The sequence below is a fragment of the Streptococcus sp. F2 genome, assembly GCF_056500955.1.
The window spans coordinates 1-55,451 of sequence record NZ_JBWKAI010000011.1; the positions used below are offsets into that span (position 1 = coordinate 1).

Here is a 55,451-nt window from a genome sequence, read left to right on the forward strand (position 1 = left end):
TTCTTGGTCTTCAAAGAGATTGAGTTGTGTTATAATGTGCATAGTGAGACCTCGTTAATAGAGATATTTGCACTAACTATTATAACGCTTTGACGTTTTTTGAGGCTCATAAAAGAGAAAAATCGCTACTTTATCGTGGCGATTTTTCTTTTTACTGTTCAGCAAACCCTTATCATAATTGGGATAAACAACAACGGGAATAGTTCAAGCCTACAAGTTTTCCTATTTCCAGAACTGAAAAGAATAGCAGGTCACCAACTCCACCACTTCAGTCCTAATCCGCCTAAAACAAATAGACAAAAAGCAGCCCACCTTCCAGGGGGACTGCCTTTTAACAAACTAAGAATCTATCCAAAAAAGTCTAATCTAACAGTTTTTGGAGTTCTTGTGCTAATAATTGTTGAGCGACTTGTGGGTTGGCTTGACCTTTGGTTGCCTTCATCAAGAAGCCTGTGAAGGCCTTGTCTGCGTTACGTTTACCTGATTTGAAATCAGCTACTGCAGCGTCATTATCAGCAAAGACTTGGTGAATAATTGGTACCAAAACAGCGGGATCAGAAATCTGAACAAGCCCTGCCTTTTCGACGTAGGCGCGAGCTGAGCCACCGTTTTTAGCCAAATGAACAAAGACCTTCTTAGCAATTTTAGAAGAGATTGTACCATCAGCAATAATAGCAATCATTTCCACTAAGTTGTCAGGCGTCAATCTAATTTCTTCAATGGTTTTGCCTTCTGCATTTAAGAATTGGGCAACTTCCCCTTGCAACCAGTTAGAGACTTGCTTGGCGTCGCCACCAAGACTTACTGCAGTTTCAAAGAAATCTGACAAGGCTTTGGTAGCTGTTAGTTGGCTAGCATCATAAGTTGAGAGGCCAAGTTCCTCTTCGTATTTAGTACGACGCTGAGCTGGGAATTGAGGTAATTGAGCACGCATCTCGTCAATCCAAGCATCATCAATCTCATATAATGGCAGGTCTGGTTCTGGGAAATAACGATAGTCCGCTGCCCCTTCTTTGACCCGCATCAAAATAGTCCCCTTATTCGCTTCGTCATAGCGGCGCGTTTCTTGGCGTATCACACCACCTGAACGCAAGAGTTTGGCTTGACGTTCCACCTCAAATTCAAGCCCTTTACGGACATTTGAGAAGGAGTTCAAGTTTTTCAATTCAGTCTTGGTTCCAAATTGTTCTTGCCCGTAAGGACGAAGAGAAATATTGGCATCCACACGCATGGAGCCTTCTTCCATCTTAACATCAGAAATACCCGTATACTGGATGATTTCTTTCAGAGCTGTCAAATAAGCATAGGCTTCTTCAGGAGAACGCATATCGGCTTCTGACACAATCTCAATCAAAGGAACTCCTTGGCGGTTAAGGTCCACATAAGAATAACCATCTGTGCCATGAGTGTTTTTACCAGCATCTTCTTCCAAGTGTGCGCGTTCAATACGAATTTTCTTGGTTGAGCCGTCTTCCAATTTAATCTCAATCCATCCGTTGTAGCCAATCGGCTCGTCAAACTGTGAAATTTGGTAAGCTTTAGGATTATCTGGGTAGAAATAATTTTTGCGGTCGAAATGCATCTCTTTATGGATGTCCATATTGAGGGCAAGCGCAGCTTTTATGCCCGCATCAATAACGCCTTTGTTCATGACTGGTAAAACCCCTGGGAAAGACCAATCAATCACATTCGTGTTGGCATTTGGGTCCTCACCAAAGTGAGCTGACGAAGGTGAGAAAATTTTGGAATTGGTATTTAATTCCACATGGACTTCAAGCCCAATAATGGTTTCAAAATTCATTGCTTGTCACCTCCAAAAATAATCGGTTGTTGCTTGTGATAATCTGTCACCGCTTCAAAGGCTGCTGCTGCTTGATAGATGGTTTCTTCAGCGTATTTCGGACCAATTAATTGAAGCCCTACTGGCAAGCCATCGACGAATCCTGCTGGAATAGAAATACCTGGCAGACCAGCCAAGTTAACCGGAATGGTCAATAAGTCGGCCAAATACATGGCAACAGGATCGTGGTTGAGTGTGTCTAAGCCAAAAGCAACCGTCGGTGTTGTTGGGCCTAGAATAAGATCATAATCCGCAAAGACCTTGTCAAAATCTTGAATAATCAAAGTGCGCACTTGACCAGCCTTTTTGAAATAAGCGTCATAATAACCTGATGACAAACTAAAGGTCCCAAGCATGATACGACGTTTAACCTCATCACCAAAGCCTTGACTACGAGTGTTAACATAGATTTCATCCAAGTTTTTAGCATCGTCAGCACGGAAACCATAGCGAATGCCATCAAAACGTTGTAAGTTTGAAGACGCTTCTGACGAAGCGATAATATAATAAACAGCCACGCCGTACTTGCTATGTGGAAGGCTTACTTCCTCAACAGTAGCTCCTAAGGCTTCAAACTGTTTAGCTGCCGCAAGAACTGTTTCCTTGATCTCAGGATCAATCCCTTCGCCAAGATACTCTTTAGGAAGGGCAATCTTCATGCCTTTAATATCACGACCAATTTTAGATGTGTAGTCTGCAATGCGAACAGGTGCTGAAGTGGCATCCTTGACATCGCTACTTGCAATCACATTTAATAATTGGGCGTTTTCTTTGACTGTCGGAGCAAAAGGTCCAATCTGATCAAGTGAGCTTCCAAAAGCAATTAAACCATAGCGAGAAACAGTACCATAGGTCGGCTTCAAACCGACAACACCATTAAAGGCAGCTGGCTGCCGAATAGAACCTCCAGTGTCTGAACCAAGAGACAAACGGACTTGTCCTGAAGCGACTGCTGTTGCCGAACCACCTGATGAACCTCCAGGTACTTTTGTGTGGTCCCAAGCATTTTTCGTTTTCTTGAAATATGACGTTTCTGTTGAACCACCCATGGCAAATTCGTCCATGTTGGTTTTTCCAATAACAATCATGTCTTTAGCGTAGGCATTAGCTACTGATGTAGCATCAAAAATCGGCTCGTAGTTATACAACATTTTTGAAGCGGCTGTGGTTAGGATTCCCTTGGTTGAAATATTATCCTTAACAGCTAGTGGAATACCTGACATGAGGTTGTCAGCATCAATACCTTTGGCATCAATTGCCGCAGCTTGTTTAAGAGCAGCTTCTTCTGAAACAGTGATAAACGATCCGACAACCTCCTCACGAGACTTGATGTCTTCAAGTGTTGCTTGGGTCAATTCTGTTGCTGAAATCTCCTTAGCTACAAGGAGGTCATGCAACTCTTCAATGGTTTTATGATTAAAAGACATTAGGCATCTCCTCCGTCATCCAAAATAGCAGGTACCTTGATAAAGTGATTTTCTTTTTCAGGAACATTTTTAAAGAGCAAGGCACGGTCTGTTCCTTCTTCAGCGACATCTTGACGCATCACATTTTTCTTATCTGCCATGGTTGTTGTAATGGCAACACCTTCGGTGTCAACTTCGTTCAGCAATTCAACCATATCAACGATTTTGGATAAGGTCGTTGCAAAGGTTGTTGTCTCACTTTCTGAGAATGATAATTTTGATAGCTTCGCGACATGGCGAACTTCTTCTTCAGAAATTTTCATGATTTCTCCCATCCAAGATGATCAGAAGTATTCCAATTCCAAAGAACAGCCCTGCTATTCTCCAAAGGTAGCGGAAAAACTCCTCACATCATATTTACATAGTCTCAATTATTATATCACAATTGCGCCCATTTACCATAGGTGACCGATGCAATTCTAGAAAGCCATATAGCGAAAAACTTCCTGACCAAGACCAGAAAACCTTAGTCAGGAAGTATGACAAACTAAGTTCTATTTGTCTTGGATAAGACTGTGCCCTGAAGCTTTGATGGCAGCCTGAGCAGCCGCCAAGCGAGCAAGCGGCACTCTAAATGGCGAACAAGAAACGTAGGTCAGGCCTCGGCTGTGGCAAAAGGCAATGGAAGCAGGATCGCCACCATGTTCCCCACAAATACCAAGTTTCAACCCAGGCTTAACCGAACGGCCTAATGAAACGGCTGTACTAAAGAGACGGCCAATCCCTTTCTGATCAAAGGTCTGGAACGGATCCTTGTCAAAAATACCCCTGTCAACGTATTCCCCCAAGAATTTTCCAGCATCGTCTCGGGAAAAACCAAAGCCCATTTGTGTTAGGTCGTTTGTTCCGAAACTGAAGAAATCCGCATACTGAGCGATGTCATCAGCTGTCACACAAGCTCTTGGAATTTCAATCATCGTCCCAATGGTGTAAGCCAACTTTTGATCTGCAGCTGCCAGTTCTTCTTGCATGGTTTGCTCAATGAGGGGGCGTAAGGTAGCCAACTCTTTAGCGCTGCTAATCAGCGGCACCATGATTTCAGGTGTTACTCCATAGCCTTCTTGTAAGGCTTTGATTGCACCTTGAGCAATGGCTTTAACCTGCATTTGATAAATTTCGGGGTAAGTAATGGCTAAACGACAACCACGGTGCCCCAGCATAGGGTTAAATTCTTCCAAGTCAGCAATGCGTTTGTGAAGATAATCTAAGGGATAACCCATCTGCTCTGCCAAATCCTTAACCGCTTTTTCCTCATGCGGCAAGAATTCATGTAGCGGTGGGTCTAAGAGACGAATGGTACAGGCTCTGCCATTCAATACTTTAAAAATCTCATAAAAATCCTGACGTTGGAAAGGCAATAGTTTGTCCAGAGCTTTGAGACGGTCATCTAAACCATCTGCCAAAATCATTTCACGAACAGCTGGAATCCTGTCTTCCTCAAAGAACATGTGCTCGGTGCGGCACAAACCAATGCCTTCTGCCCCAAAGTCAATCGCTTTTTGGGCATCACGAGGGTTGTCAGCATTGGTTCTGACCAGCATATCACGCGCCTCATCAACCCAGCTCATAAAGGTGGTGTAGGTGTCATCAACTGTTACGGAGGTCATGGCTAGTTCTCCCAGATAAACTCTGCCGGTGCTGCCATCAATAGAAAGATAGTCTCCCTCGTGAATCTGTCTGCCATCCACATCAATGGTTTTTGCAGCTTCATTAACCCGTAATTGACTGCAACCGGCCACACAAGTTTTCCCCATGCCTCTTGCAACAACTGCTGCGTGAGAAGTCATGCCCCCACGAGCCGTTAAAATACCAGTTGCCTTGACCATCCCTTCAATATCTTCTGGAGATGTTTCTTGCCGTACTAAAAGGCAAGGTTCTCCTTGTTTAGCATGAGCAACCACATCCTCTGCATGGAAATAAACACGGCCCGAAGCAGCTCCTGGTGAGGCAGGTAGTCCTTTTGCTAGACAAAGAGCTTCTTGACAGGCTTTGGAGTCAAAAGTAGGATGGAGCAACTGGTCTAGTTGACTAGGCTCAATGCGTAAAATAGCCTCTTCTTTGCTAATCAGCCCTTCTTTCACCGAATCAACGGCAATCTTGATAGCGGCTTTGGCAGTGCGTTTCCCATTACGGGTCTGCAGCATATAAAGTTTGCCCTTCTCTATAGTGAATTCCACATCCTGCATATCACGATAGTGCTTTTCCAAAAGCTGAGTGATAGCAATAAATTCGTCATAAATAGCTGGCATCTCTTTTTCCAGAGTGGCAATGCTTTGAGGTGTCCGAATGCCTGCCACCACATCTTCTCCCTGGGCATTGATCAAATATTCTCCAAAAAGAACAGCCTCTCCTGTGGCAGGATTACGGGTAAAGGCAACTCCCGTACCACTATCTGCTCCCATATTGCCGAAAACCATGGACTGGATATTCACCGCTGTTCCCAATTGATCTGAAATATCATTGAGCTGACGATAAATACGAGCCCTTGGGTTATTCCAAGACCGAAAAACAGCTTTAATCGCCAATAACAGTTGTTCCCTAGGATCCTGAGGAAATGCTTTCCCCATTTCACTTTGGTAGATGGATTTGTATTCAGCAACAATAGCCATGAGATCATCAGTTGTCAAATCGGTATCACTCTGATAGCCCTTAGCTTCTTTAATCCGATCAAGCACCGCTTCAAATTTGTACTTAGGGATTTCCATAGCCACGTCCGAAAACATTTGAATAAAACGGCGGTAACTGTCATAAGCAAAACGTTCATTTTGAGTACTTGAAGCCAGCCCAAGCACACTTTTATCATTTAATCCGAGGTTTAAAATGGTATCCATCATGCCAGGCATGGAAAAAACAGCACCCGACCGAACAGAGACAAGAAGTGGATTGTCGTCACTGCCTAATACCTTCCCCTGAACCTTCTCCAATTCCAGCAAGGCCTGGTCAATTTGGTCTAACACCAGCGAGCTGACCTGACCGTCTTTTTCATAATAATCATTGCAAGCTTCTGTGGTAATGGTAAACCCTTGCGGCACAGGCAGGCCAATAGCTGTCATTTCAGCCAAATTTGCTCCCTTACCACCCAGTAAGTCACGCATGTCTTTGTGACCTTGATCAAACCGATAAACAAATGTCTTTTCCATGATAAGCCTCCTATTACCTGTCGTAATCCTTAACAACAGTTACACCATTTGACGTCAATAATTCTAAAATAATACTTGCAGTCTCCTCAATCGCCTTATGAGCGACATTGATCACCGGACAACTGAGAGATTTCATGACTGCATCTGCATAATCCAATTCTTCCAAAATGCGGTCCATTTTAGCATAATTAGCTGCGCCCGAGACACCAAGTGCCTTTAAGCGTTCGCTTCGAATATGATTGAGTTTTTCAGGCGAGTTGGTCAATCCGATAATCCGCTTAGGAGACACCTGACTCAATTCCTTAGGAATTGGAATTTCGGGCACCAAAGGGATATTAACCACCTTTAATTGCTTGTCGGCAAGGTACATGCTAAGAGGAGTTTTAGATGTCCTTGACACCCCCAGCAAAATCACATCTGCTTTCAAAATCCCTCTCGGATCCTTGCCGTCATCATATTTGACTGCAAATTCAATCGCATCCACACGTTTGAAGTAATGATTGTCCAAACGCCGCAGGATTCCTGGTTCTCCCAACGGCTTAGCACCCGAGATACTAGCCATAGCCTTAATAACGTTTGTTAACAAATCAACGTAGACGAATCCTTCTTCTTGGCATCGTTTTTCAGCATAACTTGCCAGTTTTTCATCCACCAAACTAAACATTAAAAAAGCTGTTGTTTGCCTAGCTTCTTCAAAAACCTTATCAAGCAAGTCGACTCTATTAATATAGGAAAAGCGGCGAAATTCCCAGTGGTCATGATTGGGAAATTGGTAAATACAGGCCTTAGCTAAGGCTCTAGCCGTTTCTCCTAAAGAGTCAGAAACAATAAAAATCGATAGTTGGTCTTCCATGAGAACCTCCTTCAATATCCCTACAATTCTAGAAAAAGACGACTAATAATGGTTTTAGATAACTTTCCTACCACGGTCATTTTATCAGGAAAATCAGGATCTAACCGAACCACGGGTAAGCTATCAACTTCTCGTTTAACCAGTAAATCCGCTGCTTGACTAACTGAGGCATCCTCCAAAACAGTGGTCACATTAGGAACACGAGTCATAACCATACCAATCGGTAGCTTGGTTAGGTCGCTACCTCCTATCGCCGCCTTGAGCAAGTCTTTTCGAGAAACCAAGCCACAAAGGTAATTGTCCTTATCCAAAACAAATACCCCTCCACTATCTTCCATAAAGAGGCTAACAATCACGTCATAAACCGAATCGTCTTGATGAGCTGTGAGCGGGATACCCATGACATCAGATACTTTGACATCTCTAATAGAGGTTTGAGCTGTCGCTAAGACGCCTTCCCCCTGATAAAAATAGCCAACTTTGGGTTTAGCATCTAAAATGCCCAACATGGTCAGAACAACCAAATCCGATCGTAAGGCTGCTCTAGTAACTTGAAGGAGGTCTGCAATATGCTCCCCAGTGATAGGCTCTTCTTTTTTGACAATCGCTATAATAGCTTGTTGCCGCTGAGTTAGTTGAATAAGATCACAACCTTTCTTATATGTGATATACTATTTATTATATATGATACATTATATCCGATATTAAAAACGTTTTCAAGCAAAAAAGTCATCACTTTTCTTTTTCAATCCCCTTTCTGGCCATTCCTTTTCCTTCTAGTCCCTAACAAGTCACAAAAAAAGACCTCTTTAGGTCTTTTTTTAACGATTTATATTACCTAACTTTCTAAAAGGTGAGAGCCTCATCCCAAGCTTGAGTTCCACCCTCTACTGACACAGCAGAGTAGCCTTTGCTTTCTAAAAAGGCAACCGCTTGAGCTGAACGTGCTCCTGACTGGCAAATCACGTGGTATTCTTTGCCGTTATCAAGTTCTTGATAATGGTGAACAAAGCTAGACAAAGGCATATTAAGAGCACCGGGAACATGACCTGAAGTATATTCATCAACTTCCCTAACGTCGATCAAGGCCACGTTATGTTTCTGACGTGCTGCTTTTAAAGCCGACATAGATTCTGTTCTAATCATGACTAATCCTTTCTGGGTAAATCGATTGGTATAGGGCATAAGCTCCATCCAGATTGACCACATCAAAACCATTTTGTTTCAAGATTCTCTCTGCTAAATAGGACCTTAGGCCACTATGACAGCTCACAATGTAGGAAACACTCTTATCCAGTTCTTCTAGACGACCACGCAGTTGATCTAAAGGAACATTAATACCATTACCGAAATGTCCTCCAGCGTATTCCGTTGCCGTTCTAACATCTAATAAACGTTTGCCTTTCGCCAACTCTTCTTCCAATTGGTACCATTGAACGGATTGGCTAAGGCCTTCCAGTACATTCAAGGCAGCGTACCCTAGCATGTTGACAGGGTCTTTTGCTGAACCAAATGGTGGAGCGTAGGTTAACTCTAGTTCCGGCAAATCAGCGATGCTTAATCCGGCTTTAATAACTGTCGCTAGAATATCAATCCGTTTGTCCACTCCTTTAGCCCCAACCGCTTGAGCCCCGTAAATACGCCCGTCAGTTTGACTAAAGATTAATTTAAGGGTCATTGAACTAGCTCCTGGATAATAGGAAGCATGATCATTTCCTGTCACATGCACAACAGCTACATCTTGAAAAGCATCCCTAGCCGCCTTTTCTCCTAGACCCGTTGTAGCCGCAGTTAGATCAAAGACACGCACAATAGCAGTTCCTAAACTGCCTTTGTTCTTTCGAGGAAGGCCAGCGATGACATCAGCTACCTGACGTCCTTGACGGTTAGCTGGACTAGCTAGAGCGATTAAGGCATCTTGACCTGTTAATTCTTGCTTCACTACAATGGCATCACCTACTGCATAAATACCAGGTTGACTGGTTTGATAAGAAGCATCAACTAAAATACCGCCACGTAATCCCAAAGCCAATCCAGCTTCTTTGGCTAAAAGTGACTCTGGTCGCACTCCCACGGACAAAATAGTCAGTGAGGTCTCTAAACGTGTTCCGTCTTCCAAAACAAGCTTTCTACCTGCTTCTTCCATGGCTGTTAGAGATTGTCCTGCGATAACTGTCACCCCTTGCTTCTGCAACTCTTTTTGAATAAAGCTCGCCATTTCTTCATCCAGAGGAGGTAAAACATGATCAGCTTTTTCAACAATAGTGACGTCGTAACCTTTTTTAACAAGGGCTTCTGCCATCTCAAGACCAATAAAACCAGCCCCTACTACAGTGGCTTTCCCAACTTGTTGCTGTTGAACAACTGCCATAATCTTATCTAAGTCCGGGATATTTCTTAAGGTAAAGACATTTTGAGCATCCGACAGACCATCAATATTGGGAATAAAGGGTTTGGCCCCTGGTGAGAGAATTAATTTATCATAACTTTCTTGGTAGCTCTTGCCATCATGTTCAAGGGTAACCATCTTATTGATTGGATCAATATGCAAAGCTTCTGTCTCAGGTCGAACGTCCAAATTAAATCGAGCTTTTAGACGTTCAGGCGTCTGCACCAATAATTGATGACGCTCAGCGATTTCACCAGATACATAGAAAGGTAAGCCACAGTTTGCAAACGAGACATAAGGCCCTTTATCAATCACAATAATTTCTGCATCTTCCCTTAATCGTCTTAAACGAGTAGCTGCTGACATGCCACCAGCAACACCACCGATAATAAGTACCTTCATTGTTTCTCCTTATTCTTTATTTCTTTTTCACTAACAAAGTGTCATCAGTCCAATGCGACATGCCACCTTTAACATCAACCATTTGATACCCCTGATTCGCAAGAAATCGGCAGGCCCTTTTACTTCGCATACCTGATTGACAAATCACATAGAGAGGTTCCTGTTTATCCCCTCGAAATTGTGCTAAATCAGACAGAGGAGTGTTGGTAGCTTGTCGAATGTGACCACTTTGATATTCTTTTCGTGTTCGAACATCCACGAGCTGTAGTTTGTCCTGTTTGAGCAGCTCAACTAACATTTCTACTGAAATACTAGGTATTCTTGAAAAAATGCGTGCTAATAGTTTAGAGATCATGAAAAAGACCTTTCTTTTTTATACCCCACGGGGTATAAAAAAGAATAACACGTAGACTTTTGAAAGTCAATCAAAAAGTTTGAAAATAGCGAATTCTGAAGTCTTCCAATCTCCTTCAAAAACAACACCAGAGTGAATAGCAAAAGCACTTCCTCATAGTTGACAAAGGGAACAAGGACCAGTATAATGAAAAATCAGAAATGAGGTAAGCCATGAAAAGAGAGAAAAAAGACATCCTTAATCGCCTTAAACGGACAGAGGGGCAATTACGTGGGGTTCAAAAAATGATTGAAGAAGAACAAGCCTGTTTTGATATTATCACACAGCTAACTGCTATTCGATCAAGTATCAATAGCACAATGGGATTGGTCATAGGCGAGAAAATAGCCCAACTTATTGAGGAGCCGGAAACAGATCCTGTTTTACAAGAAGAACGCCTCAATCAAGCCATTCAACTCATTGTCAAAAAATAGATTATCGTCCAAACGTCATTTAGCAGCCACTAAAAAGGAGACATCGTCTGATGCCTCCTTTTGTTGTTACTCAAGAATGGTCGCGCCCAAAACCTGTTCAAAATGAGCCAAGGCCCACTGGTGTGATTGATCTGATATACTCGCAACTGCTGAACGAACAACCTCCAGCTTGTAACCTAAATTGTAAGCGTCAATGGCAGTATGCAAGACACAGATATCGGTTAGGACTCCTGTTAAGACTACTGTATTAACACCACGTTCTCGTAGCCGAATATCCAAATCTGTCCCCGAAAAAGCAGAATAGTGGCGCTTATCTAACCAGAATACTTTAGGGTCTTGTTTTATCTGTTGATAGACTTTGTCCAAAGGACCATAAAGGTCACGCCCTTTACTTCCCTTAAGATTATGAGGGGGGAAAAGTTTGCTTTCTGGGTGCCATGGATCGTTCTCATCATGACAATCAATAGCAAAGAAAATATAGACCCCTCGCTCAAATGCTTTTTCGGTCACCTCAGCTATGGTTGACGCAATAGCTTGGGCAGCTTTTCCTGCGCTCAACTTCCCATCATCTGCGACAAAATCGTTTGTGTAGTCAATTGAAATCAATGCTCTCATCTGTATCTCCTAAGCAGGGGAAGTCTCCCCTCGTCTCCTCTATTGCTCTCAATTGTAACAACTTTCTTTACAGGTATCAAGACAACTAACTCAACCTAAAAAAGATACCAAAAAACACCTCTTAAAAAGAGATGTTTCCGGTTTAAAATTCTTTCAATTTATCAAAAATACCCTCATTAATAACCTTGAGGTAGGTTCCCTTCATGCCGAGAGAGCGACTTTCAATAATACCAGCACTTTCCAATTTACGAAGGGCATTGACGATCACAGATCGTGTAATGCCAATACGGTCAGCAATGACAGAAGCTGTTAAACGGCCTTCGTTACCATCCAATTCACCAAGAATAGCTGCAACAGCCTTCATTTCTGAATAAGATAGGGTGTTAATTGCCATGTTGACAGCAGTTTGCTTGCGGATCGTTTCTTCCAGGTTTTCTGTTTGAAGGTTTAACAGCTGAATCCCAACAACCGTGCTTGAAATTTCAACCAAGATGAGGTCCTCATCACTAAACTCATTATCGTTGCGCCAAATGATAAGAGATCCTAGACGCATACCTCCACCATAAATCGGTGCAATTGTTGTCAAACCATCTGGATAGATGTCTTTCGATTCCACAGGAAAAATGGTTAATTCACTTTCCACTGAAAGATTGGCCTCAGTGTCGTAGACACGGCTAGCTGCTTTGACATAAGTATCTGGAAATTGCTTAGCTTCAAAAAATTCCTCAACACGGTCTGTGTTGGTTTTATATTTCATGGCATAACCAAGTAGGGTTCCTCCGCCATTGATAATGCAGGCATTACAGTCAATAATATCTGCCAAGCGAGACGCCATCGTATTATATGGGAGTTCTGTCTCTAAGCTATCTACAGAGCGCTGTAGAATAGACGTAATTTTACGAGTTTTTTCTAATAAGTTAGGCATTTTCTTCCTTTTCCTTCGAATTATTTGCTTTTCAATTATAACAAAGCCAGTCTACTTTTGCAAGGAATTATCAGAAAATTATCTATTCTTTTGACAATTCAAAGTAATAGTAGTAACTTTCTCCGTTTATCTCATAAAAGTGACCACATCAATGATAGTTGGTGTCACACATTATAAAAGCCATTACTGTCGTAGGAATCACAAAAGAGACCACATCAATTGTGATCCCTCGTGTTTTTTAATTAAGTGGATATGAGAAATATATTAACGTTTGTACTGATGTAAGACGCGGGTGATTTTTTCCTGAACATCTTCTAATTCTTCCACGGTTGGTAAGTACACAATTCGGAAGTGGTCTGGGTCCTTCCAGTTGAAGCCTCGGCCATGAACCAACATCACCTTTTCTTGTTTTAATAATTGGAGCACAAATTCTTCATCGTCATCGATACGATACATATTACGATCAATCTTAGGAAAAAGGTAAAGACCTGCTTTAGGTTTGACTGCAGATAATCCTGGAATCGCATTGATGGCTTCATGGATAAAATTACGTTGCTCAAAAATACGTCCACCTGGCAACAAGAGCTCATCAACAGACTGACGACCGCCTAGAGATGTTTGCACTACCTGTTGGGCCAACACATTGGAGCAGAGACGCATATTCGCTAGCATGTTCAATCCTTCGATATAGCCTTTCACGTGATCTTTTGGCCCAGATAAGACCATCCAACCTACTCGGAAACCAGCAATACGATGGGACTTTGATAAGCCATTCATGGATACACAAAATACATCTGGCGCTAAACTAGCAATGGCAGCATGCTCCTCTCCGTCCATAACCAATCGGTCATAGATTTCATCGGCAAAAATAATCAGCTGGTGCTCTCTTGCAAGGGCAACAATATCTTCTAGGACTTCTTTAGGGTAAAGGGCACCAGTGGGATTGTTAGGGTTGATGACCACAATAGCTTTGGTGCGACTCGTGATTTTTGATTTGATATCAGCAATGTCAGGATACCAATTCGCTTCTTCATCACACAAGTAATGCACAGCCTTGCCACCACCCAGACTCACACAGGCTGTCCATAGAGGGTAATCTGGCATAGGAACCAACACCTCATCCCCATCATCAAGCAGAGCTTGTAATGACATGGAAATTAATTCTGACACCCCATTTCCCAAATAAATATCCTCAATATCTACCTCCGGGAAACCTTTCAGCTGACAATATTGCATAATGGCTTTGCGGGCAGAAAAAATACCCTTGCTATCTGAATACCCTTCACTAAGCCTCGCATTGACAATCAAATCTCGGATGACCTCATCAGGAGCCTCAAACCCAAAAGCCGCTGGGTTACCGGTGTTTAATCGAAGGATTTTTTCACCGTTAGCAATCATACGGTTGGCCTCGTCTAAAACAGGACCTCGAATGTCGTAGGCGACATGTTCTAATTTTGATGATTTTTCAATAATTTTCATAGTCTCATTTACCTCGTATCCCATATTATAAACCAAAATAAGTAAAATAGAAAGAATTTATCCATTCCAAGTCCCGATATCAGATAGGGAAGTTTCAGTCTAAAAACTTCAAAAACGACCTTATAACATAACCGATTAGTAAAGCAAATTATCCGGCCCGTATATCAAAAAGCCTTTGTAGGAGGGGGTTAGTATTTTGGTAACCTCATTTGTTACAAGGAATCCTTTTTCTTTCAGGAAAAACATTAAACCGCTTTCATAATCAAGCAAAAAAGAGTATAATAAGAGTAACAATAAAAGTTATTGTTTTGACAAATGGTAAAGGAGGGCAATGTTATGTCACAAAAATACGAACGTATCCTCGTCGCTATCGATGGCTCCTACGAGTCTGAATTAGCCTTCAACAAAGGTGTCAACGTTGCATTACGCAATGGGGCTTCTCTCTTTTTGACTCATGTGATTGATACACGCGCACTTCAAAGTGTTGCTACTTTTGATACCTATATCTACGAAAGATTGGAGCAAGACGCCAAAGAAGTTTTAGGCGACTTTGAGAAACAAGCCCGAGCTGCGGGTATCGAAAACGTCAAACAAATTATTGAATTCGGCAATCCCAAAACCTTACTTGCTCATGATATTCCAGAACGCGAAAAGATTGATTTAATCATGGTCGGAGCTACTGGTCTCAACACCTTCGAACGCCTCCTTATCGGTTCATCTTCTGAGTACATCATGCGTAACACCAAAGTGGATTTGCTTGTGGTGCGTGATACCTCAAAAACCCTTTAAACAAAACTTACAATCAGGTTTTAGATGAAATAATCAAAAGAAGGTCAATTATTCCCTTCATGTCAAAAGCAACGCTCTATGGGCGCTGCTTTTTGTTTACTAATGATACCTATCATTTATTTATCAAGTATTATGCTATTGAAGGACATTTAACCATCCGATTTATTTTTCAAGCCGCTGCAAGGATTTTTGGAGCTGTTTATCTAGTTCTTTTTTTATCGCTGATTCAGGAGCATAACGCTCTTCCCAGTCATCAGGCTTTTGAACTTTATGCGTGACAGGATCAAAATGAGCCTTCCCATCAGGAAAAATCTTACCCATATTAGCTTCATGCACCGTCTCGAAAATAGGCTGAGGGTCAACCCCCATTAAGACAAATGAACCGTAAGTGAAATAGAGGAGATCCGCCAAGGCGTCCACTTGCCCCACCAATGGTGACTCTGTTCGTTTTTTATCTTGAGCTTTACTGGCAGCTTTATCAATGGCTCCATGTAAATTGAGGAGAGATTGGGTAAACTGCTGCTTATCTCCCTTACTAGCAGCATAGAGAAATTCCACGATTTCTTCAACCTTAAAATCAGCGCGATGTCCTGCTTCTGTCAAGGCGTAACTTCTTGGTGTCTCAATCGTATCTCCATCCATCAAACGATGGAAGTCCTTAACCTTATTAAAATTCTCATCACGGCTCTTAAAGCTTTTTTCCACATCAAAATGGATGAGTCCATAGTGAGCCAAAGCTTTAGAAATGCCATCATGATTATTTGAAGCGGTGGTAAAATGAGCACCACTTTTAACCACAGCTTCGGCATTCCCCATGGCGACACCAACACCAACACCTGATAACATTTCCAAGTCATTATCCGAGTCACCAAAGGCCATCACCTCTGATAGTTCAAATCCAAACATCTGACCTAGACGCTCAATTCCCTTGATTTTGGATTGGTCTACCGAAATCAAATCTAAAGAATAAGGGCTACTTCGTGTAATCTTGATGTGAGGAAATTTTTCTTGAATCTTACTGGTTTCGTCAGCTGATGCCACTAGCACAATCTGGTAAATCGGCTCACGCATAATGGTCACCAGGTTGCTAAAACTTTGAGGTTTGACTCTACGAACCAAATGCTTAAAACTCCCCTCAACCGTCTTCACCCAGCTTTTAGGCACAATGCTACTAACCACTTGCCCAAATTGGCTGGTTCCCATGTCAATAATGCGAGACCCCGCTAAACCAGAAGCGGTCCCCAAAGAAACCTCTCTTTTTTTATCGCTGGCATACCGAATAATCTTATAAATCATGGACTTGGGTAGTTGATTTTGGTAGAGAACCTTATCTCGGGTCAAAATGTATTGCCCATTATAAGCAACAGCAAAATCAAGTCCAAAATTTTCTAAGAAAGGCTGCACAAAACCAGGCCCACGACCAGTTGCTAAACCAACCATAATGCCTTGTTTTTTTAACTGTTGAATGGCTTTTTGTGTCGTTTTTTGGACATTTTTGCGATCATTGAGAAGGGTCCCATCAATGTCGAAAAAGACTGCTTTTATTGTCAAAACCTTCTGTTCTCTCTTCTGTTTATGATAGAATAGATTATATCATAAAACGGAAAGAAGTATGCCAATTAAATGAAAGAAATCCTTGTCTTACACACTGGGGGAACTATCTCCATGCAGGCTGACGATTCTGGGAAAGTCACACCCAATCAACTGAACCCTATGACTCAAGTTGGCTTAACAACCCAAGACGTTCACCTTACTGTGGTGGATTTTTTAAACCTTCCAAGTCCTCACATTACTCCTTATCACATGCTAAGCATTTATCATTATATCCAAAAAAAGGCAGAGCATGTAGATGCTGTGGTCATCACCCACGGAACTGATACTTTGGAAGAGACAGCCTATTTCTTAGATACTATGGCTTTGCCTGCCGACTTGCCCATTGTCATTACAGGAGCCATGAGATCCTCAAATGAAATTGGGAGCGATGGGATTTACAATTACCTTACTGCCCTTAGAGTAGCAAGTAGTGACAAAGCTAAAGGCAAGGGCGTCCTAGTGGTTATGAATGATGAAATTCATGCTGCCAAATACGTCACAAAGACCCATACCACCAACATTTCTACCTTTCAAACACCAACTCATGGTCCACTAGGAGTGGTTATGAAAAATGACCTCCTCTTTTTTAAAGCTGCCGAACCCCGGGTTCGCTTTGATATTCGCAGTATTTCTGGAACGGTTCCTATCGTTAAAGCTTATGCAGGAATGGGAGACGGGAGTATTTTAAGTCTCCTCACACCCGATCGCATTCAAGGGTTAGTCATCGAAGCTCTTGGAGCTGGTAATGTTCCCCCTCTAGCAGTCACTGAAATTAAACGTCTGATTGCTTTAGGTATCCCAGTCGTTCTTGTCTCTCGTTGCTTCAATGGGATGGCGGAGCCAGTTTATGCTTATCAAGGAGGCGGAGCCATGCTACAAGAGGCTGGCGTCATGTTTGTAAAAGAGTTAAATGCACCTAAGGCCCGCCTCAAACTCTTAATCGCACTCAATGCTGGGCTTAGCGGGCAAGCATTAAAAGATTATATTGAAGGCTAACCAGCTATTAAAAAAATTCCCACTAATGGTTTAGCGGGAATTTTTTTCGTTAAGGCAAGGCATTCCCTGCACTTCGATAAATAGCATACCAATCTTGACGGCTAAGTGCTATTTGGGTAGCTTTTGAAATCTTTTTGAGCCTGTCAGAGCTCATGGACCCAACAATAGCCTGCATCTTGGCAGGATGTCTTAAAATCCAAGCAATCACTACGGCTTCCACAGAAACCTGGTGATGGTCCGCTAAGTGAGTAAGGGTTGCATTTAAAGCGACATAATCAGGATGACCTGCGAAAAGACCTTTTCCCAGATCGATTTGGAAAGGCGACCAAGCTTGTATGGTGGTTTGGTTCAATCGACAATACTCGATAGTTCCATTATCACGGTCTATAGCAGCTTGATTACGCATGTTCACATTCAACCCTGCATCAAATAAGGGAGTATGGGCTGGTGATAATTGCAATTGATTGACTGCCAGAGGATCGTCTAAATAGGTTTGTAGCAGTTCCATTTGAAAACGATTTTGATTACTAACTCCAAAGTGTTTCACTTTACCAGCTTTTTTAAGTTGGCTGAAGGCTTCTGCCACCTCCTCAGGCTCGACCAAGACATCTGGACGATGAAGAACAAGGAAGTCCACGTAATCCGTCCCCAACCTTTCTAAACTTGCATCGACCGATGACAGAATATGCTCTTTAGAAAAATCAAAATAGCCATCACGAATACCGCATTTGGTCTGCAAGATAAACTGATCACGGGATAACCCCAAGGCTTTGGTAGCGTCTCTAAAGCGAACTTCAGATTGGCCTCCACCATAAATATCCGCATGATCAATAAAGGTCATACCCGTATCCACTGCCGTTTTTAAGACCTCTTTAGCAGAGGCGAGGTCTAAGGCTGCTAGACGCATACAGCCAAGTGCAATACGTGAGCCTTGACAGTCCGTTTGACCAATTTTTTGTAACTCCATTTGATGTCTCCTTCGTCCCATGATGCTCATATTATATCAAAAAGAGCATTTCTCATTAGTTACTTCAACTCACACTTTTGGAAAAGGTAAAGGCGAGTATCCCTAAATAATCAATGACCCCCGTTCCTTAATCAAAGTCTGCCGTCGTGTCAAGATAATTCAGCACCATCTGCCATTCTTTTTGTTGCTCCCAGTGAGGTTCTGAGGTAATCATCGTCGCTACTTTGCGAGCTTCTTCCAGAATAGCGTAGTCCTCTACAATATCTGCGGTTTTAAATTCGGGAAGACCTGATTGGCGGGTTCCAAATATTTCGCCAGCGCCCCTCATTTTGAGATCTGCCTCAGCAAGAACAAAACCATCATTGGTTGTTGTCATAATGGTCATGCGTTCCTTACCTGATTCCGTTTTAGGATTAGCCACTAGAATTGCGTAGGACTGCTTGTGACCACGTCCGACACGGCCACGTAGCTGATGCAGTTGACTAAGTCCAAAACGGTCCGCATCCATGATGACCATGATACTAGCATTGGGAACATTGACACCGACTTCAATGACTGTTGTTGACACCAAGAGATCAATCTCTTGAGCCTTGAAAGCCTGCATAATAGCTTCTTTTTCATTTGCCTTCATCTTACCATGCATAAGGGCTATACGGGCTGATGCTTTAAAATAAGCTTTTAATTCAGCTTCCAAAGCCACAGCATTTTTAAGGTCCAAAGCTTCAGATTCCTCAATCAAAGGCGAAATCACATAGGCTTGTGCCCCTTGCTCCAGTTCCGTTTTCATCCAAGCCAAAACGGTGTCCAATTGTTGGTGCTTAACCCAACGAGTGACAATAGGTTTTCGACCAGCTGGTAACTCATCAATAATAGAAACATCCATTTCCCCATAAGCTGTAATAGCTAATGTCCTTGGAATAGGGGTTGCCGTCATCATGAGCACATCTGGATTATCACCTTTTTCGCGGAAAATACGGCGTTGTTTCACTCCAAATCGGTGTTGCTCATCTGTGATAACAAGCCCTAATTTGTGATATTGAACAGCATCTTGAATGAGCGCGTGGGTCCCCACAATCATATCCACTGACCCATCTGCAATGGCCGCTAAAGCCGTCCGTTTTTCAGGAGCCTTCATACCTGACGTCAGAATGGCAATAGAGAGGTTGGGAAAAAGCTTGATTAGACTATCATAATGCTGCTCAGCCAGAATTTCTGTTGGTACCATGAGTGCCGATTGAAGCCCTGCTGTATAAGCCGCATACATGGCAAGGCTAGCAATAACTGTTTTCCCAGAACCAACATCCCCTTGCAATAGCCGATTCATATGGGCACCTGAACGCATATCCCTCAAAATTTCCTGTAAACTACGTTTCTGCGCTTGAGTTAAAGAAAATGGCAGAGCAGCAATTTGATGATTTATCTTTTCCTGATCAAATGCGATGGCTAATCCACTGTTTTCTGACCTATTGGCTTGTTTCAAGACTTGCAGCCGCAGTTGAAAATAAAAGAGTTCTTCGAACTTAATACGCCTCAACGCCTGCTTATAGTCACTCAGGGTTTTAGGAAAATGCATGGCATAAACTGCTTCTTGCCTTGGCATTAATCGATATTTCTCAAGAAGACTATCTGGGATATTCTCTTTCAATTCGTCTAAAGCACCACTATCAAAAGCTGCCTTAATGGCTTTAATGAGTGCTGTTTGACTGACTCCCTGAGCTACATGATAAACTGGCTGCAAGTCATCCTCCACAGTCATCAGCAATTTCATACCTGTTAGAGCTGTTTTTTTCTGGTCCCATTTTCCAAAAATAGCAACTTCATTGCCCAGCGTTAATTTATCCTGTAAATAGGGTTGGTTGAAAAAACTGACCCCTATCACCACTTCTCCTTGTTTGATTTTAAAGGTCAGCCGGTTTCGTTTGAACCCGTAATATTGTACATTCGGCGGGGTCACAAGGGTTCCTGTGATAACGGCTTTTTCACCATCTAACAACTCTAACACCGACTTGCTCTTAAAATCTTCATAACGAAAAGGATAGTAGAGCAAAAGGTCTTCTATCTGATAAATACCTAATTTTTGAAATTTTTCTGCTGACTTGGGTCCTAGACCTTTTAAGTGAGCAATCGGAGCTGTTAATAGCATTTTTATTCCCTTCACAAAAACTCTTGTATCTATTATACAAGAGTTTCAACTTATTTTCAGATAAAAGCCTCTTGACCATTCAAGAAGTTTTTACCTCTGCTCAAGGGGTTAGTTGATAAATGCTGTCACAGACCAGACTCAAAAGTTCTTCATCATGTGATATCACAATAACCACCTTGTTTTGGCTTTTTAGTTCTTTAAGAAGCTTAGCCAGGGCGTGCATCTGCAACACATCAAGTCCACTACTTGGCTCATCAAAGATAAAAATCTCTTTATCGGACAACAGACTAGCTGCAATCATAACCCGTTGTTGCTCGCCCCCTGATAGACTGGCAGGGTGACGATCAACCAAATGGGCTAGGGCTAATTGTTCAAGCACTGCTTCCGTCATAGGATGCTTGTCATGTCCCAGATTGACTTCTTTCAAAACAGACTCCGCAAACAATTGTAGACTGACATCTTGTAAGACAAGACTTGTTTTGGCTAATCGTCCTTTAGCTGTCAGCACTTGATGCTGAAAACTGATTTGAGCATTCGGATCTTCCAAAACACCTGCCAAGTAAGCAACTAACTGGGACTTCCCTAAACCATTTGGTCCGGTAATACCTGAAATTTTTCCTGCTGCAAAACTAAGCTTGTCAATCTGTCGGAGGCGTTTAGAGCCAGCTCGGACAGTTAAATTGTGAATACAAAGGTCATCCTTGTCGCTATAGTGCTGACTGCTCCTTTTTTCTATTAGAACAGGAATGACATCAGAGAGGTCCAAACTGCGCAAGCCCATGGCTTGACGATCTGGGTCGGACAGGACCAGTAACTCCTCGCTTGTCAGTGTTTTAGTCAAACGTCCTTGACTAAAATAGAAATAAGCATCGGCCAGATCTGTCAAGTAATGCAAGCGGTGTTCTGCTACAATGATGGTCTTTCCGGCTGCCTTTAGCTGACACAGGTAGGTTTTGACAGCTTCTATACCTGCTTGGTCCAAGTTGGCAGTTGGCTCATCAAACACCATAATCTCTGTACCTTGCATGATGGCGGTAGCAATAGCAACCCGTTGCTTTTGACCGCCAGAGAGATGAAACATATCGCGAGTTAACACATCTTGAACGTCAAAATCTTGAGCCAAAGTCTTCAAACGTTCCATTATCAGATTGGGATCAAGCCCTTGATTTTCACACGGAAAGACCAATTCGTGCTGAACTTCGCGATAGAAAAATTGGCTAGCAGGATTTTGAAAAACGGAGGCCACAGATCTGGAAAATATTTCAACACTATCTATGCCTGCTTGGCAATCAGCAACCTTTAAACTGCCCTGCAATTCTCCAGTATAATAATCAGGAATCAGGCCGTTGAGCAATTTTAAAAAGGTAGACTTGCCAGACCCTGAAGGACCACAAAGAACAATCAACTGACCAGCAGTCACCTCCTGGTGACTCACTTGACAGGCTACCTTGTCACTTTGTTGGTAAGCGAACTTCAGATTTTTAGCTGTTATTATTGGAAGACCATGATGGTGATGGTGATGATAATCCAAAATTGTACCCCCCAATCTTGCCATGTTAGGCGTGAGATAAAGCATTCGCTGGCACCTCTTTTGACCGCCAATCCTTTGGTTAAACTGGCTATCGTAAGGTCTTGGCTACTCCTTAGTAAAGATAACAGTAAAGGCACCAACACATACTCCAAATAATGTCTTGGTTTAGTCAACACTGCCCATTTATCCAAAAAAATTCCTCTAATTTTTAAAGATTGATGAATCACGCGTATTTCTTGCTTGATGATTGGCAAAAAACGAAACATAACAGCAAAGGTCAATAACCAAACCTCAGGAAGACGCCATTTGCGTAAGCCGTGTACCAGCTCATAAATCGTTGTCGTCTTAATCACAATCAAAGCTGCCAACAGAGAGGGGTAAATCAACTTCCCCACAACGGGCACAAAACTTAATAAATGGTAAAAATAGGATGGTAAAGCTGATAATGGCGCAAGAGATAAAGCAAGCAGCGAGAGGTAAATGAGCCCCATTTTGAGAGATAAGACTCTCTTGCCCAAGCCATATAAAAGAGCTAATAAACCTGCTACTACCATTAGTTCCAGCCAACCTTTAATACGAAAAAAGAAGCAAACATTGGCTAATACTAACAGCAATAACTTTGTACGGACGTCAAGCCTCATGACAACAATCCTGATTTCATAAAGTGTTTTCGCAACAAATAATGGGCAAATGCTGACCCAAGTAACGCTCCCACGAGAACTGTCCCTAGGAACCAAGTGACATGCCCAAAGCTAAAGTCGTACATGACACGATTGATATAGGTCATGTCCTTACCACGCGCTAACAAGCTTTTCACATAAGCATCTTTCAACAACCACATCAACAGAATAGGACCACTATTAACAAAGGCAAATACAAGGTAGGACAAATTGTTAAGAACTTTGGATTTGTACTTTCCTAGAGATGCGATGACATCTGCCAAGAAACCAAAGATGAGACTAGGAAACATGGCCGCAAAAAAATGCCCACTGAGAAAGAAAAAGCCGCCCATCACAAGTCCCAATAGAGTTACTGGACCAAATTTTTGTAATTTAGCAATTAGGAGGAAATAAACTGTCCCTCCCAGTAGAGCTGCAAAGGCCGGGGCGTATAACATGTTTCCCGAACGGTCAAAAAAGAGACCAATCAAGGTGCCTAGGCCGACACAAATAAAGTAGAGAGCGGCAAAAGCGCCCGTTGTCATAATATCTTTAATGGTTAATTGTTTCATCGTTCTTTCACCTCTGTTAGGGTACCGTTTTTCATGTCGTATAATTGATCAACACAAGCCAAGGTTGAAGACCTGTGCGAAATCAAAAAGACCATTCCTTGACAATGTTTCTTGATTAAATCAATGAATATAGCTTCATTTAGAGAATCTAGATGAGAGGTTGGTTCATCAAAAATATAACAGCTGGCATGTTTCAAGAGGGCTCGCATTAATTCTAGTCGCTGACCTTCACCAGCTGAGAAATCTGTCGTACTCGTGATCGCCGTGTCCAAGCCCTGTTCGCAAGCCAGAAGACGTTCTTTCATACCACAAACCTCAGCCAGATCCCAAATTTCCTCATCTGAAATAGCTGCTTGACCAAAGGTCAAATTTTCACGAATCGTCTGTTGGAATAGCTGCGCGGTTTGGGGAACGTAGGCAATATTAGCCTGCAATTTAGCTGCACTTAGCAACCGACTGTCCACATCATCTAGAAAAATATTTCCAGCCTCCCAATTATACCATTTCATGATGAGTTTCACCAAGGTGGACTTTCCAGATCCAGACTCTCCTTGAATGCCGATAATACCTTTTCCCGAAAAAGCAACCGATAAGTGCTTAAAAATCTGTTCTTGACGCTGAGGGTAGGCGAAACTAACATCTTCAAAGGCAATTTGAGTTATCTCTGCTACTTCCTCTGTCCCCTCATCCACCACAACTCTTTGATCTAAAAGCCCAAAGAAGTTTCTAGCTGCATTCATGGCTCGCTTAAATCCTAAAGGTAAGCGGCCTAATTCTAAAAAGGGCGCAAAAGAAGCCGTAAAAGCTACAAAAGATAGCAACCCACTCTCAAAGGACAGGTCCCCTTGGTGGATTCCCTCAAACACCAAATAGGCAAAACTTAAAATGGTGAGCCCAAGCCAGAAAAAGGTTAAGGCCATCTGTAAGAATTGTGCCTGCGCCACCTTACGATCAAGGGCATTGACCAGCTTACTTTTTTCAGTTAATTGGTCAAACTGCTCTTCCAATACTTGGAACTGCAATAAGTCTTTGACCGCCCGTAAACTTTCCAAGAAATAAGAAAGATAAGCCTTTCGTCCTTCATTTTGGTTTGCCAACAGAAGCTGTAAGAGCTTAGCAAAATAAATTGGAATAAAAATAGCCAGACAGGCATAGGTCAACATCGCTAAGATGGCTAGTTTCCAACTCATCTGCCAAAAAAAGAAAAACATCAGGCCTGCTGATACTAAAGCTGTGCAAACAGGAGCAATAGTATGAGCAAAGAAGACTTCCAAGGCCTCAATATCTTCCCCAATCATTTTAAGCAGATGCCCACTATCTTGGTGATCGAGATGGGCCGGAGATAAGGCTCGTAATTTCTTGAAAATCATATTCCGAAAAGCAGCCAGGCTATGGAAGGCAACAAAATGACCAAAATAATGTTCCCCGTACCGGGCTAATCCTCGTAAAATAGCCAAACTAAGCAAAAGGTATAAAAGGCCTATAGGAATCGGTTGTTGCTTGATGGCTAACAAACCCAAATAAGCCAGTCCTGTTGGAATACTAACAGTAATGATAAAACCTGTAACAGCAAAGGTTACCGCCAAGGCAATCCAAGGAAGTAAAGCCTTCATCAGACGTAACAAACGTCCAACCAAGGTCATAGTAGATGGCACCTGTTTAGCCATAAAGACATTCCTCCAATCTTTCTTGAGTATCAACGAGTTGACGATAAGAAGGTTGATGACGATAGAGCTCCTGAGGGTTTCCTAAACAAGCTGGCTGTTCTGAACTTAAAAAGAGCACTTGATCAGCCCTTTTCAGACGTGACATTTTATGCGTAATCACAATGACTATTGCCTTCTTAGCGAGCTGCTCAATCAAACCATCAATAATCCGTTCATTCTCAGCATCTAGGCTAGAGGTTGCTTCGTCAAAAATATAAAGAGAGCGTTGGCTAAGCAGAGCCCTGGCACAAATAACTTGCTGCCTTTGTCCAGGTGACAACAGATTGCCGTTTTCACCAACCAGTGTATCAAGACCATCAGGCAACCAATTAATAAACGTCAATAAACCGTGTTGATCAATCCATTCCAGCACTTCTTTTTTAGACAGGTTCGCTGCCAATGTTAAATTGTCATAAATACTTCGATTCAACAGGGTAGATTGGTCTGATACATAAAGCACCTGTTGATTAAGGCTGTCCATTGATACCTCTTTACTGTTGACATCATCAAAAAGAATGTGCCCACTTGTAGCCTGCTGCCGCTTCAAAAGCAACTGAGCAAGGCTAGTTTTCCCTTGTCCGGAAACGCCTGCAATCGCTGTTAACTGCCCTTGGGTTAACCTCAGGGAAATAGTATCGAGCACTACTTTTTCCCCATATGCCAAGGTCAAGTCCTTGATAGTAATCTGACTAAACACTCCTAAGTCTTTTGTCTGGTTATCTTTTCTTTCTGGAACACTATCTAAAAAAGTAAAGATGCGATCAGCCATCTTAGTCGTCATCATCACCAAATGCATGCCATACCCTTGCTCACGAATAGGAGCAAAAAATTCTGTTGCGATTAAAAGAAAGAACAAAAAGTGAAAAAGTGAAAGACTCCCAACTGCTAAAGCTTGAACAGCTAAAAAGCCTGATAAACCAATGCCGAGATACATCACCGCATCCATATAACCAACGGCCTGTAATTGAAAACCGAGCAGGGACATGGTCGCTTTTCGAAATTGCTCTGCCTTCGTTGTAAATGCACGTTCATAGCGTTCCGCTACCTGATAAGAATAGAGGGTATTAAGGCCCTTAAGATCATCCATAAACAAGTTTCCCACATCCATATAAGAAGACCAGTACTGGCTCATAATTTGCTTAGACCGCTTTTGCATGGCTACAATCGATAGAGGAATCAGAGGTAAAGTCAATAGGAAGACCACTCCTGCCAAAGGATAAATCAAACAAACCAGTAGCATAACCGTACTACAATTCCACTTAGTTCTCATTGATAAAGACAGATAGTAAGCATAATAAGTATCGAGACTATCAATCCCTTGTGAAGCCAGCGTCAAAATATCTGCACTGCTAGCATTGGCATCAAATTGCCCGTCTAACGCCACAAATGCCTCAAAAAAGGATTGTTTCAACGAATCTCTAGCAAATTGTGAAGCGATTCCTTGCAATCGTTTGGCCAGTAGAGCAAGGGCGAAGCCGGTCATGTTTAAAAGTAATAACCAACCTACTAGCGAGCCCAAAGCAACAGCTTGTCCGACCCAAAAGGCTGCAAATGTTTTGGCGATAAAGTAAAAACTGATAACCCTCATTAAAAATTGTAACCAAGCTAAAAATGCTGATACATAAAGCAAACCCCTCTTCGGGGCAACCCTCTCTCTCAGCCGTTTAAGAAGTGAACGTCGTTTTTCTTTTGATATCGTATTTCTTGTTTCCTTCATCTATTTTGCTTTCTATGTCTCCTTCTGATTACTAATAACATCGGTCTCATTGACCAACGAGGTAATGACAAAGTTCCGTCCATCTTTTTCAACAAAAGGAAGATCAATATCAAACACCTCTCGGATAAATGTTTGTCCCACTAGTTCTCTGGGGTGGCCCTGTGCATAAAGACGACCATCTTTTAAGGCAATCAGGTGATCTGAAAGAGACAGGGCCTGATTAATGTCATGCAAAACCAAAACAATTGTTATCCCTAAGTCTTGATTAATTCTGGTAATAAGCCTCAGAATATCTATCTGGTACTTGATGTCTAAATAGGTGGTCGGCTCATCTAAAAAGATGATATCTGTCTCTTGAGCGAGAGCCATCGCAATCCACACGCGCTGTTGCTCCCCGCCAGACAGACACTGGAGATCACGGTAAGCATAATCACTTAACCCTGTCACCATTAATGCCCAGGCAATTCTCTCCTTGTCTTTCTTGCTCAAAGCCTTTAAGAAGGAGCAATGAGCTAGCCTAGCCATAGCAACCAATTCGCCAACTGTCAAATCATCTACTACCCTATGGTACTGATGCACTACGGCAGCTTTTTTAGCGAAGGCTTTCAGAGAAATCTTGTCTAATGCTTCCTGCTCCAGCCAAACCTGACCTTGTTTGACAGGAAGGTTTTTGGTTAACAGACGCAAAAGAGTCGACTTGCCACTGCCATTTGCCCCCATAATAGTCGTGATTTTGCCTTTTGGGATGGTAAAGTTTAGATCATCCAAGACAAGCCTTTCCTCATAGCCGAAAGAAAGGTTCTGAACCTTCATATGATAAGCAGTCTTTGTCATATCACATCAGACCTCCTTAACAAGTAAATAAAGTAAGGCCCGCCTATAATACTCATGATAATAGCTGGACTGATTTCCAAAGGATAGGCCAAACGTCTGCCTAGAGTATCTGCTAGCAAAAAAACAAAGGCTCCCAATAAGGCCGAAAATGGAATTAACACCTTATGTTTGCTTCCCACCAGTAAGCGACTGATATGAGGAACAATTAATCCTAAAAAAGAAACTACCCCAACTACTGACGTTGCTGCAGAAGCTAGTAATACCGCAATCAGAGATATCCCCAAGCGTAGTAGATGACCGTCCATTCCTAAATTGCGAATCACCTGATCATCTAGCAACAGCAAATCACAAATTCTCGAAAATAGCAGAGCTAATCCTAAACCGACAAGGGTGTAGGGAAGTAAGACGCCAACATCTACCCATGTTTTTTGGCTAATTTGCCCTGCCAATAAAGCATTGACTAAAGGACTTGCAGAAGCCGAAAAACTCGTTAAGGCAGTTGACAACCCCATAAATAAGGCATTGATAGCAATTCCAGTTAAAATAATACGGACAGGATGTAATCCCTTTTTCCATGCCAAACCATAAATGAGCAAGAAAGAGACTCCCCCTCCTAAAAATGATAAGATTGGCCCATATAGCAGCAGCTGCGGTAAGAGTAAACTGGACAGTAAAACCATAAAACTGGCACCACTACAAACCCCTATAATAGCAGGATCCGAAATCGGATTTTTCAAGACTGCTTGAAACAGTACTCCCGAAACAGCTATCCCAGCTCCTGCCAGTAAAGCAATGACAATCCTTGGAAACCGCAAATCGTAAATCAAAGCAACTTGAGAATCATAGGCCACAAAAAGACCCTTTACTATTGCCCCATAAGAAACCGATAAGCCCCCTAAGGAGAGGGCCACAGCACTCAAAATAAGCAAAGCCAAACATAACATGATGACGCAAATTGTTCTTTTCAACCGTTTTTTCGCATGAAAAGCTAGGTCTTGTTGTAAATCTAATGTTGCCATTCTATTGTTTACCCTCTACTTGGTCAAACATCTGAGCCAAGGTTTCCAAGGCCTCTGGGTAGTTGAATTTGGCACTCATGCCAAATAATTGATTATCCAAGTCATAAACCTTCTCTTTTTGGACTGCCTCAAAGTGTTTCCAAATATCATTTTCCGCAAATTCCTTATCAAACATACCTTTTACCTTATCCGGAATAGCATGTGCTATCCTTAAAATCAAGTCAGGTTTCTTAGCCAACATGTCTTCTGGGTTAGCTGATAAGAATTCTTTGTCGCTAGATTGGTAGACATTTTCACCACCTGCCAGCTCTAAGAGGTTGCCAACGTAGGACTGATTGGTAGCAATCAAGTAACGGCCTGGTAACCCCATAAGAATCAGCACTCTTGGTTTTTTCTTACCTTGACGCTGGGCTTGATAAGCTCGGTAAAAATCTTGGTAGTCTTTCCACAAGACCTTAGCTTCTTGTTGACGGTCAAACAATTCCCCTAACTCCTTAATGGACTGGTACATGCCCTCCACACTGCGTAAATTCAAAAAACCGTACTCGGTATCCAATTGTTGATACTTAGGTTCCAAATCTTCTTGCAAAGAATTTGGGCTTAAAATCCAAGTAGGCTTCAAAGAAGCTACAACTTCCATATCAGGATTCATGGGTAAGCCAACACGCTTGACCTCGTCATAACGTTTTGGAAGCTGATATAATTTGCTATCGCAAACCCCGACTAAGTCTAGGTTTAGACGATCACAAATATCGGCAACTGCAACCGAAGTCGCTACAATCCTCTGGCCATTAGATGCTTTTATTACCTTCGGGTGTTGATTGACACAAGCTGTTAAAAGAAGAACTATCATAGCTAGAGCCAATAACTTAAATTGTTTGATCATTCGTTTTTCTCTTTTTCCATATCCATAACACCATTCCACCTACTATCAAGATAAGAGTTGGGAGGTAATAAATAATGACCGGCAAAGTCTTCTGAGCAGGAGCCTTTGTTTGTTTCTTGTCTAATGAGGTCACCAATCCCACCTGAGACGATTCCTTGGAACCTGTTAATCTGGAAGATCCTTCTGCTTTAGCTTTTGATTTTGGTTTTAGTGGCTTGTTAGATGTTTTAGCTGCCTGAGCAATGGCTTTGTGTTCCTCTCTTGCCTTATTCTCAAAAACTTCTTTGGTGGCAGGAGTTTCTTGGTCCTGGGACTCAGTTCTGTCGGTTACCAATTGCGCTATCATATTGCCAGAATAACCTTCTTCAAGTCCAGCAGGAGAAAGGTAAAAAATCACCTCTCTTCCCATTGGTTCTACAAACATACTCCCCCGAATAACACTGTTGACATCGGGTAGGCTAATAGCGATATCTTTGGTTGTTCCATTATGATCTGTACCTTGTTGCGTTATGCTATAAGCTACTGCCTGAAAACTCCCTCTACCCCCAGGCTGCACCCAGAAATGGTAGTCTCCTGAAAAATCTGCTAAGCTCATACGAAAGGTTAACAACAAGTCTCCCGAATCTGAAGTCTCCAACATGCCATTTTGATAAACAGTCCCTTCAACCATTCCCTGACCAATGTCAAAAGAATGCTCCCCACCACTATCTTCAATATCTCCTGATACCGGATGACGATAATTTCTCTGAATGAGACAACTATAAATTTGTCCCCTATCCGCAAAAACCTGCCCTGCCATCACTGGTAATCCTAAGATAATCACTATTAACCCTTGCAGAATATGTTTTGTTACTGCCTTTGTCATTTCTTCCTCTCATCTATTTCTTTGTTGGTATCGCCTAGGTGTTACGCCAATTTAGCTGTTTTCTCTTGACTAAACACCCCTAATCCATCTATAAACCTATAAGACGCGAAAAACACACCTAGTCTTCGACCGCTCTAAATCAACGATTTCAGCACATCAATCATAGGCATGTTATTCGCTTTAACAAATCATCACTTAGTGTTTGTGAAGAAGCTTATTTGAATAATTTTTTTCGACCTAAAACTAAACCTAAAGCAGCAATGACAAATGTAGATAAACCAGCTATCAGATGGTAGCGATTAGGGCTATCTTTAAATTTTGGCAGTTGATCTGAACGACGTTTTGTCTCGCCCGATGTGGATTGTTTCCCTGTTGACTGCTCTTCGCCAAGTGAAGATTGATGATCAGAAACTAAGCGCTTCAATTTATCCGTCTTAGTTGACTCATCTTTTTTTGTAGCATCGTCTGACTTGGCTTGAGCAGACGGCTTCTTAGCTAGTAGGTCTGTTAAGTTAGCTATTCCAGCACCTGATGATTGACGAGGTACTGTTGAAGTTTCTTGTTTTGCAACTGGTTTATCTGTTGATGGACCTACAGGCAACGCTTCCCCAGTATTTCTTTGAGAAGGTTTTTCTTCTGTCATCTTGCTCTTGTCTGTTGTGAGGCTTTGCCAATCCAGCTGCATAAAGACCGTTTGGAAGCCTGAACCTTTTGAAATAGAATCCATAATAGGAACAAAAACTTGCAGTGGTACCAAACCATCTTTTTTAGCTTGTTCAATCAATTTAAAGCGAAGCACCTTAGGGTATTGTTTTCCATAAGCATCCTCAAGCGGATTACCTGTAGCATCGGTCACATAAGAAATGACCTCAGCTTTTTCCTTCTGACCGACAGGCTTTCCAGCTAAATCTCTTTGGTAACCGTCAAGGAAGAAACTCAATTCTTCAAGATACCCTGACATCTTACCAACTGTCATGCCCTTAAATTCAATTTCTAAGTAAGGTACCCCTTTTTCCACAATAAGGGTGACGCGGTGATTAATCGCCTTATTTGACATTGACTCTGATACCAGATCAGTCTTCAACATTTTGGCGTTGAGGTAGTAAACCCCATCTTTCAATTGATCCTTGTTAAGGGAGGATATTCCCTCTTGAGTCCCAGTTTCTTGTTTGGGTGCCTGTTCTTCTGTCACCAAAAGATCATTTGACACCAAATAGATGTGCTCGCGTTTCTTAGCAAATTCCTTGGTTAAAATGGCTTTACGAATACGATAAGTTCCTGCCCCTTTGAGAGCAAAACTTCCTTCTAATTCATCCTTAGGATCATTGGTCAAGACTTTTTCCTCGACTGTGACGTATTGACCATTTGATGTCTTCTTCTGCAACTGTACTAAAAGGGTCCAGTCGGCATTCATATCGTTTAACAACTTGACAATGTCCGAATCATTTCCTTTAAGACGACTTTGGTAGTCCTCTACCGAGGTGATATCCTTAACCGTATGAGAATCCGTTTTTTGTTCCCAATAATACAAATCTAACAAACTAAAGGCTTGCTGATAACGGATAACCTCACCGTCCAAGCGTGCGTCAATCTGAGCCACCTGTTTTTGTGGGTTTAATTTGTTGTCACCAACCAGTTCTTTCAATCCTTGACTAATTTTCTCCAAACGGTTAAAGCGTAGGTTTAAGTTGATTCCTTTAGCAGGAGCAAAGTCAGTTTCACTCAACGCTGACAACACGTTATTGAAAAGATTCACTCGTTTTAGCCGATGATTGGCCTTGAAAACTCCCTTAGGAAGGCTTGTTAGATGATTTGATGACAAATCAATAGTAGCAAGGTCCGGTAACTTGGCAAAATTAACTTTATCGACAGCTGTTAGTTGATTACGATTGGCTATCAAACTTTCTAACTGACTGAGCTGGTCCAAGCCGTCTGGTAACTCTGCCAATTTATTCTCCGAAAGATCAAGGAAGGTTAAGTTAGTCATAGGAGTCAAAGTGTGACTAGCAATGGTATCCAACTGATTTTCAGACAGGGCTAGCGATGTTAAACGAGATAAGCCTTTAAAGACACCGTTGCTAAGAGCGTTCATCCTGTTTTTAGACAGGTCTAGTTGATCCAACTGTGTCAGGGTTTCAAAGGTTCCCTCTTCAATACCCGACAGAACATTACTTGATAAATAGAGTTCTCTCAGCTGGCTATTATGAGCAAATGTTTCCTTGTCAAGAGCTGTTAAGAGATTGCTTCTCAAGTTCAAGAAACGCAACTGGTTCATCTGACTAAAGGTTTCCTTAGGAATAGTCGTAATCTGATTCCCTTCCAAATACAACTCAGTCACGTTTTTAACATGTTTCAAAAGAGAAATATCTGTCAAATCATAGTGGTCTAGTCGCAACTCCCCTTGAATTTGACCTAATTCAGCCACTGATAGTTTACCGTCTCCATCCAAGTCTTTGCCCAGCTTAACCAAGACCTTTTCAAGCCGCTCTGAACCGACTTCTTTTTCCTTGTCATCGATTTCTGCCTGATAGCCTGTCCATCCCTTGCTGATACTTGTCTCAAAGGTCATATCAAGTTTGGTGTATTTGTCATAGTGATGCAAGTCACTTTCTTGTCCACCCATAGCCGACACCAATACAGCACCTTTGTGTAATTTATCCAAATCATCAATAGGCATGGTAAATTCACTTCGGATATAGTTGTTATTAATATCTCGTTTCCCAACTTGGGTTCGGACCGCCCTTGGATAAGTCCCTTTGCTCTCAATTGAGAAATCAATCAAAAACTCTCCCAAGGCGGTATTGAGCATAGAAAGCTCCATTTTACCATCTTCTGTCACCACCAATTTGGCCTTTTTATCAAAAGCTCCTTGTAACATAGAGGATTCTTCCGTGTTCTCCTTGTTAGCCCTAAAGCTCAGGGTATAGGTCCCCGCAGTGAGATTATCGATAGATAAATCAGCCGTTTGATAAGCCTTAATAGCATCTTTCAAGAGACGGTAGGTATCCGCAAGTAACTTGCTGTCTTTAATATCTTTGTAAGATTCTTTAATCACCTGAAACTTCTCAGACAAGTCCTTGACCAACTCTTTATTGCTTTCTTTTTCGATAATGGCATTCGCTTCTGCCATAGTTCTTTCCAGCAATGTCATATCCAGTTCTGATGACAGATTTTCATCAGGGCTTGTGCTTTGCTTTTGTTTAGCCGACACAAAATGATAGTGACCGTCTTTTCTGGTAACAGTAATCAGAATATCTTCATATCCTTTAGAAGACAGGACAATCTTATTTTGCCCATCTTTAAACGCTTTGGTTCCAAGGTAAAGCCCCTTCATATTAGATACAAATCCCTGAGTACCCTTAACAGCATCCGAAATCAAATCCTTGTACAGTTCGCCATTAACCCTAATTTCTGTGATTTGCTGAATAAAGCTTTTCAGTTGCTTATGATCAGAATAACGGTCAATTTCTGGAAATAAAATCGCCCCATCTTCTTCAACAAGTTTTGTAATCAATGACAAGTCATCAGCTGTTTGACCAGACGGAGCACTCTCGGTCTCAGCTTTTTTTGTTGATTTGTTATCAAGAACAGTGTCTTGATTAACGTCTTCTAGCGAATCTGTTGTTTCTAGTTTATGAGCAGACAAAAAGGTCACTTTATTACCGGTTTTTTCAAAGTTGACTAAAATCCCACCATCCTTTTTATTGACAATAATCAAGTCATGCTTGCCATCTTTTATTAGCTTAGCATTTACCTTAATCCCTTGATAATTGATGTCAAAACTACGGTCACCTTCTAATCCTTTTTCGTAAATGTCCTCATCAAGAATAATCTTCTCAATATGTTTATAGTATTGTTTTCCCGCTGATTGTTCAGCGTAAGGGCCAATCTCTTCAAACAAGAGAACATCCTGAGTTAGTTTCACCGTCGTGACAAGCTGCGACGGAACCAAACGTTCTTCGGAATTAACGATTTGACTAGAATGCGCCAGCAATAGAGCTGACATTGCCACAAGTGCGTATTTGCTGATTTTTTTCATTTTCAATCAACTTTCTAAAAATTTTATAAATATATGAACTTTTTTGTTAACTGCACTTAATTTAACACTTTGTGATTACTTTGTCAAGACGATTTTAAGAGCGCTTTCTCAGACAGATTAGCTTTTATCAAACCTATACAACTCAAAAAAGACCCAACTCTCATTTAAGAGAATTGAGTCTGGAGAAAAGTGATTAGCGTTTATTTTTTACCGACCACATATGTCAATTGGTCTGCTTGTTGAGCAGTGAATGTTCTGTAGGATACTTTCCCTAAGCCTATGCAGTTAGATTCTGAGATAAGGATAGAGCCGTCTTTTCTGACATCTTCCACAATGGAGACATGGCCGTACATCCCATCAGCACCAGCTTGACCTGGCGCAAAAGATATTGCATAACCAACTTTTGGTGTCTTAGAAAGAGCATAACCTGCCTTGTATTTCCAGTCCCCACCATTTCCCATGAATGGATCGAACTGGTAGCCCAGTTCCTTGGCGCGGTTATAAACATACCAAGTACATTGACCCCAAGCGTAACTAGATGCTTGATAACTCAAAACATCGTAACTCTTAGAGAGTTTGTAGCCCGTTGGCACTTCTGCAAAGCTCGAAGAAGATTGAATTTTCAATTCTGCTGGGATAGCTGGGGTACCTCCATGGGCATCAATCCATTCATCCATGTCTTCCATGATTTGGGCACGACGTTTACCACTTCCAGTGATGTCAGTAAAGTAAACCCCACCGTCAGTCGCAAAGTTCAACTGTCCTAGTGAGAACTTAGCAGCTTTTGCATCTTGAAGCGCAAAATTAGTATTTTTATTCTTGATGATGGTTTCTTGAGTCATTTTAATGATAGCCACATCATCGTTAAATTTACTCGCCTGTGTTGGGTCTATGTCAAAGGCCGCATAACCAAACATATTAGCACCAAGTAAGGTAGCAACACCTTTGGTTCCCAAAGAACTTTCTGACATGGCAATAGCAACAATGGCACGGACATCTAGTCCACTTTTTTTCTCCCATTGCAACAATTTCTCACCATTGATGCGAGTTTTATCATAAGAAATGCCTGTTGATTTCAAATAACCATCAATTTGCTCTGCTTTGATGCCATAACGACGGGATAAGAGATTATGCGTATAAGCATCTTTACCACTCCAATGCTCCACATAGGCCGCATAAGTATTAACAGATGGAAATACTGGTATCTCCAAATTTAAATCAGAGGCAAAAGGTGACCACGGAAGAGGTGTCACAGCTGCCGGAACTTGTGGAGCAGGGCTAACGGGAACAGGGTTTTCCTGAGGTGTTTTAGATGGCTCTTGACTGCTAGGAGACTTGGCTTGTCCTTGATCTTGACCAGGAATAGTAGCATTTGGTGTTGTTGCTTGATCTGTTTGGTCTTCAAGTTCTGGACGAGTAGGCTCTGCAGGATCAAGAACATCAGATTTGGCAGAAGTATCATCTGATGAAACATGGTTAGTTTGATCTTCTGTCGTCACATTAGAGTCTTTTTCTTTCTGAGAGTCCGAGTCATTACTTGTGATGTCATCAGTGGTTGTCGCAGTTGCTTGATTGACTTCAGGCAAAGCATCCTGAGCTAATACTGTCACACTTCCAGCGGTTGGAGCTAAAAGGCTTAGTAGCATCATCACTCTTAATAACTTGTTTTTATTCATGTATTAATTAACTACTTCTTTCTAGTTTTCTACACTTTATTATAACACTAAGGAGAAGTAAAATGCAATCATTTTTTGTGCTATTATTCTAATACACCCTTGGAACACGATCACTAAGGAGACATAGAACCTCATAATTAATAGTGTTACGATAGTTTGCGATATCTGTTGCAGAAATCACTTTTTCTTGGTCTTGACCAATCAGGGTAACCTTTGTTCCAAGCGGATAGGCTCTAGGAAGGCGGATGGTCATCTGGTCCATAGAGACCCGACCAATGATTTCACAGGTTTGCCCTTCAACAAGCACAGTGAAGCCTTGCATATCCCGCGTCCATCCATCTGCATAACCAATGGGCACCGTCCCCACATATTCGCTAGTCTGAGCTTTGTAGGTTGCTCCATAGCCTACCGTCTCACCAGGGGCGATTTCCTTAACATGCACCAAGACAGATTCTAAATTAAAGGCTTCTTTTAAGGGGAATGGCAGAGCTAACTCTGAACCGCTTGGGTTTAACCCATACATGACAATCCCTAAACGAACCGCATTAAAAATAGTCTCACTGTGCCAAAGACTAGTCGCTGAATTGCTAGCATGAACCAAACTTGGCTTGTCGGCAAGCTGATCAACCAAATTGGCAAAGAAAGCCAGTTGCTGCTCAAACTTTACGGTATCAGCTTCATCAGCTGTGGCAAAATGAGTGAAAATCCCTTCAACTTCTGCCCCCATGCTCTTCAAGCCGGCAATCAGGTTATCAACTTCTGTTACTGAGCGAAGCCCGATTCGTCCCATGCCTGAATCAATTTTGATATGGACCTTAAGCTCTTTCAAATCTGGCCATCCTTGCTTGGCCATCGCCAACCACTCTAAACTAGCCACTGTCACTGTAACCTGATGAGTAATCGCCAACTCTAGCTCATTTGGCAGCAAAACCCCGAGAATTAAAATCTCTTTATCAATACCTGCTTGACGTAATTGCAAGGCCTCATCAAGATTTGACACACAGTACCCATCCACTTGAGGGAGAAGTGCTTTTGACACCTGGACAGCACCATGACCATAAGCATCCGCCTTGACAACTGCATACGTTTTTACCCCTAGTGGAATATGCTCTTGGACACTGGCAACATTCTCCTTAATAGCTTGTAAATTGACCCTTGCAACTGTTGGGCGATGGAAACTCGAAATCATTTGTTTTCCTCCAAAATAACACTGGCTTGTACATAGTCTCCGCTATGTGAAATGCTGATAAATACTCTGCCTTCAAAAGGAGATTGGGTTAATAAGGGACGTCCCTTGGCATCATTTAAGATTTCAATATCTTGAAAAGTAAGCTGCCCAATACCTGTTCCCATAGCCTTGGCAAAGGCCTCTTTGCCTGCCCAACGACCCGCCAAATAACTGATTTGACGCTTATAGGGATACCCCTCAAAAACAGCCATTTCTTGCTTGGTCAACACTTTTTGCGCAAAGCGAGGATTTCTTTGATAAACCTTTTCAACGGCTGACATATCTTGTAAATCTATTCCATGTCCAACAATCATTTTTTGTTTCTCACCTTTTATCTCGTTTTTTGGAACAAAGACCTAAACAGTGAGAAGCCGAGAAAATTTCCCAGCTTCTTTCTAGTATCATGATCATGTCATGAGGCTACTATACTCTCTTTAGAAAGCTCTGCGGCCATGACAATTTTTGAATTTTTTACCTGAACCACATGGGCAGGCAGCATTACGCTCAACTTTTGAGAAATCAACATCTCCCTCTCTACCGTCAACAAAAGCCTGTGATTGAATGTTTTGAGGTGCTGCTGTTGTGGCATATTGACTCGCACGTTCACGTTCTTGTTCGTGAATTTGCGCTTTCATCATGGTACGGGTCACATCAAATTCGATGGCACCAATCATGTCCTGGAACATTTTGAAGCCTTCTGCTTGATACTCTACCACAGGGTTATTTTGAGCATAACCACGCAGACCAACAGCATTGCGGAGCTGGTCCAAAGCATCAATGTGTTCTGTCCATTTATTGTCCACAATCATCAAAATCAATACTTTTTGGAATTCGATAATAGCTTCTTGATCGCGAAGTTTTGAGACTTGTTGATCATAGATGGCAAGAGCTCTTTGATAGAGGGTTTCTTTGATTTGATCATCTTTCAAGCTACGTAACTCTTTAGCACTGATAGACTCTTCTGGAACAAGTGACGTGCGTGCAAAGGTCACGATGGCATCCACAGCATCCTTACGATTGCTACGTGAATGAGCGTCAACCGCACGGTCAATGGTTCGCTTAATCATAGCTTTGATTTCTGGACCAAGGTCGCGGTTGGCAGTGATAACATCACGACGGTTAGCGTAAATAATCTCGCGTTGCTCACGCATCACGTCATCGTACTGCAAAACTTGTTTACGGGTATCGTAGTTGTTCCCTTCAACACGTTTTTGAGCAGATTCGACTTGGCGTGCCAACATACCTGACTTGATGACTGTATCTTCTTCGTCTAATTTCATACGGTCCAAAAAGGCCTTGATACGGTCTGAACCAAAACGTCTCATCAAATCATCTTCTAGTGATAGGTAGAATTGTGACTCACCTGGATCACCTTGACGTCCTGAACGGCCGCGAAGCTGGTTATCAATACGACGGCTTTCGTGACGTTCAGTACCAATCACGCAAAGCCCACCAAGTTCACGAACGCCTTCACCCAGTTTAATATCGGTACCACGACCCGCCATATTGGTGGCAATGGTCACCGCTCCACGCTGGCCAGCATTCATAATGATTTGTGCTTCTTTGAAGTGATTTTTAGCATTTAAGACTTCGTGAGGAATACCAGCTTCCACCAATTTGCGAGAAATTAAGTCACTTGTCTCAACAGCAACGGTACCAACAAGGATTGGTTGTCCTTTATCATGACGCGCTTTGACATCTGCTACCACAGCTCTGAACTTAGATTCTAGAGTTGGGTATAGTAAGTCCGTGTGGTCAATACGCGCAATCGGGCGGTTAGTTGGAATTGGAATGATGCGCATGTTATAAACTTCGCGGAATTCCTCTTCTTCAGTTTTAGCGGTACCCGTCATCCCTGCCAATTTTTTGTACATACGGAACATGTTCTGGTAGGTAATTGAGGCACTGGTTTTTGATTCTTCTTGGATACGAACGCCTTCTTTGGCTTCAATAGCTTGGTGCAAACCATCTGAGAAACGACGACCTTCCATCGTACGACCAGTAAATTGGTCGACAATGAGAATTTCACCATCTTCGCTGACCACATAATCGATGTCTAACAACATGATATAGTTGGCACGAAGGGCATTATCAATAAAGTGAGTTAAGGCAACATTTTCAATATCATACAGATTGTTTAAATTAAAGTAACTTTCCGCCTTGTCAATCCCTGAATCACTCAAACCAATTGTTTTGGTTGGGACGTCAATGATGTAATCATCTACTGTCAAGGTTTTCACAAACATATCTGCACGGATATACAATTGATTGGTTTCTGAGCTAACAGCTCCTGAAACAATCAAAGGTGTTCTCGCTTCGTCAATCAAAACGGAATCGACTTCATCGACTAAGGCAAAATTGAGCGGGCGCTGCACCATATCCTCTTGACGGACAACCATGTTATCACGCAAATAGTCAAATCCGACTTCAGAGTTAGTTGAGTAGGTAATGTCACAGTTGTAAGCTTCACGTTTTTCTGCCGGAGATTTCGCTGCTAAGTTAATCCCCACAGAAAGGCCTAGCCAACTATACACTTCACCCATTTCAGTCGCATCACGGGTTGACAAATACTCGTTGACAGTGATAACGTGAACGCCTTCGCCTGCAAGGGCATTGAGGTAAACAGGCATGGTCGCAGTCAAGGTTTTCCCTTCACCGGTACGCATTTCAGGCACATCTCCGTTGTGAAGGACAACTCCCCCCATAATTTGAACACGGTATGGATACAAACCAAGCACGCGTTTTGAAGCTTCACGGACAACCGCAAATGCTTCGGGAAGTAATTGTTCAAGGGTTTCCCCTTTTTGATATCGCTCTTTAAATTCTGGTGTTTTTGCTTGTAGATCTCTATCTGATAATGACGCCATGTGGTCTGCGTAAGATTCTACTTTTCTTGCAATTTTTTCTAATTTTCTTAGTTCGCCTTTGTCATTTTCGATGACTTTGCGTAGAATATTGGCCATTCTCTTTCCTTTCGATCGTCTAATCATTTCATTCTAACATAAATAGGCAGGCAGTTCAAGAAATCATGATAAAGATATCAAAGAAAAAGGAAACCTAAAGCGCTTCCTTTTTCTTCTCATTTTTCTGCCATGAAATTACATCGGATGGTTGGGATGACTGACAATCATTTCCAATTGTCCATCGAATGACCATGACTTCACATCGTTTGGCAAGATAAAGTGCATGCCTTTCTCCAAGTCATAAGCCTCTTGGTCAACATACAGTTTTCCTTGACCATTTAAGACACTGACGAGCAGATAAGGGGCAGACTGTTTCATATCCACCATTTGACTCGTTAACCACTTGTAAACAGTGAAAAATGGTGTTGATACTAAGGTTGTTGCTGTGATATTATCTAAAACCATGGTGGCAGGCACACTGTTTTCAGGCTTACCAATAGTTAAAACATCAATTGATTTTTCAATGTGTAGGTCACGACGATTGCCATTGGCATCTTTGCGATCAAAGTCATACACTCGATAAGTGGTATCAGAGGATTGCTGAGTTTCTAAAATAAGAATCCCCTTGCCAATCGCATGCATGGTGCCGCTCGGAACATAGAAAAAATCCCCTGCTTTAACTGGTATGCGAGTCAGTAAATCATCCCAATCGCCAGCTTCAATCATGGTACGAAGTTCTTCTTTAGACTTGGCTTGATGGCCATAAACAATTTCTGAACCTTCTTCGGCGGAAATAATATACCAGCATTCTGTCTTGCCTAATTCCCCTTCATGCTCAAGTCCATAAGCATCATCAGGGTGAACTTGGACACTTAGCCAGTCATTAGCGTCCAAAATCTTAGTCAATAAAGGAAAGACATCTTCTTTAGGATTACCAAATAAAGCAGGCTCAGCCGCATATAATGTGTTTAGAGGTTGGCCATTATAACGCCCATTCATTACCGTTGAAACGCCATTCGGATGAGCAGAAATAGCCCAATACTCACCAGTTGTTTCGCTTGGAATGTCGTAAGAAAAGACATCTCTTAACTTGGTTCCTCCCCAAATTCTATCATGCATGGTTGATTTTAGAAATAATGGTTCTGACATAAGTTTCCTCGTTTCTGATAGTATTCTTTGTTTATTATAGCACGTTCTGCTGAGCTCTGCTTTCTTTTTCCTAACCAGCAAAAAGGATATTTCCTACTTGCCTTCTGCCGCCCATTTAGCTAAGGCAAAATTGCCCAAGGTAGCAGAGCCATTATCAGCAACTGCTGGCGTGACAATATAGTCTGGCAAATCAGGGACAGGAAGATAGTCATTTAAGAGGGTTTTAAATTTTTCGTGCACGCGCATTACCATATGGTCTTGCGCCATAACACCACCTCCAAAAACAATCACTTGTGGTCGATAGAGCATTGTCGCTTGTAGGGCTGCTTGGGCAATATAAAAAGCTTGAACATCCCATACACTGGCATCCTGTTCAATCAATTCACCCCTTGTTCCTGTTCTAGCTTCAAGACTAGGGCCAGAAGCCATGCCTTCTAGACATCCCTTATGGAAAGGACAAACACCCAGAAAGCCATGTTCCACATCCTCTGGATGGGCCATGACATAGGTATGCCCTGCTTCCGTATGACCTAATCCTCCAACAAATTCACCTTTTTGAATGGCTCCAGCACCAATACCGGTACCAATCGTATAGTACACCAGACTTTCTACACCTGGACGAGCAAGGGCTTCGCCATAAGCAGAGCTGTTGACATCTGTCGTCACATCAAAAGGAATCTCAAAAGCGGTAGACAACTGCCCCAGCAAGTCTACGTTAGCCCAGCCTGGCTTAGGAGTGGTTGTGATATAACCGTAAGTCTCTGACGACGGATCAATATCAATTGGCCCAAAAGAGCCAACCGCAATACCAGCCAAATCAGCCTCGAAAGCTTTAAAATATGCGATGGTTTGCGCAATCGTTTCCTCTGGTGTTGTGGTCGGAAATTGTGTTTTATCCACCACTGTAAACTCCTCATCACCCACGGCGCAAACAAACTTTGTCCCGCCGGCTTCAATACTTCCATATAATTTTCCCATATTTTCTCCTTTTTATAATTATCCTTATTATAACAAAAGCCTTGCTAGAAGCAGGCGTTGCTCATGCGAAAACATTCCCTCTGCTATTTTACCCTGCCTCAGTTTAGCACTAAAATCTACAAAAGACTAAAAACCTGGGACTATCAATCTCAGATTTTTAGTTATCCTTTACGAGCTAATATGAGAAACACTGTTTCTAAAAATTTCGCATTACTTAATAAACGGTCCAATAATTACTAACATCCTCACCTTTCGGGAAAGCTTATATCTCCCACTACTTAACAAAGGACTTTACTGTTCTCGTGATATTGGTCAATTCGCCAATTAACCCCAACAGGTCTTTATCATATTCGCGGTCAGCCAATTTAGCATCAATCTTACTATTAAGATGAGCAGCTTTTCCTATTAAATCTTTCAACTGTGCCATCTCTTCAACAGTCACACTTTCTGCCTTCACTCCGTTTACTGCTGCCCGATAATCTTCTGTGGCTTTAAAGGCAGTTTCTTTATTCTTTTCATAGGCTAAGCATTCATCAACAACGTTTTTCAGGGCTTCCACATTCGTATTGATAACTCCTGTATCAAACAACTTGCTATTTAAAGAAGCTTCTACAACTGCTTCTTTTGCTGTTAACTCATCGAGAAGCTGTTGGGGAAACTTATCCTTCTGTTGAGACAACTCTTTAGCAACAGTTACTGTTTTCATGATAGTGTCAGCGTTAGGTAACGGATAACCTAGAATTTGCAGTTCAGGGAGGGAAACATAACCATATTGATCTTTCTTGTTGTCAACGGTTACTCTCCAGTACTTGGCACTAATATTATCCAGTGAATGACTAAATACCTTTTCTTCCCCTGAATAGGTTGAAACGGTTACCCAATTATCTGGTTTTTCCAAAATCGTTTTCACGTCTGCCTCAGCATTAAGCTGGCCTGTAAAGACTTCCAGTTTTGCTTCCTTGATATAGTCTTTTTTATCTTTACTGCTATCATTGAAAAGGCGCCAGTATTTAGCTAAGCTAGGATCTTTAATTTCAAAGATAATGGAAGATTTATTGTTAAACGATAAAGGATTATATTCCATGATGCCATTAAAAACTTTTTGGGCATTTTCATCATTTTCACTCTTAATAACTGTTGCGCCTTCTGCCAAATTAACCATCATGGTTTTTTCGTCACCAACAATCACTTTGGCAGTATGAACAGCTTTTGTTTTATCTGTTGGGCTAAAAAAGTCAACTTTATAGGTCTCTTCTTTATCAGTTGCTAGCATTTTGTCAGTAGTGGTTCCCAGGGTGGAATCTGTTACTTTAACGGTATAGTTATCATAAGAAACTTTAAAGTTATTGTAAGGATAGTCTGGGTCAACAAAGTTACGTCCAGCAATTTTCTGATTTCGGTAAGTCTTATAGTCTGCTTCGCTATTAATTAGAGTTCCTTGATTCGTAATAGTTCCAAACAAAAGCTGATGTTGTAAATCAATTTTCTCCTGTCTTACTGGTAACTGTAGGTTAGTTGCCCCGTAGGTTTGTGGATAATTCCCGGCAGGTTTTTGGTTATCAAATTTAATGCTCTGTTCACTGATGCCAGCATTATTGTTAACAGTTGATAGCATCACATCAAAAATCTGGCGATTTTCTGTTTTTGGAGCTAAATCAAGTTTGTTGTCAGAAATATCAACTTTTTCTAAAGACGTTAGAGTAGCGGCATCAATACCAGCCAAGGTCTCACGGTCAAAACCTGACAAATCTAATTCTTTCAGACCAGTTAAACCAGAAACAGTTAGAGATACTGGCGGAATAATAGCAGGTTCTTCTTTGCCATTCTTTTTATAGGTTTCAAGAACTGTTTCCAAGGTATCTTTGCCTGGTTTCATATTAGCTGGTAAAACAGATTGGTCAAGCTTTATAATGCGAGATAAGCCAATCAAGTCTAATTGAGCTAATTTTTTAAACTTATTTAGACCTTCTAAACTTTGAATCGCTGGATTATCCAATCGCAATGTGCCATTGAAACGTTCCAAATCACCTTTTCTGGTTCCAACCTGCGCCATCACAGCTTCTCGCAACGCCTTATCCGGAAAATCTTTCTCATCAATCAAATCATACGCTTTATCTTTTAGCATAACTGTCTTTAATGTCTTGGAGACACTATAGTTTGAGTGGAAAATGTTGTCAGTAATTTCTGAAATCTGAGGCCGATTATTTTTCACACTCTGTTTGTCTTTTTCAGCTATTTGTTTAGGTTGATGAGCTACACCATCGCGGTCAATGGCATAGGAGAAAATCCCTCCTTTAACACCACCTGTTTTAGGTTGCCACCTTGCATATCGTTCTGCACGAGTTCCAGTTATATCATCGTTAATTCCATTTGCCGTGTCCTCGTCCTTTCGAGCATTAATATCATACCAAAGATTGCCACTGCCTGCTTTTTCCTCATAGAAAGAAAAACCAATCATGTATTGTTCAGGGCGTATATACTTGCTGTAACCTTGCCATCGTTCTTCAGGGGTTTTCGTCACTGATTTGGTATCATTTTGAAACTCACCTTGTTCTCCTTGGGAACCATAGACCTGCACCAATAACAAATCAATATAAGGAGCTCCTCGCTCAATCAATGGGTTTTTATCAGCCATGTAGGTGCTATCCATGATAAACAGACGCGATTTATCAGCACCTTTTGGTCCAATTAATTTCCCAATCTCTTCAAAAACATCAATAGATCGCTTGAGATTTTCGTCACTAGCTTCTCCATTTACCTTCGGGATACTATCATGTTCAATATCCACATCTAAGCCATCTAGATTGTATTTATAAACATATTCATCAACAATAGCTTTGGCTAAAGCTTTATTCCCCTCGGGTGTATTTGGATATTTACTAGCATCTTCTGCAATGCCGCTGTTATCTCCACCAGCTAAGAAGCGCCATGGAATGGTACGAATGACACGTGTTCCTTGCTTATTTAACTTTGGCACATGTTTGGTGGCTAATTCTTTCCAAAAGAGACTATAGTCTTTTGTCCAATCATGAAAAACAAAGGCAAGATCTACTTCTTTAGGAAGCTCCCCCATTGAATTAACTTTATCTTTTTCCAACGGATCAGATGTCTTATCATGCCAAGTTCTAAAATAACCACCATAAAGAGGTCCATTTAATGGTTTCATTGGTATTTTATCAGGAACTTTCATTTCGGCAAGTTCTTGAGCTTGTTTGTTGGCCTGCTGAGCCTTTGATAATATCTCTTTAACCTTTTCTGGTACTTTTTCTTTTGAAAGCTCCTCTTTAAATTCTTTTTTACTGTTTTCAGACAAGTAATGCAAGTCATCAATAGACGTACCCGTTTGACTAACTTGAGTTATCTTCTCCTCCGCTTTTACAGAAATGAGTGAATCATGGTGGGTCCCTAAAATTGCTCCCATCAATGTTGCAGAACAGACACACCCCAGTGTTCTTTTAACCAACAAACGTTTATCCATTTGGACACTCCTTATTTTTGATACCAAGTCGTGGCTTCTCGGTTGTTACTCCGGAATTGTAAGCGCATTCCTTTGGTTCGCCTATAGTATAACAACACCTTCTCAAAAAAAACAAGGTACAAAGTATAGGTAAAATAACACAAATTTAAGGTTTTTAGGATGCTATCATTTTCTTGTTATTTTTCATCACTTACATGGAAAAAGAGTTGATTATCCAACTCTTTTCACTTTATCTTACAATTGCCAGTTGATCACCAACCGCAACTTTTCCTTGAGCTAGGAGATTAATGTTGTGGTAGTCGTTACTGTTGGTTACGATTATCATCGTTGTATCATCCAATCCTGCCTGCGCAATCTTGGTAGAGTCAAACTGTCCAAGAAGGTCACCTTTTTTCACCATCTGTCCTGCTGTCACAAGAGAAACAAAACCATCTCCCGCCATTGAAACAGTGTCAATGCCAATATGGAGTAATATTTCTGCTCCCTGGGTTGAAGTAATTGCGTAAGCATGACCTGTTTCAAAGACAATTTCAACTTTGCCATCAACTGGTGAGTAGAGGGCGTTATCTTCTGGCTTAATTGCTAAGCCTTGACCCATAGCACCTGATGAAAAGACAGGGTCTGAAACAGCTGCTAAATCTACAACCGTTCCATTCAAAGGACTATATAAAGTTTCCTCTGCCAGGGCTGTCTGATCAGGCGTTTGATCAACTTCGACAGCTGGTAACGGAAGGGCTTCTCTATCTTGATAACCCCAAATATAAGCAATCGCAAAGGCTACCCCAAGACCGACAAGCATAGTCACAAGGTATTGTAATAATTGGCCATTCAAGTAAAGGAGAGTTCCTGGTAAGACCGTAATCCCAAAACCAGTTCCTGCAATGCCAAAGAGCCCAGCAACCCAACCACCTAAGGCACCACCAATAAGACCTGAAACAAAGACTTTTGGATAACGGAGATTGACCCCAAAAATAGCTGGTTCAGTAATCCCTAAAAGAGCTGACAAGGTTGATGGAAAGGCCAGACCTTTTAGTTTTGTTGATTTGGTTTTAACAGCAACAGCTAAGGTAGCTCCAGCTTGAGCAGCTGTTGCTGCTGTTAGGTAAGCATTGAAAGGATCTTTTCCGGTATTGGCAATTAGCTGCGCTTCCAAGAAGTTAAAGATATGGTGAATACCAGTCACTACGATTAATTGTTGGATTCCCCCAACAATCAAGCCTGCAATACCAAACGGCAAATGCAAGACGGCCTGTGTCCCAGCCAGAACAAGGTTTTCAAGAGAATGGAAGACTGGTCCAATCACGAATAACCCTAAAGCACTCATAATAGCAAACGTTAAAAATGGTGTGACCAATAAGTCCAAAGCTTCTGGCACTCGTTTATGTAACCATTTCTCAAGCTTCGCCCCTACCAGACCAACAAAGAAGGCTGGCAACACAGTTCCCTGGTAACCAACAACAGGAACGAATCCAAAGAAAGTAAGTGGTTTAACATCCCCACCAGAGGCAACTACCCAGGCGTTTGGCAATTCATTAGACACCAACATCAAGCCTAAAACAATACCGATAATAGGGTTACCCCCAAATACCCTAAAGGCTGACCAAGCCACTAAAGCTGGCAAGTAGACAAAGGCAGTATCCGTTAGGATGCGGGTATACATGAGGAAGTTTTCTCCGTATTCATGTACTCCAAACAAATCCATGATGGCTGGCTGAGTCACCAAGCCACGAACACCCATAAAGAGACCTGTTGCCACAATAGCTGGAATAATAGGAACAAACACATCCCCAAACGTACGAATCGCCCGTTGGAACACATTGCCCTGCTTAGCAGCTTCTGCCTTTTGCTCACTAGTAGATGATGTTGGTAAACCAAGAGCAACGACTTCGTCATAAATTTTATTAACGGTACCTGTCCCAAAAATCATCTGATATTGACCAGAGTTAATGAAAGCTCCCTTTACTTTATCAATAGCTTCTGCTTTTTCCTTATCAATCTTTCCTTCATCATGAACCATCACGCGAAGGCGAGTTGCACAGTGGGCAACACTTCTCACATTTTCTCGGCCACCTAAAGCCTCAATCACTTCAGTTGCAATCTGACGATTATCCATGGCTACAACATCTCCTTTTTCATTTGGTGTCAGCCTTCACCAATTCTACAAGCTTTGCTGCTGAGAACCTACTTGACCGACGGTAGTGAATCCGCTTCACTTCTTGACTATCATTTTATCACTAATATTTTTTATGTCAAGCGTTTGACATATTTTTATTTTATTTGCATTAAAACATTGATTTTTAAAAAGAAAACGTTTAGTATATTAATAACAATAACTGTCAAACAAGGAGCTTTCTTATGGATCTACCACAAGCTGTCCGCTACCGCCCCTATGAGGAATGGAGCCAAAAAGACTATGAGGCCATCATCAAAAAAATAGCCCAATCTCCTTGGAGAAGTCGGTTTCACGTTGAGCCCCGAACAGGACTACTCAACGACCCCAATGGCTTCTCTTATTTCGATGGTCGTTTCCACCTCTTTTATCAAAATTGGCCTTATGGCGCTGCTCATGGTTTGAAGCAATGGGTACACATGACCTCCACAGACCTTGTCCATTTTACGGAAACAGGAAGCCGTCTTTTGCCAGACCATCCTAACGATAGCCATGGTGCTTACTCCGGCTCTGCTTATGCCATTGATGACAGGCTTTTTCTCTTTTACACTGGTAATGTTCGAGATGCCAATTGGGTCAGAACACCATTACAGGTTGGCGCGTGGATGGATAAACAAGGAAATATTTCCAAAATGCCACAGGTATTGATTGAACAACCTGATGACGTGACCGAACACTTCCGAGACCCGCAGGTATTTTCTTATCAAGGGCACTTCTATGCCATTATCGGAGCCCAATATTTAAATTACAAAGGAAAAATTAAACTTTATAAAGCTGTGGACAATCATGTGGATAACTGGCAATTTATCGCAGATTTGGACTTTGACGATTCTGGTACAGAATACATGATCGAATGTCCTAATCTTGTCTTTGTCGACGACAAACCCGTCTTGATTTTCAGCCCACAAGGACTAGCCAAGTCCGAATTAGATTATCAAAATATCTACCCCAATACCTATAAAATTTTCCAAGATTTCCATCCAGAAACCGGCAAATTACTAGATGGCGGTCCCTTGCAAAACCTTGATTTTGGGTTTGAGGCTTATGCTACTCAAGCCTTTAATGCTCCAGATGGCAGGGCTTTAGCTGTATCATGGATTGGGCTACCAGATATTGATTACCCAACAGATTCTTATGACTATCAAGGAGCTCTTAGCTTAGTCAAAGAATTAAGGATTAGAGACGGAATTCTCTATCAAGCACCTGTTTCAGCCCTAAAAGACCTTCGAGGGCCGGCAGAATTATTCCATAATAAAATAGACAGTTCCAACTGTTACGAATTGGAATTGACGATTCCGAGCCAAGAAAAAGTCAGCTTAGTCTTATTTGCAGACCAAGCTGGCAACGGGCTAATCCTAACGATAGATACAGACCAAGGGCAAATCGGCATTGATCGAAGTAAAGCTGGGGTCCAATACGCCCAGGATTATGGTACCGTACGCTCTTGCCAAATGTCTCCAGGCCGTGTTACACTTAATATCTATGTGGATAAGTCTATCCTTGAAATCTTTGTTAACCAAGGACAAAGGGTTCTTACCAGCCGTGTCTTTCCACATCAGGGACAAACAGGAATCCAATTATTGGAGGGACACGTTTCTGGGTATTATTATGAAATGAGGTATTAGGCAAGTGGTGGCAAAATTAACAGACGTAGCAGCCTTGGCAGGGGTCAGTCCGACAACGGTGTCACGTGTGATCAACAAAAAGGGCTACTTATCTCAAAAAACAGTGGATAAGGTCAACAAGGCCATGCGAAAATTGGGGTATAAGCCCAATAACCTAGCCAGAAGTTTACAAGGAAAATCAGCTCAGCTCATCGGCCTAATTTTTCCTAATATCAGTAATATCTTTTATGCCGAACTGATCGAACATCTGGAAATTGAATTGTTTAAACACGGCTACAAAACTATTATTTGCAACAGCGAACACAATCCTGTCAAAGAACGCGAATACTTAGAAATGCTCGCTGCTAACCAAGTAGATGGTATCATTTCCTCTAGTCACAATCTAGGTATTGATGATTACGAGCGTGTCGAAGCACCAATTGTAGCCTTTGACCGTAACTTGGCTCCTAACATTCCAATCGTTGCCTCAGATAATTTTGAAGGCGGAAAACTAGCAGCCCAAACCTTACAAAAACATGGCTGTCAAAAAATTATCATGATTACAGGTAACGACAATTCCGAATCGCCGACAGGTCTTCGTCAATTAGGCTTTAACTACCAGCTCAAACGAAGTGCTGAAATCATCAAATTGCCAAACGACCTCTCTCCTATCCGTCGTGAAATGGAAATCAAATCTATTTTGGCAACCCGAAAACCTGACGGTCTCTTTGTTTCGGACGATCTCACTGCTATTTTAATCATGAAGGTCGCCAAGCAGCTAGACATTGCTATCCCACAAGACATGAAAATAATTGGTTATGACGGCACTACTTTTGTGGAACAATATGTCCCTCAATTAGCGACCATCAAGCAACCTATCGAAGAAATCGCAAAACTCAGCGTCGAAGTGCTTCTCAAAAAAATTAAGGGAGAGAAAACCAGCAAGGATTATATTTTGCCAATTACCTTACTCCCAGGAGAAAGCATTTAGTGTCCCTCAGAAATTACTCTAAAAAAAAAGCAAACCGGAGAACTCTTTAAAAAGACGAGAGTAGCCTGTTTGCTTTTTTGATAGTCACAAGACAACACATAAAATCGGACCAATTTAAGATTGGTCCGATTTATCTTTAGTTACTTGCTGAAGAAGCTTCTGAAACAAATTGGCTAAGCAAGCCATTAATAAATTTGGCAGACGTTTCATCAGAATATTTTTTAGCAACCTCAATGATTTCATTTAAGGCCACACGATCAGGCGTCTCGTTGAAATACTTGATTTCAAAAAGTCCTAAACGTAACAAGGTTTTATCAGTCACCGTTAAGCGTTCTAATGACCAGCCCGTCTTCAAATGTTCTGAAATCGTGCGATCAAGTTCTTCTTTGTGATCGTTAACCCCGTTGACAAGATTTAATAAGAAAATTGGCAATTCCAAAGCCTCATTTCCTTCATCCACGACCTTATCATAGTCATAAGCAAATTGAGAGGCAACCAAGAAATCACCACCCATTTCCATGCTGAACAAGGCTTGAAAAGCACGCTCACGTAAGTCTCTTCTTGAATTTTGAAAACTTTTAGTCATCCAAAAAATCCTCATCAAACAGTGACTTCAAATCTGGTTTTGGTGTCTTTTCAGGAACAATTCCTTCAACATGGATATTGACTGCTGAGATTGTCACTTCTGCCATATCATATACCGCTGATTTGACAGCTTTTTGAATAGCCATAGAGACCATAGGAACCTTAACACCATACTGCAAATAAACATAGATATCTGCAGTTACGCTACCACCTTCTTGTGTTTGAAGGTAAACCCCTTTGCCTAGACTTGCTTTATTAAAGCTATCTGCCATTTTTTTGTTATGAAGGGAATGAACGCCCTCAACTTGTGTGGTAGCAATCCCAGTAATAACCTCAAGTACTCGTGGTGAAATAACGATTTCACCGATATGTTCAGTTGTCATAGCATTTCCTTTCTCTTCTTTAGACTAACCTGTTCTGACAAAGGATTAAGCACGAGAAACGTAAGTACCTTCTGCAGTGTTGATGATTAGTTTTTGACCAGCTTCGATAAAGTCTGGAACGTTGACCACAAGACCTGTTTCAAGAGTTGCAGGTTTACCAGAACCTGTGACAGTTGCTCCTTTGATAGATGGTTGTGTTTCGGCAACAGTCAATTCAACGGTTGTTGGAACAGTCACTCCAATCACTTCGCTTCCATAGAATTGGATTTTAACGTCTGAGTTTTCAAGAATGTAAAGTAACTCTTGCTCAACGTTAGCAACTGGAATTTCGTACTGATCATAAGTGTCAGTATTCATGAAGTAAGCAGTGTCATCCATTTTATATAGGTATTGTGCTGGAACAGTTTCAATGATAGCTTGCTCAAATTTTTCATCTGGACGGTAAGTTGTGTCAAAGGTAGACCCTGTACGCACATCACGCAATTTCATACGCATGATTGTGTTTCCTTTACCTGGTTTATGGTGACTAGCTTCAAGGACACGAATTAATTTTCCTTCTGATTCGAATGTCATACCGGCTTTAAGCTTACTTGCTTCAATCATTATTATTTACCTCTTACTAAAATATTATCACTTCATTTTACCACAAAAGCGCCCTAGGCTCAAATCTTTTATGACCATTCACCCAAGCTAATCATTAGGTCCTTCCTTACCACCCAAAATGATGTGAGGCACGTCGTGTTGCACGTACGCAACTCCCTTTTTCTCCATTAGTTCAATCGCAAACGGGTGCGGACGATAATGTGCTTTGTAAGTAATCTTTTTAATCCCAGCCTGCAACAAAGCCTTGGTACAGTTGATACAGGGAAAATGCGTTACATAAATTTCAGTTCCGTCAGTCGAAATCCCTTCTTTCGCACATTGAATCAAAGCATTCATTTCAGCATGAACGGTCCTGATGCAATGTCCATCTTCCATATAATGGCCCGCTTCATTACAATTATCTGTGGCAGAAACACCACCATTATAGCCCGTGGCAATAATACGATTATCCTTTACCAAAACAGCTCCCACAAAAGCACGGTCACAAGTAGAGCGTTTGGAAATAAGCTCTGCATTGGCCATAAAGTAATCTTGCCATGATAAACGATTTGTCATTGCTTCGTCCTTCTAATCCTTCCCTAAGATAATTTACAACACAATCAGTTCCTTTGGTGCCAAGGTCAATACTTGACAACCAGTTTCTGTGATGACCAAGTCATCTTCAATACGGACGCCATATTTATTATCCAGATAGATTCCTGGCTCGTCTGTTACCACCATTCCTGCTTGGAGAAGTTGCTCAGATTTCCCAAAAAACGGATTCTCATGGGTGTCAAGCCCGATACCATGACCAATGCCATGTGTGAAGTGACTACCATAACCAGCCTCAGTGATGAGTTGGCGCGGAATACCGTCAAAGTCGCTATAAGTCATGCCAGCGCTAGCTTTATCAATGAGAGCCTTGTTAGCAGCCAGAACAAGAGCATAAATCTCACGTTCTTCATCAGTAACTTGGCCAATATGAATGGTCCTCGTCATATCACTAACATAGTGGTTGTAGTAGCAACCAAAGTCCATGGTCAAGCTCTCTCCATTCTGGATAACCTTGTCACTGGCGCGTCCATGAGGCATAGCAGAGCGATAGCCTGAAGCTGCAATGGTATCAAATGACGTTCCGGTAGCACCATACTGACGCATGCGAAAATCTAAAAAATTAGCAAGGTCACGTTCAGTGGTTGTCCCTGGTTTAATAAAATCAAGGGCATCTTCAAATGCCTTGTCAGAGATCGAGCAAGCTTTAGCAATGGTCTCGATTTCAGAAGTATCCTTAATGAGACGTAAAGTCTCCATAAAGCCCGACTGAGCAAGCAAGGTTATTCCTGACAGTTCTGTTTGCATGGTCTGATAAAACGAAAAGGCAACTTGGTCTTCAAAACCAAGGTAATCTACTCTATCAGCCTCTAACAATTCTGCCACAACCTTGAGCGGCGTGCGGCTTTCGATAATATCAAAGCCTTGAACACTAGCTTTAGCAATCAAGGTATAACGTGAGTCTGTGATGAAAATACGACGACTGGCTGTTATTAAAACAGTAGCTGCAGTCCCCGAAAAACCTGTCAGGTAGTAAATATTGGTTAAATGAGTAACCAGAAGAGCCTCTAGCCCCTTCTCTGCCATCAACTTTTGGCATTGTTCTAATCGTTGTTCTAAAAATCCTGACATAGCAAACTCCTTTGGTAACTTTTGAGAATATTGTAGCATGAAAGGGTACCTAATAGCTAGTTATCATTTCAAAAGAAAACCTTATTGTGTTATCAAAAAATGATTTTATATGCAAATAAGCGTTTACATTAAAGATTAAAAAGTGTAAAATTAACATAAAAATTAAGGAATGGATTAAATAATGAAACACAAAAGTTGTCTCACAATTATTTTGTACTTTACACTAGGAATCATCGTTCTTAGCATCCTTTTAATGCTAATGCCATTTATTTTAATTGCAGGAATTATCGGATTATGGTTCTACAGCAAAAAGAGACCTAATACAAAACGAAAAAATTATGCTATTGCAGTAACCGTGGTCGGATTAATTGGCACCATTGTCCTGGGATCAGGTCTTGCCAATAATTCCAACAAAGCTAAAACAATACCTCAAACTTCTTCTAAAGCAGTAATAAAGCCTATAGCTAAGAAACTAGCTCAACAACCAAAAGATAGCAGCTCTCGTGATGAAGACAGAAGAATTCAGGAAGCTAAGCAGGCTCTTATTTTTTTAGAAAAAACTACTAATCGAACAAATCTAGAAAAAGCAAGGGGAGCTATCAGACAAATTAAAAACTCTAAAAACAGAGAGGGCCTACAGAAGCAATTTAACAACCTAGAGCAAATTCTTTATTTAACAGAAGCTGAAGCTAACGTTAAAGAGTTAGAAATCAATAAAACTAGACATTTAGTCGAAGGCGCTAAGCAAAGAGTAAACCTTATTTCTGATGCTAACCTGAGAAGTGCACTTATTAGTCGTATTGATTCAGTTACCAAGATAATTAAAGAACAAGAAATTCAACAAGTTGCTACAAATGACGCAGAACTAGCCATCCAGCAACTTGAAAATAATCAAATTCGCGATAATGTTGCTAGTGCTCAAGCCAAAGTTAATCTTCTTTCAAATATTGACCAAAAAACTACTTTCACTAATCGCATAAACGCGGTGATTTCTGCAATAGAGACTCGTGAAGCACAAGAACGAGAAGTACAGGCAGCAGCAACACAACAACAACAATTTGCTCAAGCACCTCGCACTTACTATGCTAACTGCACTGAAATGCGGAACGCTGGAGCAGCGCCTATTCAACAGGGGCAACCCGGTTACGCAACACATTTAGACCGTGATCACGATGGTTGGGCTTGTGAATGATTAAAAAACGATCACTTTTGATATTCATATTGTTGCTGACACTTTTACAGCCTAATATTAGCCATGCTACCGCTAAAGACTATTTATCAGATAATGAAGCTAAGGCTATCTCGTCTTATCAAAAAAGCAGTCATTTCTTAAAATCGGTCTCTATTAGTGAGATACAAACCATGATGGCAAACAAAAAAATTTTTTACCTTTATACAGGACGAGCAACATGTCCTCATTGTAGACGCTTCATGCCTCGTTTAATAAAAGCAACACAAGAATCCAAAATACCCATTTATTATCTGAATTCCGAAAGTATGTCTCTTAATTTAGACTTAAAAACTTTCAGAAACCATTATCATATAACTACTGTACCTAATCTATCACGATTCCAATCTAATTATCTCACTAAAACCCTCGAGAAGCCAAGTCTAGTTAGTAAAGAGGATATTATTATTTTTCTCACTCAATAAAAAATCCAGTTTAACACTGGATTTCAGATTGAAGACAAATATCGATTTTGTGTTTGTCTTTTTTAGTGTTTTTAGATAAAAATGGCTGTTTCCGTGCTTAAACCACCTCATCTGAACAAAATAAAAAGGCTCTCC

Annotated in this window: 45 protein-coding genes; 7 read left to right on the top strand and 38 right to left on the bottom strand. The window is 41.5% G+C overall.

The window, feature by feature from the left end:
• Positions 1-361: 361 nt before the first annotated feature.
• From gatB to ACYTR8_RS04990, 9 genes are all read right to left on the bottom strand, one after another.
• Entirely contained in the window at positions 362-1,801 is a 1,440-nt protein-coding gene (gene gatB, locus ACYTR8_RS04950; RefSeq protein WP_479641760.1) for an Asp-tRNA(Asn)/Glu-tRNA(Gln) amidotransferase subunit GatB, read from the bottom strand.
• The gene (gene gatA / locus ACYTR8_RS04955; protein ID WP_479641761.1) at positions 1,798-3,267 is read right to left on the bottom strand and encodes an Asp-tRNA(Asn)/Glu-tRNA(Gln) amidotransferase subunit GatA; all 1,470 of its coding nucleotides are present in this window, start codon (positions 3,265-3,267) and stop codon (positions 1,798-1,800) included. The genes gatB and gatA overlap by 4 nt, the downstream gene beginning before the upstream one ends.
• Positions 3,267-3,569, bottom strand: coding sequence for an Asp-tRNA(Asn)/Glu-tRNA(Gln) amidotransferase subunit GatC (gene gatC / locus ACYTR8_RS04960; protein ID WP_002988561.1), 303 nt, complete (start codon positions 3,567-3,569; stop codon positions 3,267-3,269). Before gatC ends, gatA begins: the two co-directional genes overlap by 1 nt.
• Before the next feature lie 231 nt (positions 3,570-3,800).
• Positions 3,801-6,446: a pyruvate, phosphate dikinase gene (gene ppdK, locus ACYTR8_RS04965; protein WP_479641762.1), complete on the bottom strand. Its 2,646-nt coding sequence runs from the start codon at positions 6,444-6,446 to the stop codon at positions 3,801-3,803.
• A 13-nt stretch (positions 6,447-6,459) separates the two neighbouring features.
• On the bottom strand, positions 6,460-7,299 hold the full coding sequence (locus ACYTR8_RS04970) for a pyruvate, water dikinase regulatory protein (protein WP_111717487.1): 840 nt from the start codon (positions 7,297-7,299) through the stop codon (positions 6,460-6,462).
• A gap of 20 nt (positions 7,300-7,319) precedes the next feature.
• The gene (gene ccpN / locus ACYTR8_RS04975) at positions 7,320-7,940 is read right to left on the bottom strand and encodes a transcriptional regulator CcpN (RefSeq protein WP_111717489.1); all 621 of its coding nucleotides are present in this window, start codon (positions 7,938-7,940) and stop codon (positions 7,320-7,322) included.
• A 205-nt stretch (positions 7,941-8,145) separates the two neighbouring features.
• Positions 8,146-8,445: a rhodanese-like domain-containing protein gene (locus ACYTR8_RS04980; RefSeq protein ID WP_479641763.1), complete on the bottom strand. Its 300-nt coding sequence runs from the start codon at positions 8,443-8,445 to the stop codon at positions 8,146-8,148.
• A complete protein-coding gene (locus ACYTR8_RS04985; RefSeq protein ID WP_479641764.1) occupies positions 8,438-10,090 on the bottom strand; it encodes an FAD-dependent oxidoreductase in 1,653 nt (550 codons plus the stop codon). Before ACYTR8_RS04985 ends, ACYTR8_RS04980 begins: the two co-directional genes overlap by 8 nt.
• A gap of 16 nt (positions 10,091-10,106) precedes the next feature.
• The gene (locus ACYTR8_RS04990; RefSeq protein WP_479641765.1) at positions 10,107-10,445 is read right to left on the bottom strand and encodes a rhodanese-like domain-containing protein; all 339 of its coding nucleotides are present in this window, start codon (positions 10,443-10,445) and stop codon (positions 10,107-10,109) included.
• A 212-nt stretch (positions 10,446-10,657) separates the two neighbouring features.
• On the opposite strand from ACYTR8_RS04990, the gene ACYTR8_RS04995 reads away from it, so the two are divergent.
• On the top strand, positions 10,658-10,918 hold the full coding sequence (locus ACYTR8_RS04995) for a metal-sensitive transcriptional regulator (RefSeq protein ID WP_003053835.1): 261 nt from the start codon (positions 10,658-10,660) through the stop codon (positions 10,916-10,918).
• 66 nt (positions 10,919-10,984) lie between these two features.
• Here ACYTR8_RS04995 and ACYTR8_RS05000 read toward each other — a convergent pair whose 3' ends face one another.
• From ACYTR8_RS05000 to ACYTR8_RS05010, 3 genes are all read right to left on the bottom strand, one after another.
• Positions 10,985-11,533, bottom strand: a complete 549-nt coding sequence (locus tag ACYTR8_RS05000) for a cysteine hydrolase family protein (protein ID WP_111717495.1) — start codon at positions 11,531-11,533, stop codon at positions 10,985-10,987.
• 142 nt (positions 11,534-11,675) lie between these two features.
• Positions 11,676-12,458 carry a GTP-sensing pleiotropic transcriptional regulator CodY gene (gene codY / locus ACYTR8_RS05005; protein WP_003053880.1) on the bottom strand — a complete coding sequence of 261 codons (783 nt, stop codon included), beginning with the start codon at positions 12,456-12,458 and terminating at the stop codon, positions 11,676-11,678.
• Positions 12,459-12,722: 264 nt separating this feature from the next.
• Entirely contained in the window at positions 12,723-13,937 is a 1,215-nt protein-coding gene (locus ACYTR8_RS05010) for a pyridoxal phosphate-dependent aminotransferase (protein ID WP_479641766.1), read from the bottom strand.
• A 336-nt stretch (positions 13,938-14,273) separates the two neighbouring features.
• Here ACYTR8_RS05010 and ACYTR8_RS05015 point away from each other — a divergent pair, with 336 nt between their 5' ends.
• Positions 14,274-14,726 (top strand): universal stress protein, encoded by a 453-nt coding sequence (locus tag ACYTR8_RS05015; RefSeq protein WP_269760187.1) that lies wholly within the window; start codon positions 14,274-14,276, stop codon positions 14,724-14,726.
• Between the two features lie 162 nt (positions 14,727-14,888).
• On the opposite strand, the gene ACYTR8_RS05020 is transcribed toward ACYTR8_RS05015, so the two are convergent.
• A complete protein-coding gene (locus tag ACYTR8_RS05020) occupies positions 14,889-16,277 on the bottom strand; it encodes a Cof-type HAD-IIB family hydrolase (protein WP_443597236.1) in 1,389 nt (462 codons plus the stop codon).
• Positions 16,278-16,349: 72 nt separating this feature from the next.
• Between ACYTR8_RS05020 and ACYTR8_RS05025 the strand changes: the two genes are divergently transcribed.
• A complete protein-coding gene (locus ACYTR8_RS05025; protein ID WP_111717507.1) occupies positions 16,350-17,315 on the top strand; it encodes an asparaginase in 966 nt (321 codons plus the stop codon).
• A 49-nt stretch (positions 17,316-17,364) separates the two neighbouring features.
• On the opposite strand, the gene ACYTR8_RS05030 is transcribed toward ACYTR8_RS05025, so the two are convergent.
• The 20 genes from ACYTR8_RS05030 to ACYTR8_RS05125 form a co-directional block, all read right to left on the bottom strand.
• On the bottom strand, positions 17,365-18,282 hold the full coding sequence (locus ACYTR8_RS05030; protein WP_479641767.1) for an aldo/keto reductase: 918 nt from the start codon (positions 18,280-18,282) through the stop codon (positions 17,365-17,367).
• A 127-nt stretch (positions 18,283-18,409) separates the two neighbouring features.
• Complete coding sequence (gene recG / locus ACYTR8_RS05035; RefSeq protein WP_269760189.1) at positions 18,410-20,425, bottom strand: ATP-dependent DNA helicase RecG; 2,016 nt, start codon at positions 20,423-20,425, stop codon at positions 18,410-18,412.
• Between the two features lie 100 nt (positions 20,426-20,525).
• Positions 20,526-21,980: an ABC transporter ATP-binding protein gene (locus ACYTR8_RS05040; RefSeq protein ID WP_479641784.1), complete on the bottom strand. Its 1,455-nt coding sequence runs from the start codon at positions 21,978-21,980 to the stop codon at positions 20,526-20,528.
• The gene (locus ACYTR8_RS05045) at positions 21,917-22,597 is read right to left on the bottom strand and encodes an energy-coupling factor transporter transmembrane component T (protein ID WP_479641768.1); all 681 of its coding nucleotides are present in this window, start codon (positions 22,595-22,597) and stop codon (positions 21,917-21,919) included. The genes ACYTR8_RS05040 and ACYTR8_RS05045 overlap by 64 nt, the downstream gene beginning before the upstream one ends.
• A complete protein-coding gene (locus tag ACYTR8_RS05050; protein WP_111717521.1) occupies positions 22,594-23,187 on the bottom strand; it encodes an MptD family putative ECF transporter S component in 594 nt (197 codons plus the stop codon). The genes ACYTR8_RS05045 and ACYTR8_RS05050 overlap by 4 nt, the downstream gene beginning before the upstream one ends.
• Positions 23,184-24,854 (bottom strand): amino acid ABC transporter ATP-binding/permease protein, encoded by a 1,671-nt coding sequence (locus ACYTR8_RS05055; RefSeq protein ID WP_479641769.1) that lies wholly within the window; start codon positions 24,852-24,854, stop codon positions 23,184-23,186. Before ACYTR8_RS05055 ends, ACYTR8_RS05050 begins: the two co-directional genes overlap by 4 nt.
• Positions 24,847-26,610 (bottom strand): ABC transporter ATP-binding protein/permease, encoded by a 1,764-nt coding sequence (locus ACYTR8_RS05060; RefSeq protein WP_479641770.1) that lies wholly within the window; start codon positions 26,608-26,610, stop codon positions 24,847-24,849. Before ACYTR8_RS05060 ends, ACYTR8_RS05055 begins: the two co-directional genes overlap by 8 nt.
• Before the next feature lie 12 nt (positions 26,611-26,622).
• Positions 26,623-27,444 (bottom strand): ABC transporter ATP-binding protein, encoded by an 822-nt coding sequence (locus ACYTR8_RS05065; RefSeq protein ID WP_479641771.1) that lies wholly within the window; start codon positions 27,442-27,444, stop codon positions 26,623-26,625.
• Complete coding sequence (locus ACYTR8_RS05070) at positions 27,441-28,463, bottom strand: FecCD family ABC transporter permease (RefSeq protein WP_111717532.1); 1,023 nt, start codon at positions 28,461-28,463, stop codon at positions 27,441-27,443. Before ACYTR8_RS05070 ends, ACYTR8_RS05065 begins: the two co-directional genes overlap by 4 nt.
• A gap of 1 nt (position 28,464) precedes the next feature.
• Complete coding sequence (gene isdE, locus ACYTR8_RS05075; protein WP_479641772.1) at positions 28,465-29,349, bottom strand: heme ABC transporter substrate-binding protein IsdE; 885 nt, start codon at positions 29,347-29,349, stop codon at positions 28,465-28,467.
• A complete protein-coding gene (locus ACYTR8_RS05080) occupies positions 29,333-30,214 on the bottom strand; it encodes a heme-binding Shp domain-containing protein (protein WP_479641773.1) in 882 nt (293 codons plus the stop codon). The genes isdE and ACYTR8_RS05080 overlap by 17 nt, the downstream gene beginning before the upstream one ends.
• Positions 30,215-30,428: 214 nt before the next feature.
• Positions 30,429-34,253, bottom strand: a complete 3,825-nt coding sequence (locus ACYTR8_RS05085; RefSeq protein WP_479641774.1) for an NEAT domain-containing protein — start codon at positions 34,251-34,253, stop codon at positions 30,429-30,431.
• Positions 34,254-34,453: 200 nt separating this feature from the next.
• Entirely contained in the window at positions 34,454-35,929 is a 1,476-nt protein-coding gene (locus ACYTR8_RS05090) for a CHAP domain-containing protein (RefSeq protein WP_479641775.1), read from the bottom strand.
• 88 nt (positions 35,930-36,017) lie between these two features.
• On the bottom strand, positions 36,018-37,118 hold the full coding sequence (gene alr / locus ACYTR8_RS05095; protein ID WP_479641776.1) for an alanine racemase: 1,101 nt from the start codon (positions 37,116-37,118) through the stop codon (positions 36,018-36,020).
• Positions 37,115-37,471 (bottom strand): holo-ACP synthase, encoded by a 357-nt coding sequence (gene acpS, locus ACYTR8_RS05100; protein WP_003054927.1) that lies wholly within the window; start codon positions 37,469-37,471, stop codon positions 37,115-37,117. Before acpS ends, alr begins: the two co-directional genes overlap by 4 nt.
• 120 nt (positions 37,472-37,591) lie before the next feature.
• Positions 37,592-40,120 carry a preprotein translocase subunit SecA gene (secA, locus tag ACYTR8_RS05105; RefSeq protein WP_479641777.1) on the bottom strand — a complete coding sequence of 843 codons (2,529 nt, stop codon included), beginning with the start codon at positions 40,118-40,120 and terminating at the stop codon, positions 37,592-37,594.
• Between the two features lie 135 nt (positions 40,121-40,255).
• A complete protein-coding gene (manA, locus tag ACYTR8_RS05110; protein ID WP_479640248.1) occupies positions 40,256-41,209 on the bottom strand; it encodes a mannose-6-phosphate isomerase, class I in 954 nt (317 codons plus the stop codon).
• Positions 41,210-41,302: 93 nt separating this feature from the next.
• Positions 41,303-42,187: a fructokinase ScrK gene (scrK, locus tag ACYTR8_RS05115; protein WP_479641778.1), complete on the bottom strand. Its 885-nt coding sequence runs from the start codon at positions 42,185-42,187 to the stop codon at positions 41,303-41,305.
• A gap of 274 nt (positions 42,188-42,461) precedes the next feature.
• Positions 42,462-45,665 carry an endo-beta-N-acetylglucosaminidase EndoS gene (gene endoS, locus ACYTR8_RS05120; protein ID WP_479641779.1) on the bottom strand — a complete coding sequence of 1,068 codons (3,204 nt, stop codon included), beginning with the start codon at positions 45,663-45,665 and terminating at the stop codon, positions 42,462-42,464.
• A 229-nt stretch (positions 45,666-45,894) separates the two neighbouring features.
• On the bottom strand, positions 45,895-47,778 hold the full coding sequence (locus ACYTR8_RS05125) for a sucrose-specific PTS transporter subunit IIBC (protein ID WP_479641780.1): 1,884 nt from the start codon (positions 47,776-47,778) through the stop codon (positions 45,895-45,897).
• A gap of 242 nt (positions 47,779-48,020) precedes the next feature.
• Between ACYTR8_RS05125 and ACYTR8_RS05130 the strand changes: the two genes are divergently transcribed.
• The gene (locus ACYTR8_RS05130) at positions 48,021-49,460 is read left to right on the top strand and encodes a sucrose-6-phosphate hydrolase (RefSeq protein ID WP_479641781.1); all 1,440 of its coding nucleotides are present in this window, start codon (positions 48,021-48,023) and stop codon (positions 49,458-49,460) included.
• A 4-nt stretch (positions 49,461-49,464) separates the two neighbouring features.
• Positions 49,465-50,430, top strand: a complete 966-nt coding sequence (locus ACYTR8_RS05135) for a LacI family DNA-binding transcriptional regulator (RefSeq protein ID WP_111717544.1) — start codon at positions 49,465-49,467, stop codon at positions 50,428-50,430.
• Between the two features lie 136 nt (positions 50,431-50,566).
• On the opposite strand, the gene nusB is transcribed toward ACYTR8_RS05135, so the two are convergent.
• The 5 genes from nusB to ACYTR8_RS05160 form a co-directional block, all read right to left on the bottom strand.
• Positions 50,567-51,016, bottom strand: a complete 450-nt coding sequence (gene nusB, locus ACYTR8_RS05140) for a transcription antitermination factor NusB (RefSeq protein WP_003052643.1) — start codon at positions 51,014-51,016, stop codon at positions 50,567-50,569.
• Complete coding sequence (locus tag ACYTR8_RS05145) at positions 51,009-51,398, bottom strand: Asp23/Gls24 family envelope stress response protein (protein WP_479641782.1); 390 nt, start codon at positions 51,396-51,398, stop codon at positions 51,009-51,011. The genes nusB and ACYTR8_RS05145 overlap by 8 nt, the downstream gene beginning before the upstream one ends.
• Before the next feature lie 45 nt (positions 51,399-51,443).
• Positions 51,444-52,001 carry an elongation factor P gene (gene efp / locus ACYTR8_RS05150; RefSeq protein WP_002993230.1) on the bottom strand — a complete coding sequence of 186 codons (558 nt, stop codon included), beginning with the start codon at positions 51,999-52,001 and terminating at the stop codon, positions 51,444-51,446.
• 87 nt (positions 52,002-52,088) lie between these two features.
• Positions 52,089-52,556 carry a deoxycytidylate deaminase gene (locus ACYTR8_RS05155; RefSeq protein ID WP_111717547.1) on the bottom strand — a complete coding sequence of 156 codons (468 nt, stop codon included), beginning with the start codon at positions 52,554-52,556 and terminating at the stop codon, positions 52,089-52,091.
• A gap of 33 nt (positions 52,557-52,589) precedes the next feature.
• On the bottom strand, positions 52,590-53,663 hold the full coding sequence (locus ACYTR8_RS05160; protein WP_479640251.1) for a M24 family metallopeptidase: 1,074 nt from the start codon (positions 53,661-53,663) through the stop codon (positions 52,590-52,592).
• 181 nt (positions 53,664-53,844) lie between these two features.
• On the opposite strand from ACYTR8_RS05160, the gene ACYTR8_RS05165 reads away from it, so the two are divergent.
• Together ACYTR8_RS05165 and ACYTR8_RS05170 are read left to right on the top strand one after the other, a co-directional pair.
• Positions 53,845-54,855, top strand: a complete 1,011-nt coding sequence (locus ACYTR8_RS05165) for an excalibur calcium-binding domain-containing protein (RefSeq protein ID WP_479641783.1) — start codon at positions 53,845-53,847, stop codon at positions 54,853-54,855.
• Between the two features lie 173 nt (positions 54,856-55,028).
• The gene (locus ACYTR8_RS05170; RefSeq protein ID WP_479641785.1) at positions 55,029-55,316 is read left to right on the top strand and encodes a DUF6568 family protein; all 288 of its coding nucleotides are present in this window, start codon (positions 55,029-55,031) and stop codon (positions 55,314-55,316) included.
• Positions 55,317-55,451: the final 135 nt, after the last annotated feature.

Bases quoted from the DNA above. Each gene is read 5' to 3' on its own strand.
- efp (WP_002993230.1), bottom strand. From the start codon at position 52,001: ATGATTGAAGCAAGTAAGCTTAAAGCCGGTATGACATTCGAATCAGAA.
- isdE (WP_479641772.1), bottom strand. From the start codon at position 29,349: ATGATCAAACAATTTAAGTTATTGGCTCTAGCTATGATAGTTCTTCTT.
- scrK (WP_479641778.1), bottom strand. From the start codon at position 42,187: ATGGGAAAATTATATGGAAGTATTGAAGCCGGCGGGACAAAGTTTGTT.
- alr (WP_479641776.1), bottom strand. From the start codon at position 37,118: ATGATTTCGAGTTTCCATCGCCCAACAGTTGCAAGGGTCAATTTACAA.
- gatA (WP_479641761.1), bottom strand. From the start codon at position 3,267: ATGTCTTTTAATCATAAAACCATTGAAGAGTTGCATGACCTCCTTGTA.
- ACYTR8_RS04995 (WP_003053835.1), top strand. From the start codon at position 10,658: ATGAAAAGAGAGAAAAAAGACATCCTTAATCGCCTTAAACGGACAGAG.
- nusB (WP_003052643.1), bottom strand. From the start codon at position 51,016: ATGACTAAAAGTTTTCAAAATTCAAGAAGAGACTTACGTGAGCGTGCT.
- ACYTR8_RS05025 (WP_111717507.1), top strand. From the start codon at position 16,350: ATGAAAGAAATCCTTGTCTTACACACTGGGGGAACTATCTCCATGCAG.
- gatB (WP_479641760.1), bottom strand. From the start codon at position 1,801: ATGAATTTTGAAACCATTATTGGGCTTGAAGTCCATGTGGAATTAAAT.
- secA (WP_479641777.1), bottom strand. From the start codon at position 40,120: ATGGCCAATATTCTACGCAAAGTCATCGAAAATGACAAAGGCGAACTA.
- ACYTR8_RS05125 (WP_479641780.1), bottom strand. From the start codon at position 47,778: ATGGATAATCGTCAGATTGCAACTGAAGTGATTGAGGCTTTAGGTGGC.
- ACYTR8_RS05085 (WP_479641774.1), bottom strand. From the start codon at position 34,253: ATGAAAAAAATCAGCAAATACGCACTTGTGGCAATGTCAGCTCTATTG.
- ACYTR8_RS04980 (WP_479641763.1), bottom strand. From the start codon at position 8,445: ATGATTAGAACAGAATCTATGTCGGCTTTAAAAGCAGCACGTCAGAAA.
- manA (WP_479640248.1), bottom strand. From the start codon at position 41,209: ATGTCAGAACCATTATTTCTAAAATCAACCATGCATGATAGAATTTGG.
- ppdK (WP_479641762.1), bottom strand. From the start codon at position 6,446: ATGGAAAAGACATTTGTTTATCGGTTTGATCAAGGTCACAAAGACATG.
- ACYTR8_RS05165 (WP_479641783.1), top strand. From the start codon at position 53,845: ATGAAACACAAAAGTTGTCTCACAATTATTTTGTACTTTACACTAGGA.
- ACYTR8_RS05040 (WP_479641784.1), bottom strand. From the start codon at position 21,980: ATGGCAAGATTGGGGGGTACAATTTTGGATTATCATCACCATCACCAT.
- ACYTR8_RS05045 (WP_479641768.1), bottom strand. From the start codon at position 22,597: ATGAGGCTTGACGTCCGTACAAAGTTATTGCTGTTAGTATTAGCCAAT.
- ACYTR8_RS04970 (WP_111717487.1), bottom strand. From the start codon at position 7,299: ATGGAAGACCAACTATCGATTTTTATTGTTTCTGACTCTTTAGGAGAA.
- ACYTR8_RS05145 (WP_479641782.1), bottom strand. From the start codon at position 51,398: ATGACAACTGAACATATCGGTGAAATCGTTATTTCACCACGAGTACTT.
- recG (WP_269760189.1), bottom strand. From the start codon at position 20,425: ATGCTATTAACAGCTCCGATTGCTCACTTAAAAGGTCTAGGACCCAAG.
- codY (WP_003053880.1), bottom strand. From the start codon at position 12,458: ATGCCTAACTTATTAGAAAAAACTCGTAAAATTACGTCTATTCTACAG.
- ACYTR8_RS05070 (WP_111717532.1), bottom strand. From the start codon at position 28,463: ATGGCAACATTAGATTTACAACAAGACCTAGCTTTTCATGCGAAAAAA.
- ACYTR8_RS05170 (WP_479641785.1), top strand. From the start codon at position 55,029: ATGGCAAACAAAAAAATTTTTTACCTTTATACAGGACGAGCAACATGT.
- ACYTR8_RS05065 (WP_479641771.1), bottom strand. From the start codon at position 27,444: ATGACAAAGACTGCTTATCATATGAAGGTTCAGAACCTTTCTTTCGGC.
- ACYTR8_RS05060 (WP_479641770.1), bottom strand. From the start codon at position 26,610: ATGAAGGAAACAAGAAATACGATATCAAAAGAAAAACGACGTTCACTT.
- endoS (WP_479641779.1), bottom strand. From the start codon at position 45,665: ATGGATAAACGTTTGTTGGTTAAAAGAACACTGGGGTGTGTCTGTTCT.
- ACYTR8_RS04985 (WP_479641764.1), bottom strand. From the start codon at position 10,090: ATGAAGGTACTTATTATCGGTGGTGTTGCTGGTGGCATGTCAGCAGCT.
- ACYTR8_RS05090 (WP_479641775.1), bottom strand. From the start codon at position 35,929: ATGAATAAAAACAAGTTATTAAGAGTGATGATGCTACTAAGCCTTTTA.
- gatC (WP_002988561.1), bottom strand. From the start codon at position 3,569: ATGAAAATTTCTGAAGAAGAAGTTCGCCATGTCGCGAAGCTATCAAAA.
- ACYTR8_RS05015 (WP_269760187.1), top strand. From the start codon at position 14,274: ATGTCACAAAAATACGAACGTATCCTCGTCGCTATCGATGGCTCCTAC.
- acpS (WP_003054927.1), bottom strand. From the start codon at position 37,471: ATGATTGTTGGACATGGAATAGATTTACAAGATATGTCAGCCGTTGAA.
- ACYTR8_RS05080 (WP_479641773.1), bottom strand. From the start codon at position 30,214: ATGACAAAGGCAGTAACAAAACATATTCTGCAAGGGTTAATAGTGATT.
- ACYTR8_RS05055 (WP_479641769.1), bottom strand. From the start codon at position 24,854: ATGGCTAAACAGGTGCCATCTACTATGACCTTGGTTGGACGTTTGTTA.
- ACYTR8_RS05050 (WP_111717521.1), bottom strand. From the start codon at position 23,187: ATGAAACAATTAACCATTAAAGATATTATGACAACGGGCGCTTTTGCC.
- ACYTR8_RS04990 (WP_479641765.1), bottom strand. From the start codon at position 10,445: ATGATCTCTAAACTATTAGCACGCATTTTTTCAAGAATACCTAGTATT.
- ACYTR8_RS05030 (WP_479641767.1), bottom strand. From the start codon at position 18,282: ATGGAGTTACAAAAAATTGGTCAAACGGACTGTCAAGGCTCACGTATT.
- ACYTR8_RS05010 (WP_479641766.1), bottom strand. From the start codon at position 13,937: ATGAAAATTATTGAAAAATCATCAAAATTAGAACATGTCGCCTACGAC.
- ACYTR8_RS05160 (WP_479640251.1), bottom strand. From the start codon at position 53,663: ATGTCAGGATTTTTAGAACAACGATTAGAACAATGCCAAAAGTTGATG.
- ACYTR8_RS05130 (WP_479641781.1), top strand. From the start codon at position 48,021: ATGGATCTACCACAAGCTGTCCGCTACCGCCCCTATGAGGAATGGAGC.
- ACYTR8_RS05000 (WP_111717495.1), bottom strand. From the start codon at position 11,533: ATGAGAGCATTGATTTCAATTGACTACACAAACGATTTTGTCGCAGAT.
- ACYTR8_RS05155 (WP_111717547.1), bottom strand. From the start codon at position 52,556: ATGACAAATCGTTTATCATGGCAAGATTACTTTATGGCCAATGCAGAG.